Below are 57,671 nucleotides of genomic sequence, written 5' to 3' on the forward strand. Positions count from 1 at the left end.
ATCGGCACGGAGCACATCCTGCTCGGCCTGATTCACGAGGGTGAGGGCGTCGCCGCCAAGGCCCTCGAGAGCCTGGGCATCTCCCTGGAGGCGGTCCGGCAGCAGGTCGAGGAGATCATCGGCCAGGGCCAGCAGGCGCCGAGCGGGCACATCCCGTTCACGCCGCGGGCCAAGAAGGTGCTGGAGCTCTCGCTGCGCGAGGCCCTGCAGCTCGGCCACAACTACATCGGCACGGAGCACATCCTGCTGGGCCTGATCCGCGAGGGCGAGGGCGTCGCCGCCCAGGTCCTCGTGAAGCTCGGCGCCGACCTCAACCGGGTCCGCCAGCAGGTCATCCAGCTGCTCTCGGGTTACTCGGGCGGCAAGGAGGGCACCCCGGCCGCCGGGGGCGCGGCCGCCGCGGCCCCCTCGTCGTCGATGGTGCTCGACCAGTTCGGCACCGACCTGACGCAGCGGGCCCGCGAGGGCAAGCTCGACCCGGTCATCGGCCGCGAGAAGGAGATCGAGCGGACCATGCAGGTCCTCTCGCGCCGCATGAAGAACAACCCGGTGCTCGTGGGCGAGCCCGGCGTCGGCAAGACGGCCGTCGCCGAGGGCCTGGCCCAGGTCATCGTCAAGGGCGAGGTGCCCGAGAGCCTGAAGGACAAGCACCTCTACACCCTCGACATGGGCTCGCTGGTCGCCGGCTCGCGCTACCGCGGTGACTTCGAGGAGCGCCTCAAGAAGGTGCTCAAGGAGGTCGCCACCCGCGGCGACATCATCCTGTTCATCGACGAGATCCACACGCTGGTCGGCGCGGGGGCCGCGGAGGGCGCCATCGACGCGGCCAGCATCCTCAAGCCGCTGCTCGCCCGGGGTGAGCTGCAGCTGATCGGCGCGACGACCCTGGACGAATACCGGAAGTTCATCGAGAAGGACAAGGCCCTCGAGCGCCGCTTCCAGCCCATCCAGGTGGGCGAGCCCACGCTGGCACACACCATCGAGATCCTCAAGGGCCTGCGCGACGCGTACGAGTCGCACCACCGGGTCAGCATCACCGACGGTGCCCTCGTGGCCGCCGCCACGCTCGCCGACCGTTACATCTCCGACCGGTTCCTGCCGGACAAGGCGATCGACCTGATCGACGAGGCGGGCGCCCGGATGCGCGTACGCCGGATGATGTCCCCGCCCGACCTGCGTGAGCTCGACGAGAAGATCATGCAAGCCAGCCGGGACAAGGAAGCCGCGATCGACGCGCAGGACTTCGAGGCGGCCGCCACCCTGCGCGACAAGGAGAAGCAGCTCCAGACCCAGCGCGCCCAGCGCGAGAAGGACTGGAAGGCCGGCGACCTCGACTCGGTCGCCGAGGTCGACGACGAGCAGATCGCCGAGGTGCTCGGCAACTGGACCGGCATCCCGGTCTACAAGCTGACCGAGGAGGAGACCTCCCGCCTGCTGCGCATGGAGGACGAGCTGCACAAGCGCGTCATCGGCCAGGAGGACGCGGTCAAGGCCGTCTCCAAGGCCATCCGGCGTACGCGGGCCGGGCTCAAGGACCCGAAGCGGCCCAGCGGCTCGTTCATCTTCGCCGGGCCCTCGGGCATCGGTAAGACCGAGCTGTCCAAGGCGCTCGCGGAGTTCCTCTTCGGCTCGGAGGACGCGCTGATCCAGCTCGACATGTCCGAGTTCCACGACCGCTACACGGTGTCGCGCCTGGTCGGTGCCCCTCCCGGCTACGTGGGGTACGACGAGGGCGGTCAGCTGACGGAGAAGGTGCGCCGCAAGCCGTTCTCGGTCGTGCTGTTCGACGAGATCGAGAAGGCGCACGCCGACGTCTTCAACACGCTGCTGCAGATTCTCGAGGACGGCCGGCTGACCGACGGTCAGGGTCGCATCGTCGACTTCAAGAACACCGTCATCATTCTCACCACCAACCTCGGCACGCGCGATGTCGCCAAGGCGGTGTCGCTGGGCTTCCAGGCCTCCGAGGCCGAGGAGTCCAACTACGAGCGGATGAAGGTCAAGGTCAACGACGAGCTGAAGCAGCACTTCCGCCCGGAGTTCCTCAACCGCATCGACGACACGATCGTCTTCCACCAGCTCCGGCAGGAAGAAATTCTCCAGATCGTCGACATCTTCACGGCGCGCATCGAGACCCAGCTGAAGAACAAGGACATGGGTCTGGAGCTGACCGACAACGCCAAGAAGTACCTGGCGAAGAAGGGCTTCGACCCGGTGCTGGGAGCCCGGCCGCTGCGCCGCACCATCCAGCGCGACCTCGAGGACACCCTGTCCGAGCAGATCCTGTTCAACGAGCTGCGCCCCGGCCAGATCGTCGTCGTCGACTGCGAAGGCGACCCGGACAACGTCGAAAAGTCCAAGCTGACCTTCACCGGCGCCGACCGCGGCGGCGTGGTCCCGGACGTGGTCCCGGCCGGCCTGGGCGAGGCCACCGCCACCGAGTAACCCACTGATCCACCACCAGGAGGCCGCAGCGGTTCGCCGCTGCGGCCTTCTCTGTTCTCCCGCCGGATGGTTGTCCCGCCAGATGGTTGCCCGCCTAGCTGCCGTCCGTCAGATGTCGGACGGAGGCATTTGCTGAGGTGCTGCTGCCGCACCCCTCAACTGCTGCCGCCGAAGACCGACCTGAACCTTCGCCGATCGGCCGCCCCTTGAGGAGTACTGGTATGTCCCTGCCCCCGCCGCAATCCTTCGGTTTCCCGCCCGCCCCGGCTCCTCGGAAGCGGAAGACCCTACCCATTGTCCTCGCCAGCGTCGGCGCGGTGTTCCTGCTGTGCATCGGCGGCACCGTCATCGCCGCAGCGAGCAGCGAGCAAACGCAGCAGACCGTCGCCGGGGATGCCCGAAGCTCGACCGAGGCGGTGGCCGTGGCCTCCGCCGTCCCGGACCGGACCACCGCCACGCCGACGGCAGAAGCAACCACCGCAGCGCCGAGCCCGAAGAAGACGACCACGGCTCCGGCGGCCGAGAAGACCACCGAGGCACCGGCCGAGCCGAAGCTGTCCGTGGAGCAACAGAACGCCAACGAATCCGCCGAGAGCTACCTCGATGGGCAGTCCTTCTCCCGGACCGGCCTGATCAAGCAGCTCAAGTTCGAGGGCTACCCGACAAAGATCGCGACCAAGGCCGTGGACTCCGTGGGCGCCGACTGGAAGGACCAGGCCGCCAAGTCAGCCGAGAGCTACCTCGACGGCCAGGCCTTCTCCCGCACCGGCCTGATCAAGCAGCTCAAGTTCGAGGGCTTCACCTCGAGCCAGGCCGTCCACGGCGTGGACTCCGCGGGCGCCGACTGGAAGGAGCAGGCGGCCAAGTCGGCCGAGAGCTACCTCGACAGCTCCTCGTTCTCGCGTACCGGCCTGATCGGTCAGCTCGAGTTCGAGGGCTTCACCCACGCGCAGGCGGTCTACGGCGTCAACCAGGTGATGTAAGACACCGGCGGTCAGGTCAGGACGGCGACACGGGCGGCGACGGCGGGGGTGAGGTCCGGCTTTTCGTCGCCGTAGGCGAGGTCGCGGACGCGGGACGGGAAGATGCGCTCGATGTCGGCGCCGTAGGAGCCGTCCTCCGGGGTTTCGACGGTCGGGGCCGGGACCAGGTGAACGGCGGTGGGCAGAGCGAGGCCGGAGTCGATGCCGGTGCCGATCGTGGAGCACTGGGCCCACACGTAGGCGACGCGCACGTCGGCCGGGGTGCGGGCCCCGGCGGGGTCGAGGCCGAAGACGCGGGTGGCGCAGCCCATGCGATCGCCGGACCAGTCGGCGCTGAGCTGCTGCTCGACGATCGGAGTGACCTGAGTGGCGAGCGTGGCGGCGAGGGCCGGCGGCACCTCGGCCGGACCGCGGGTGGACAGGACCACCGCGGTGGCCGCGAGCCCGGCCACCGCGGCAGCGGCGAGGCCGGTCCGTCGTGAGATCACGAGCGGACGGTAACCGGCGCCCGCAAGCCGATCACTACCGGCGTGGATTTCGTTCGCGAGTCTGGTGGGTGGTTCCGCGGCGGGACGCGAATCAGCGGTGGTCGGCATCGTATGCCGCCCGGGACGCGTCCACTTCGGGCATGTGCAGCTCGGCCCATTCCTTGAGTTGACTCATCACTACGAGCAGCGATCGGCCGAGCGAGGTCAGTTCGTAGTCGACCCGGACGGGCATGGACGGCGTCAGCGTGCGCGTGACCAGGCCGTCGCGCTCCATCCGGCGGAGGGACTGGGTGAGCATCTTCTGGCTGACCCCCTCGAGCTGGGAGGACAGCTCGGAGTAGCGCAGTGGACCGCGGAGGCCGAGCGCGACTATCAGCAGGCTCACCCACTTGTCGCCGATCGTATCGAGCAGGCGCCTGCTGGGGCAGCTCGCGGCGAAGGCGTTGAACTGCGGCGCCGGCCGCTGGGCGGATGCCGTCAAGACATACCTCCGGGTGTGTACCCCACTCCAAAGTGCCTACTTCCCAAGAGAACGTAGGTCCCTGAAAGTGGTGAGGCAACCAGATCCAGGGGGAATTCCATGCGCGCACTCATCACCAGCGCCGGAGCCGACACGCCGGTGCTCACCGACGTCGAGCCCGCACCGCTCGGCCCCGCGGACCTGCGGATCCACGTCAGTGCGGCTGCTGTCAACCCGATCGACGTGTTCCTCGCGACCGAGCGGGGCCGAACCGTCTTCGGCCTGGGCGGGGGCGCCGGCTTGGGTTCGGACCTCGCCGGGACGGTCGTCGAAGCCGGCGCCGAGGTCGACGGTTTCGCCGTCGGCGACCTGGTCGCTGCCCTTGATCGTGACCTCGCCGCCCCAAGCCGGGCGCATGCGGAGAGCATCGTGATCGCGGCGACCGATGTGGCCCGCGTGCCTGCCGGACTGGATCCCATAGCTGCGGCATCGATACCGCTGAACGCTCTCGCCGCGCGCCAGGGCCTCGACCTCCTCGGCCCGCCGGAGGGGCGCAGACTGCTGGTGACCGGCGCGGCTGGTGCCGTGGGCGGATACGCCGTCGCCTTGGCGGTCAGAGCAGGCTGGCGGGTCACGGGTCTCGCCCGGACGACTGACGCGGCCTTCGTCAGAGACGCCGGCGCCGAGCGATTCGTCGAGGAGCTCCCCGGACCGGCATACGACGTGGTGCTCGACGCCGCGACGATGCACAGCGACGCGATCCGCGCGCTGCACGACGGCGGCGTGTACGTCGGCTACCCCGGACAGACAGTCGAGGCCGAACGAGGTATCCACATCAAGCCAGTGGTCACCCAGCCCGACGGCGCCGCACTGGCCGGCCTGCTCCGGCACGCCGCCGACGGACTGTTCCAGCTCCGTATCGCCGGCACGGTCGCACTCGAAGAGGCGTCGGTCGCGTACGCCAAGGTCGCCGGCGGTGGCCAACGCGGACGCTGGCTCCTCATACCGTAACCCGACGAGACTCGCGAACAAGGTCACCGGCGGGTGCCTGTGGCGAGGTCCCAGATGTGGACGGTGTTGGCGCCGTCGCCTGAGGCGACGATCACGTGGCCGTCCACCTCGGTGGTGGCGACGCTCGACACGTAGCCGTTGTGGTGTTCGTAGGCCAGGGTCTCCTCGCCGGTGCGGGCGTCCATCGCGCGGACGCCGCCGTTGTCGGTGCCGATGAGGACGATCGAGCCCGGCGCGACGGTGATGCCGCTGGGGAAGGCGCACTCGTGTTCGAGGCGGATGAGCTGAGTACGGGATCCGGTGTCGTACACGGCCAGGTAGCTCTCCTCCTCCGGGTGGTAGCCCTCGTCCTCGTCCCCCTCGGCGTCGATGCCGTGGACGACGACGAGCCGGCCGTCGACGAACCCGAACGCGAGGCTGGTGTCGGCCGCCTCCGGCACGGCGACGGGCTCGTACACGGGCTCGCCGGCGAGAACGTCCCACACCGTGACGAGGCCGTCGTCGTCGTGGGGCGTGATCGTGGCGGCCAGCAGCCGGCCGTCGCGGGTGGTGAGGGCCGCGGCTTTGAGCTCGTCGGTGCTCAGGGTGGCGTACGGCTGCTGGGTCCGGATGTCCCAGATCCGCAGGGTGCCGTCCTCGGTGGCGGCGCCGACCAGGTGCCGGCCGTCGACCTCGGCCGTGGCGAGGCTGACGACGGTGCTGTCGAGGCGGGCGAGCGGCTGGCCGTCGCGCAGGACGAGGCCGTCGGCGTCGGCGGAGACGAGGACGTCGTGGCCCGGTCCGGCGAAGGCGACCGCGGTGACCGAGGTGTCGTGCCCGATCAGCGGGGGTCCGGCCAGGGCGCCGGTGGTGGCGTACCAGAGGCGCACTGTGGTGTCGTCGGAGGCGGAGGCGAAGACCGGCACGCCGTCACGGAACCCGGCCGCGACATCCGTGACAGCGCCGTAGTGGCCCCCGTCGGCGGCGGGAGAGCCCAGCATCCACATGCGCGGCGGGCCCTGCTCGGCGGTGGAGATGACCGCGGGCTCGCCGTGCCGGTCGAGGAAGTGCACCGAGTCGACGGCCGCGTCGTGACCCTTGAACGGCATGCCGATCGGGGCGCCGGTGGCCGCGTCCCACACCCGGACGGTCTGGTCGGCGGAGCCCGACACCACGACGTCCCGGCCGTCGACGGTGCCGTGGGCCAGGGCGCGTACCTGGTCGTGGTGCCCCTCCGGCGGCAGCCCGGCCTCCTCGCCCGTCGCCGGATCCACCACCCGGATGTCGCCGGAATAGCCGCCCAGCAGCACCAGCGTGCCGCCGCGGCCGGTGCCCAGGACGGCCAGGCTGCGATCGAGGGTGTACGGCCGGCCGGCGTCCGCCCCGGTCCGGGCGTCCCAGGAGCGCAGCGTGGCCCGCTCGGACACGGCGGTCACCGCGACCCGCCCGCCGATCTCGGTGAAGACCAGCCGGCAGTCCTTGTCCAGGCCGAGCGGCCCGGCCGGGATCTCGGTGAGCAACTCCCCCGTCGCCACGTCCCGGACGGTCAGCGCCACGTCGTCCGCGGCGGCCAGCACGGTACGCCCGTCGAGTTCGCCCAGCGTCACCCGCCGGTCGAGCGACTCGAGCCCGCCGGCCTTCGCGATCGGGAGCCCGGTGCTCAGATCCCACACCCGCGGCGGCGTCCCGCCCAGCACCACGAGCTCGCGCCGCACGGCGAGGGGATCGTTGCGCACCTGGCCGCCGTAGAACATCGACGGCAGGTCCTCGCCGGTCGCGACGTCGATCAGCCGCAGCACGCCGAGCTCGTCGGCGAGCACGAACGCCGGCCGCCCGCCGACCTCGCCGAAGGCCACGATCCGCGGGCCCGGTCCGCTCAGCGGCACCCGCCGGCCGCGAGTGACCAGCTCAGCCGCCCCGCTCTTCCACACCAGCAGCGCGGCGGGCTCGTCCCCGTCCGACCCGAGCGCCAGCTGGTCGATGTCCCGCTCCTCCTCCCCCATCGGGAAGTCGACCGCGCGCCCGGCCGCCAGATCCCACAGCAGCACGGGCTTTCCCTGACGGCCGAGCAGCAGCAGAGGACACCCGCCGACCACCTTCATCGTGTACGACAACCAGTGCTTGTCATTGCCCAGCGAAGGCGGCGCCACGAGCACTTCCTCGCCCGTCCCGGCATCCCACACGACGACCGGGTCGGTGCCGTAGTTGTCCCGGCGCGAGGCGACGATGAGCCGGCCCTCGTACTCGGCGGTGGTCATGGGCCCGCCCGGCCCCGGCGCGCCGAACGCCTCCCCGGTGAGCGCGTCGTGGAACCGCGTCTCGCCGTCCCGCTGGGTCGCGACCAGCATCCGCCCTCGGAAGACGGCGAAGTGGCTACCGCTGCCGGGGCGCCGGTGCACGATGTCGCCGGTGGCCACGTCCCAGGCCGCGATGTCCCGCCCGGCCGCGAACACCAGGTCCCGGCCGTTGACCGTGGCGAAGCCGATCAGCCCCGTCACCGGCCCGTCGGGATCCCGCAACTCGTGCAGCGGCGCCCCGGTAACGGCGTCGCGGACGAGGACGTCCCCGCGTTCACTCTGGGTCACCAGCCACCGGCCTCCACCGAGCAGCACCGACCGGGGTGCCGCCCGCAGCAGCCCCGAGCGGTCCGGCAGGTAGGCCCCGGTCTCCAGGTCGACCCCGCCGATCAGCTGCTCGTCCTGCCAGCCGCGCCCGGTCAGCACCAGCACCGGCCGGCCGTCGACCTCGGCCAGCACCGAGGCTGAGGTGTCGGCCAAGTCGTGCCGGGGCCGCGGCTCGGGCCCTTCCAGCACCCGATGCGGCTCCGCTTGTCCGTCCTCGACCCACTCCCACGCCTCACGCATGATCGAACAAGGTACAGCGGCCCGGAGTTCATGGGGCCAGGCGGACGGGAAGCGCCTCCCAGCCGTGGATCATCGTGCTGTCCCGCCGGCGCGGCGGCCCGGCCGCGGCGTCCGCCTCGATCGTGCCGAACCTCGCCAGCAGACCGCGCAGGGCGATCCCGGCCTCGAGCCGGGCCAGCGGCGCGCCGAGGCAGTGGTGGATCCCGTGCCCGAAGGCCAGATGCCCGCCGCGGGGCCGGCCGGTGTCGAGGCGGTGCGGGTCCGGGAACCGGGTGGCGTCGCGGTTGGCGGCGAGCAGCGACACCATGACGGCCTCGCCGGCGGGGATCTCGACCCCGCCCACGCGTACGGGTGCTGTGGTGAACCGCAGCGTGGCGACGTGGGCCGGGCTGCTCAGCCGCAGCATCTCCTCGACGGCGGCCGGGATGAGCGCGGGGTCACGGCGCAGCGCCGCCAGCTGCTCCGGCTGCTCGATCAGGTGCCACACGCCGGTGCCGATCAGGTTGACCGTGGTCTCGTGTCCGGCCACGAGCAGCAGGCAGGCCATCGAGGTCAGCTCGGTGACGGTGAGCCGGTCGCCGCCGTCGCGGACGTGCACCAGGTTGGACAAGGGTCGTCGCCGGGTTCGGCCCGCTTGCGCTCGACGAGTTCCGAGCGGTACGCCAGCAGCGCCGACGCGTGCTCCCCGAGCTGGGCGGAGGAGGCGGAGGTGACCGTCACCGACCAGGTCCGGAAGGCCTCACGGTCGGCGGGCGGCACACCGAGCAGCTCGCAGATCACCGTGATCGGCAGGGGCGCCGCGTACGCCGTGAGCAGGTCCACCCGTCCTGATGCCGGGATCGCGTCCCGCAGCGTCATCTGATGGCCCGGGTGCGAGCCGGCGAGGGCGTGGCGTTCCTGCCGGAGCGGACCCGCGACGCGATGGCGATCCCGCCGGACGTGCGGCTCGCTCCCGTGCCGGACCTGACGCCCGAGCGGCTGTCGGTGGTCTGGCCCGCGGCCGCGACGTCACCCGCGGTGGCCCGCTTCGTCGAGCACGCCACCACGGCCTTCGAGCGCCATGGGTGAGCCCGGCCGGCGGTGGCACGCCGGCCGGGCCGAAGCAGATCAGGTCAGGCGACGTCGATGGCGTCGATCTCGGCGTAGTTGGCGCCCTTGGCGTACGCGAGGGTGTTGGTCCCGGCCTTGAGGGTGACCGTACGCTCGCTGGTCTGCCAGTTGTCCCACCCGGTGACCGGATAGTCGACCGCGCCGGCCGTCACGCCGTTGACGGTCAGGGTGTGACTCGCGGCGCCGGCGTCGGAGCCGTTGGCGAAGCGGGTGAACAGGCGGTAGGTGCCGGCGCGCGGGACGGTGACGGTGAACGTGACGCGGCTGTCGGGGAAGTCGATGCCGCCGACGACCACGCCGTTGCTGGCGCCGCCCGTGGCGTAGCGGGCGTTGGCCCGGGTGAAGGACGCGTCCTCGGCCTCGTAGCGGATCTTGGCGCCCTCGACGACGGGGCGGTTACCCAGCCAGTCGAGGCGCCGGGTGTACATGGCGCGGTAGGTGTAGGTCGGGTCCCAGCCGTGGAAGACGATGCGGTTCTTGCCGTCGGGGCCGGTCACGATGTCCTGGCCGCCGGGGCCGCGGATCGCGCCCGCGAACTTGTCGGTGGTCATCAGCGGGGCGTCGGCCTTGGTGTACGGGCCGCGCAGCCTCTCCGACGTGGCATAGCTGCTGATGTAGCTGTCGTTGCCGAAGAAGTTGGCCGAGTAGAACAGCACGTACGCGCTTCCGTGCTTCACGAGGGTCGGCGCCTCGACGAGCGTACCTTCGAAGGGTTTGTTCTGTTTGATCAGTGGCGTCTCGGCGCCGGTGCGGCGCAGCCCGTCGGCGCTGACCTGTTGCAGGCGCAGCCAGGTGTCCTGGGCGCAGCAGTTGCCGTCGTTCTTCCAGAGGATGTAGCGGCGGCCGTGCTCGGTGTAGGAGGAGGCGTCGATCGCGCCGCCGATCTCCGGGGTGCAGACCAGGGCGGTGTCGCGGGGCGTGAACGGCCCGCCGGGTGAGGTGGCGGTGGCGGCGCCGATGCACTGCTTGCCGGAGGCGCGGTCGTGGGCGGTGTACCACATGACGAAGCTGCGCGGGCCGGTCGCGAAGACCTCGGGCGCCCAGACGCCGCGGTCGCCGACGCCACCGGGCGGGAACGACCAGTCGGTGTCGGCCCAGGCGCCGAGCGTCGGCAGGGCGTCGCTCGGCTGCACGGTCCAGGTCGTCAGGTCGGTCGAGGTGGCCCACTTGATGGTGCGGCCGTCGCTGTTGGTGGCGTATGCATAGTAGGTGCGCCCGACCTGCAGCACATCCGGGTCGGCGAAGTTCTGGTCAATAACCGGAGCGGCCGTCGGAGCGGCCGTCGAAGGAGCCGGAGCGGCCGCTGAGGAGGCCGGGCCGGTGAGCAGGGTGGCGGTCAGAGCCAGGACGGCGGCTCGGATCGGTGACATGGACGCTCCCAACAGGTCGGTGCGGGATCACCATCATCACTGTTTCCTGTGGATCTCTGTCAAGCGAAGAAAGTTCACCAGTTGATCTTGCGGCGGCCGCGGGAAATTCGCGCGCCCGAGAAAAGCGCACGTGAACGTATTGTTTCCTGTCTTCTTTTCCCGCAGCGCCTGTGCTTTCATCGACCCCGGCCGCGGTCCGATGTGGAGAAACGCGGACGAAACAAATGTCGAGCAGAAAGCCCGGACAATGACGACTGTCGAAGCGAAGATCGCGCTGGGCCGGCTCCGGTACGACGCCCGCGTCACCGCCACGCCCGGGCAGCGGGTGGTGCTCGGCGTCGCCGGCATCGCGCTCGCCACCATGATCGTGCTCGCGATTCTCGGGCATCCGGCCGGGCTGCTCGTGGTGGTCGCGTTGGTGACCGCCCTCTACCTCGCCGACCTCCTTTTCTGCGCGTGGCTGGTGACCGGTTCGGCCCGCGACGAGAGGCCCGCCGTCACCGTCACGGCCCGCACCGACTGGCCCCTGTACACGGTCCTGTGCCCGATGTACCGGGAGACGGCGGTCATGGATCAGCTGGTCAAGGCCATGACGGCGCTGGACTATCCGGCCGATCGGCTCGAGGTGCTCCTGCTGCTGGAGGAGGACGACACCGAGACGGTCGCCTTCGTGCGGGCCATGACGCTGCCGGCGACCTTCCGGGTGGTGATCGTGCCCGACTCGCAGCCCAAGACCAAGCCCAAGGCGTGCAACCACGGGCTGACCGTGGCCCGCGGCGACTATGTGGTGATCTTCGACGCCGAGGACGTGCCCGAACCGGATCAATTGAAGAAAGCGGTCTCCGCATTCGATCAACTGTCGCCCCGCGTCGCCTGCCTGCAGGCCCCGCTCAATTTCTACAATCCGCGGCAGAACGTGCTGACCCGGCTGTTCACCGCCGAGTACAGCCTCTGGTTCGATCTGATGCTGCGCGGGCTGCAACGGCTCGGCGGTCCCATTCCGCTGGGCGGGACGTCGAACCACTTCCGGGCCGGGGTGCTGCGCGGGCTGGGCGGCTGGGATCCGTACAACGTGACCGAGGACGCCGACCTCGGCATCCGGCTCTACCGGCAGGGCTTCCGCACCGGCATGCTCGACAGCACCACATACGAGGAGGCGAACCCGCGGGTCCGCAACTGGATCCGTCAGCGCTCCCGGTGGATCAAGGGTTACCTGCAGACACTGCTCGTGCACACCCGCGGCGGCTGGGACCTGCGGCGCACACGCGACCCCCACTTCCTGACGTTCCTGCTGGTCATCGGGGGCAAGGTGCTCGTCAACTATCTCAATCCGCTGATGTGGGCGGCGACGATCGCGTACTTCGCCTTCCGCGCGGCGATCGGCGAGCGGATCGAGCAGTTCTATCCGGCGTGGGTGTTCTATCCGGCGGTCTTCACCCTGGCCGTGGGCAACCTGCTCTTCGTCTACACGTTCCTGCTGGGCAGCGCCCGCCGCGGCAACCACGACCTCATCAAGTACGGCCTGCTGTCCCCGTTCTACTGGCTGCTCATGTCGGTGGCCGCCCTCAAGGGTCTGGGTCAGCTGATCCTGCGGCCGCACTACTGGGAGAAGACGGTCCACGGGCTGCACCTGGAGCAGGAGACGGTCCGATGACCCTCGCCGTCGAGGACTTCCGCTACGCCCCGCCGAAGCAACTGACCTCCCTGTCGGTGGTCATGCCCGCGCACAACGAGGCGGACAACATCGCCGACGCCGTACGCGACGCGCTGTCCGCCGCGCGCAGCGTCACCGACACGTACGAGGTCGTGGTCGTCGACGACGGCAGCACCGACCGCACCGCCGCCATCGTCGAGCAGCTGGTGGCCGTACACGGGAAAGCGGTCCGGTTGATCCGCAACGAGCGCAACCTCGGATACGGGCCGACCGTGCGCCGGGCCCTCGCCGCCGCGACCATGGACTGGGTGCTGTTCACCGACAGCGACCGGCAGTTCGACCTGGCCGAGCTGCCCCGGCTCGTGCCGCTGACCGACGACGCGGACATCGTCACCGGCTGGCGGCGCCGGCGGCAGGACCCGTGGGCGCGGCGCCGCAACGCACACCTGTTCAACCTGGCCGGGCGCTTCTTCTTCGGCACCCGGGTGCGCGACGTGGACTGCGCGTTCAAGCTGATGCGTGCCTCGGCTCTGCGGCGCCTGGAACTCACGGCGGACAGCGCGATGGTCAACACCGAGCTGCTCTATCAGGCCCGGCAGCACGGCCTGCGGGTGCGCGAACTGCCGGTCACCCATCTGCCGCGGCGGCACGGGCAGGCCAGCGGCGGCGACCCGGCAGTGATCCGCAAGGCGGTCCGCGAGTTCTTCACCATGCGCGCCCGCTTCAACGAGCGGGAGAAGAGCCGGCTGCGGATGCACACCTGGCTCGTCGGGATCCTCGCGCTGGCCGCCGGGATCGCGTCCAGCGCGTGGGCGATGCACCACCACGTCGTGCTGGCCTACGGCGACGCCGAGGCGCATCTCAACATCGCCAAGCGGGTCGTCGGCGGGCTGACCGGAGGGTTCGCGCAGCTCGGCAGCGTGTGGCTGCCGCTGCCGCACCTGACCATGCTGCCGTTCGTGGTCAACGACGACCTGTGGCGCAGCGGCATCGCAGGCCCCGCCGTCAGCGTGCCGGCGCTCGTGCTGCTGTGCGTGATGGCGTACAAGCTGGCCTTCCTGCTGACCCGGAAGGCCGGCGTCAGCTGGCTCGCCCCGCTGGTCGTGCTGGCCAACCCGAACACGCTCTATCTGGCGGCCACCCCGATGACCGAGGTGCTGCTGCTCGCCATGGTCACCACCTCGCTCTACTTCCTGGCGAAGTGGATCCTGCGCGGCGGCACGAGCAGCCTGGTCCTGGCCGGGCTCTTCGGCGGCCTGGCCACGCTGGCCCGCTACGACGGCTGGGCGCTGGTCTGCATGGAAGCCGTCGTCGTGGCCCTGGTCGCCTTCCGCACGAAGAGGAACGGCTTGGTCATCCTCTTCGGGGTGCTCGCCTTCGCCGGGATCGGCGGCTGGCTCGTGTGGAACCAGCTCATCTTCTCCGACCCGCTCTACTTCGCGTCCAGCGTCTACGGCTCCGCCGAACAACAACAATTCTTCCTGCGTACGGGTCTGCTGCCGACCTATCACCACGCCGGCAAGTCCGTCGTGTACTGGTTCGAGGACGTCCGCATCGTCGCCGGCTCGACCTTGATGGTGGTCGCCGGGGCGGGCTTGATCCGGCTCGTCACCTCCTCCGTGAAGAAACGCGCACTCGGCCCCGTCCTCGTCGGCTTCGTCGCCTTGAGCAGTTTCGCCTTCTACATCCTGTCGCTGTGGCTCGGGCAGGCGTCGCTGATCCTGCCGCGATTCGTGCCCGACAATGTGCCCTACACCATGAGCAACATCCGGTACGGGTTGCAGGCGCTGCTCCCGATCGGCCTGTTCGTCGCGTTCCTCGCCGCCCGCAAGCCGCGGATCCTCGGGCCGGTGCTCGTGGTGGTGATCCTCGCCCAGGGCGCGGTTTCCGTGGCGACGAGCCGGGTCATGACGTACGAGGACGGCACGCACGGCCTGTCGTCCCAGCTGGTCTCCAAGGGCCCGGACGCGCCGCACGTCGAGGCGTGGATGCGCGCACACTACGACACCGGCCTGGTGCTCATGGACGATTACCGGCGCCCGATCGGGCCCGTCGAAAGCGGCGTCCCGATGCACTCGCTGATCGGGGTGGGCAACAAGCCGTACTGGCAGGAAAGTTTGGACAACCCCGGCAAGCACGCCACCTGGGTCATCCTGCAACAGGGCGACACGGACGCGGTGTGGAAGGGCTTCGGGGCGCAGTCCCGGGCGATTCTCGAGGACCATTTCGCCGAGGTCTACCGCAGCGGCCCGATCCACGTCTACAAGCGCCGCCCGCCCGCCTCGGAATTCGTCCGCAAACAGGGCCAGCATCTCTATCTGGCCGGCGAGAGGTGGCGCGCGGCGGGGGTCAACAGCTACGACCTTCTCACCCAGCCGTACGCCGAGATCGTCGCGCGCATCGACGCGCTGGCCAACGCCGGGCACAACACGATCCGCACGTGGTGCTTCGACAAGGACGGCGGGATCAGCGACGCGACGTTGCGCACTCTCGCGGCGACGGCCCGGTATGCGTACGGGCGATCGGTGCGTCTGGTGTGCACCCTGTCGAACTTCCACGACGACTTCGGCGGGATCGGCCCGGACTTCTTCACCAATGCCGGGCCTTTTCAGGATCAGGTGCGCCGGGTGCTCACCTTCACCGACGACCAGGGTGTCCGCCTCGCCGACTCCCCCGGCATCCTCGCCTGGGACCTGATGAACGAGCCGCGCGGCCCGGTGCGCGACTGGACCGAGACGATGGCCAGCTATGTGGCGAGCATTGACCAGCGCCATTTGGTGACGATCGGTGCGGAGGGCTTCCGTGACGGCTATCCGGCCCGGGCGGAGATGGCGGGCCCGGCGGGCAGCGGCTTCGGTGACTTGTGTTCCGTACCGTCGATCACGCTGTGCTCCACGCACCTGTTCCCGAAGTACCTGAGCGACCCGGACGCCCTCACCCCGGTGCTGCAGGGCTGGCGCGCCGACGCGGACACGGCCGGCAAGCCGGTGCTCCTGGAGGAGATCGGGTTCTCGCTGTCCGACGGCGGCGACGCGGCCGACCGGTCGGCCTTCTACGCCGCCGCCGGGCGCGCCGTGCGCAGCAGTGACCTCGACGGTGCCCTCCTCTGGAACGTCGGCCGCACCGCCGACGCGTCCTTCACCCTCTCCTTCGCCGACCCGTCGACCGCCGCCGAGCTGGCCCGCTGGCCCCGCCTGGTGAGCTGAGACGTTGCGGGAGGCCCGTCTCCGGCCGCTTGCCGACGGCGGGAGACCGGCGGTAGCGTGCGACGAACTCGTTCTACGCGCGCATCACGCGGGGGGCGGCAGACCGCACGAAAGACGCGCATCGGCCTGGTCTCCGGCGGCCTGGGCGCCTACTGGCCGCAGTTCCCCGGCCTGCTGCCGCAGCTCAAGCAGTCCGCCACGGGCCGGTGACGCTGCTCGGGCTGGGCCAGGACGAGGACGGCACCCTGGCCTTCGTCGCCTCCGAAGGCACCGTCGTCCCCGGCCCCCTGCTCCGCATCGGCAACACCACCTCCCGCGTCGACTTCGGCCGCGACCCGGGCGAATGGGTCGACGCCTGGAGCGCCACCGGCATCGGCCACCACTGGTCCCTGTCCGTGGGCCACCGCGCCGCCACCTACGCGGCCGCCGCCGGCCTCCTCGGCATCCCCTTCCGCCAGGTGTAGCCCGCCCGACTTTCGCATCGTGCCGCACCCGCGGGAGCTGGTCGGCTGACCGCTCACACCCCCACGCGGGCGGCGACCGCGGCGACTGTGGTCAGGTCGTCGCCCGAGAGCCCGGCGCGGCTCAGCACCGCCAGCGACTTGTTGGTCGCCAGGGTGCACAGGGCCAGCTCCGCCGAGCGGCGAGAACGCCTTCCGGACGATGCGGCTGGCGGCCGACGACGTCACCGGAGTCCTGCTCGACGACTGCGGGCACTATCCCGCCGAGGAACAGCCGGAGCGCTTCACCGAGGTCCTGTCGACCTTCCTGCGGGGTGACCGGTAGCGACGTATAGGGGCCTGTGTAGGCGAGCGTGGTGGAGCCGGTCCGACCGGGCCGGCCCGACGAAAGGAACGGACGATGACCGACCACAGTGCCGTCTACGAACCGCCCGCGCTGGTGGAGCTCGGGGACTTCACCGACGTCACGCTCGGCTACTTCTTCGGCCTGACGCCGGACTGGCTGGTCCGGTTCTTCAACCTCTGCCCGACCGGCTGCTGAGCCGGTGCGACCAGTGGCGGAGGGCCGCACCGGCCCTCCGCCGCGGCACCGAGACCCCGGAGGCGGGCGATGGAGTTCCTGATCTTCCCCGACAGCCCGGCCGTGGCGGCGACCGGCCACCCCGGCCGGGTGCTGCCGCACGCGTCCGGCCGGCCGTGGCTGGCCGGCCACTGGCGCGACGGCGACCTCACCGTGGTGACGGCCGGGCGGCGCCGGCTGGTGGTGGCCGGCAGCGCCCGCCCGGACCCCGGCGCCGCGGAGCGGGCCCTGGCCGCCGCGCGATCCCTGGGAGACCTGGACCGGTGGTGGCGTGAGCAGCACGGCAGCGCACACCTGCTGGTGTCCTTCGACGGGCACGTCCGGGCCCAGGGCACCCTGTCCGGCGCCCGGCAGATCTTCCACACCCGGGTGGACGGGATCGAGTACGCCGGCACCGGCCAGCGGCTGCTCGCCGGCCTGCGCGGGGCAACCGTGGACCCGGAGGCAGTGGCCCTGCGCCTGCTGAGCCCCGCCCCGCCGTGGCCCCTGAGCACCCGGCCGGTCTGGCGCGACGTCCGGGCGGTGCCGGTGGGCGCCTGGCTGGAACTGGACCCGGACGGCGGCGCCCGCACCCACCGGTGGTGGAGGCCACCACACCCCGACCTGCCGGTCGCCGAGGCCGCCGCGTACCTCCGATCAGCGCTGTGCGCGGCCGTGGCCGCCCGCGCCGGAGCGACCGTCAGCGCCGACCTCTCCGGCGGGCTCGACTCCACCACGCTGTGCTTCCTGGCCGATGCCGCCGGCGCGGACCTGATCACCCACCACTGGACCCCGCGGGACCCGGCCAACGCCGACAGCGTGTGGGCCGGCCGGGCCGCCGGGCTGCTGCCCCGGGCCCGGCACCGCCGCGACGCACCGGAGGACCGCCCCGCGTGGTTCTCCGAGCCCGCGCCCGGCTCGGTCACCCCACAGGCACCGCTGCTCTTCCACCGCAACCTCGCGCAGATGGCGGAACTGTCACACAGCATGCGCGCCCAGGGTTCCCGGGTCCACCTGTGCGGCCTCGGCGGCGACGAGCTCTTCAGCCACCCGCCCGCGTACCTGTGGTCGATGCTGCGCCGCGACCCGGTCGCGACGCTCGGCGCGGCCCGCCGCGCCCGGCTGCTGAACCGCTGGCGGACCGGCGACACCGCGCGCGCCCTGACCGACCGGCGTACGTTCGGCGCCGCGCTCGCCGCCGTGTCCAGCGGCCTGACCGGCCCGGCGCCGGACTTCGCCGCCCCGGCCACCGCATGGATCGGCCCGGTCCGGCTGCCCGCCTGGTGCCGCGACGACACGGCGCACGCCGTCCGGGCCGCGGTCACCGCCGCCGGGCCGGTCGCCCCGCTGCATCCCGACCGGGTCCAGCACCACGCCACCGAGATGGTGACCGGCAGCGGCGACGCCCTGCGCGAGCTCAACGCGGCGCTGGCTCCGGCCGGGCTGCCCTGGGAAGCGCCGTTCCTGGACGACCGGATCGTGGACGCGGCGCTGCGCGTACGAATCGAGGACCGGGTGGTCCGCGGGCACTACAAGCCCGTCCTCACCGCGGCCGTGCGGGGCCTGGTGCCGGAACCGCTGCTGGGCCGGCAGACCAAGGGCGAGTTCGCCGCCGAGATCTACGAGGGCCTGCGCGCCAACCTGAGCCGGCTGATCCGCTGGTGCGACGACCTGCGGCTGGCCGGCCTGGGCCTGGTCGACGCCGGCGCGCTGCGTGACGCGCTGCTCGCTCCCCGGCCGCACCTGGCCGGCCTGGTGCCGTTCGAGACCACGCTGGCCTGCGAGAGCTGGCTGCGCTCGCTCGACGAGACCAACCGCATGGAAGGGACCTCGCATGACGTACGACCTGTCGCCTGACGTGACCGCCACCGAGACCGCGGACGGTCTGGTCCTGCTCGACCTGCGCAGCGGCCGGTACTGGCAGCTCAACCCCACGGCATCGGGCGTCCTCGGATCGCTGCTGGCCGGCGCGTCGCCCGACGAGGCCGCGCGCGAGCTGAGCGACCGCGCCGGGATCCCGGCCGAGCGGTCGGCCGGCGACGTCCGGCAGCTGATCCGCGGGCTGCGCGACCACCGCCTGGTGGTGACCCGATGAGCGTCCCGGTCGCGGTGCCGCCCCGCATGCCGCTGCCGTGGCGGGCGCAGATCACGGCCCGCCTCGCCGTCGCCGCCGCCCGGCCGCTGAGCCGGCTGCGCCCGCACGCCCTGCGCCGGGTGCTCGTCCGGGCCAGCCGGGGCGCCCGCCCGGCCAGCGCCGCCACCGCCGCGCGCGCCCGGCAAGCCGTCATCACGGTCAGCGCGCGCTGCGCGGGCCACGGCTGCCTGCAACGCTCCATCGCCGCCGCGCTGCTCTGCCGCCTCGGCGGCACCTGGCCGGACTGGTGCACCGGGGTGCGGGCGCAGCCGTTCGGCGCGCACGCCTGGATCGAGGTGGACGGCACGGCGATCGGCGAGGCCGACGACATCGCCCACTATCGCACCGTGCTGAGCGTCCGGTGCGCCCCGGGCGGTGCCCGATGACCGGCCACCCGGCGGTACGCACCGAGGGGCTGCACAAGCGCTACGGCGCCCGCACCGCGGTGGCCGGGCTCGACCTGACCGTGCCGGCGGGCGCCCTGTTCGGCTTCCTCGGTCCGAACGGCGCCGGCAAGACGACAACCGTCGGTCTGCTGTCCACCCTGCTCAAACCCACCTCCGGGTACGCCGAGGTGGCCGGCTGCGACGTGCGGCGCCGACCGGCCGAGGTGCGGCAGCGCATCGGCCTGGTGTTCCAGGAGGCCACCCTGGACATGGACCTGACGGCCGCGCAGAACCTGCAGCTGTACGGCGACCTGTTCGGGCTGCCCCGCGCGGAGACCAGGCGCCGGGCCGGTGACCTGCTCGAGCTGATGGGTCTGAGCGAGCGCACCGGCGAGCCCGTGGCCGGCTTCTCGGCCGGGATGCGGCGCCGCCTCGAGATCGCCCGGGGCCTGCTGCACACGCCCAGCGTGCTGTTCCTGGACGAGCCGACCGCCGGCCTCGACCCGCAGACCCGGGCCGCCGTGTGGCAGCGGCTCGCCGAGCTGCGCGCCGAACGCGACATCACCGTCTTCCTCACCACGCACTACCTGGAGGAGGCGGAGAACTGCGACCAGGTGGTGATCATGAACGACGGCACGCTCGTGGCCGAGGGCACGCCCGCCCGGCTCAAGGCGGTGGTCGGCGACGACCTGGTCCGGCTGCGCACCGGCGACGACGCGGCCGCGGCCCGCACGATCCAGCAGGTGTTCGGCCACCGGACCCAGCCGGAACGGGACGGCCTGCGGCTGCGGGTACGCCACGGGGCCGCCTTCACCCCGCGGCTGTGCGCGGCGCTGACCGTCCCGGTGCACTCGATCACCGTGACCCCGCCGACGCTCGACGACGTGTTCCTGCACTACACCGGGCACACCATCCGTACGGAGGGCGCATCATGACCGGATCCGCGCACCTGCGCACCGTGCACGTCCTGTGGCGCCGCGAGTTGCTGCGGTTCGCCCGCAGCCCGCTGCGCGTGGCCATGGTCCTGCTGCTGCCGCTGCTGTTCCTGGTGGTGCTCGGCACCGGCCTCGACGCCGCCCTCGCCCCGGGTGCCGGCGGCGAGTTCCGGGCTTACCTGTTCCCCGGCGCCGTGCTGATGGCGGTGCAGGCGCCCGCCCTGAGCGTGGGCGCATCGATCGTGTGGGATCGCAGATCCGGCTTCCTGCGCCAGGTTCTCGTCGCGCCGGTCGCCCGCCGGGCCGTCCTGCTCGGAATCTGTCTGGGCGGGGCCACCACCGGCGGGCGTACGGCGCACTGATGCTCACCCTGGCGCCGTTCGCCGGCTCCGGTTACCGCCCCGGCCTGCTGCTCGCGCTGCCCGTACTGATGCTGCTGGCGTTCGGGTTCACCGCTCTGGGCGTCCTCATCGCCGTCTGCATCCGCCGCCCGGAGGCGTTCCAGATCGTGGCCGGGCTGTGCCTGATGCCCCTGCTGTTCCTGTCCGGCGCGGTGCTGCCCGCCCAGGGGCTGCCCGGCTGGCTCAGCGGCGCGGTACTGGCCAACCCGCTCACCTACGGCGTCGACGCCCTGCGCCGCACCCTGCCCGGCGACGCCGAGGTGGTGAGCCCGGCCTGGGCCGGCTGGGTGCCCCCGGTCGCCGTCGAAATCGCGGTGCTGGGGCTGCTCGCGGTGCTGGCGCTCGGGGTGGCCACCGCCCGATTCGCCCGGCCCGAGTGACCGGCCCCCTTCACCGAAACCCTGGGAGCTACTCGTAATACTCGCGTCCGGAGGTCTTGACGCCGTCCATCATGTGCCGCAGGTTGACAGGCGCGTTGTAGCCGAAGATGCGCTCGAAGGACTGGTAGCCCTCCTCGGAGGATGCGGCGCTGCGCGGCAGCATTCTCCCGGCGAAGGCGTCGAACGCGGCGTCGATGTCGCCCGGGTTCTCGGCGATGAGGGTGCCGAGTTCCGCGCCGTCGAAGAGCGCCCAGTTCGCGCCGTCGCCGTCGGGCGGGGTCAGGTGCGCGGCGTCGCCGACGAGCATCACGCCGGGCCTGCGGTCCCAGGTGTGCCCGAGCGGGAGGCCCCAGATGGGACGGACGACGGGGCCGGTGTCCCCGCCGGTGATCAGCTCGGTCAGTTCCGGCGCCCATCCGTCCCCGAGTTGGTCGGCGACAACCTGCAGTGCCTGCTCCTTGGCGGCGAGGTCGACGGTTTCCGCCCAGGCGAGCGGTTTCTTCATGACGGCGTAGACGTGGATGATGTCGTTGGCTTCGCGGTGTCCGAAGATGCCGCCCCTCGGCGTTGCCGGAGCCTGGCCAGAGCGAGGCTGAACGTGCAGGACAGACCGGTTGCCTCAGCCAGATCGACGAGCGACCGGTCACGCTGATCCTCGGACAGGATCGTCTCGAAGGCTCGGGAGTCCCACCAGCCGATGTCATGTTCGCCGGACGAGCCAGGTGGAGTTCGGAGAACGCGCGCCCTACGCCTTCCTTCAGGCGCCGAGGTGACCGGTGGCGCGCAGGAGGGCGCGGGCGAACCGGTTGAGGTCGGCGCCGGGCAGCTGCGCCGGGCGGAACCAGCCGAGCTCGCTGACCTCCTCCAGGTCGGGCGTCGGCGTCCCGCCGGCGATCCGCGCCTCGAAGACGGCGGGGACGTAGGCGACCCGGTCGCCGTTGCCGTAGGTCACCTCGTAGTCGGCGCCGCCGAGCACGGCCAGCAGGCGGGGCGGGGTGATCCGGATGCCGGTCTCCTCGAGGATCTCGCGTTCGGCGGCCCGGGCGGGCGTCTCGCCGATCTCGATCGCTCCGCCGGGCACGGTCCACCCATCGGTGGTGCCGGCGTGCCGTACCAGCAGCAGCCGTTCGTCCTGGTCGACGACGAGAACCGACACCGACGGCAGCTGGATCAGCTCGTGGCCGATCGCGGCGCGCAGGCGCGCCACGTGCGGGGACATGCCCATCAGCCGTCCACCTCCGCCAGCGAGTCGAACAGGTCCGGGCCGAGCGGCTCGTCCATCGGGCGGCGCTGGGCGAGGATCTGCACGGTGTGGTCGGCCACGGGCAGCTGTTCGAGGGTCTTGCCCGCCCACAGCATCAGCGACAGGTCGACGCCCGGGGTCGGGGCGGGGGCGCGGGAGACGATCCACACGGCGGCGGCCGGGACCTGGGCCGCGGCGACCAGGGCGGACGGGCCGGCCAGCAGGAAGTCCAGGTCGAAGTCGACGAGCAGCCGCAGCATGGTGGCGCGGTTGGCGGGGTCGACGCCCTCGAAGGCCTCGTCGAGCCACAGGGGGCGCGGGGCCTGCGGGGACTCGCTGTAGAGGGCGACCAGGGTAGCGAGCAGCGGCTGGAGCAGGGTGACGACCTTGCCGCCACCGGAGTCGACGCCGTGGGCCTGGCGGGTCAGGGGCTTGTAGTCGCTGCCGGCGACCTTGAACTCGGCGACCACGTCGAACCAGGTGCGGTAGTCGAGCAGGCGGGCGAGGTGGTCCAGCCATTCCTCGGTGCTGCCGGGCCCGGCGTCCTGGGCCTCGCGCAGCCGGTCGCCGAGGAAGGTGCGGATGTGCTCCTGGGCGGATCCCGAGTCGAGGGTGCCGGATTCGAGGGCCTTGAGGATGGCGTACCCGGCCTTCTGGCCTTCGGCGGGGTGGCGGCGCAGCCGCAGGGTGGTGCGGTTGGCGCCGGTGGGGTGCCGCTCCAGCACGCGATTGACCACCTCGAGCAGCGCGACGACCTTCTTCTGGCGGTCGGCGAGGTGGTCGATGAAGGTGGAGGCGAGCAGCTCGGTGTACATCGCGTCGAGCTTCCCGTCGTACGCGGCGGTCAGCGCCGTGACCAGCTCGTCCAGGTGGGTGACCGCGTCGGCCGGGCTGAGCTGGGCGCCGGAGGCGTCGACGACGACGGCCACGGACGGCAGGTCGTGGGTCTCGTCGGGCTCGACGGTGTGGGCGGAACGGCCGCCGGAGGCTTCGAGAACCGTACGCAGCTCGGCCAGCGGGTTGCCCAGCGCCCGGGACATGGCGGCCTGCACCCGCTTGGCCTTCTCGGGCGCGGTGTCGGGCCAGTTGGCGGGCTTGACGGTCCGGACCACCTCGTGCGGATCCACGCCGCCGGGGTGCAGCGCGACCCAGGCGGCCTCGGCGGCGTCCCGGGCGCGAACGGCACTGTCCCAGGCGGCCTGGCGCTGTTCCAGAGTGGTGGCGGCGCTGCTCGCGGCGGCGCTGAGCCGCAGACCGGTCTCGCGGCTGGCGGCGACGGACTTGTCCAGCTCACGGATGCGGGCCTGCAGCGTGGCGGCCCGGTCGATCTGGTCGCGGTCGTCGCGGGCCACCGACTCGCCGGCTTCCTCGGCGTGGATGGCGGCCTCGGCGGCTTCGGCGGCCGCCTCGCGGGCCGCCCGGTCGGACTCGGCGGCGGCGGTGGCGGCGGCCGACGCGGTGGTCGCGGTGGTGGCCAGGTCGCGCTCGGCGGCGGTGACCCCGGTGTACGCCAGCCGCAGCTCGGCCACGGTCCGCGACGCCTCGTCGAGGTCGGTCACGACGGCGTCGAGCTGGTCCTCGGCGGCGGGCAGGCCCTCCTGGTCGGCGTGGGTGGCCGCCTCGGTACCGGCTTCCTCCGCGCGGCGGCGGGCGGTGAGCGCGGCGGCGTGCGCCCGGGAGTGGGCGACCTCGGCCCGGTCGCGTTCGGCGGTGGCGGCCGCGCGGGCGCTTCCGGCGGCGACGGCGTCGGCGTCGTCGGGGGCCTGGGCGGCGGTGTCCCGCAGCTCGGCGATGCGGGTGCTCAGCACGTCCGCCTCGGCCCGCAGATTCGCGGCTTCGGAGCGCAGGGCGGCGGCCTGGGTCTGCGCCTCGGCGAGACGGCGGCGACGGGCGGCGTCCCGGGCGGCGGTGCCGAGCAGGGAGGCGCCCTCGGGGGCGGGCCCGGCCTGTCCGGCGGTCAACGGGGTACGCCACCGGCCGTCCCCGGAGATCGCCACGGTCGCCTCGCGATCCAGCGGCGCGCCGGGCTCGGCGTACGCGATGGCGGCCAGCACCGAGCGGACGGAGTCGCCCAGCTCGCCGGCGTCCTCGGCCACCCGCAGGATCGAGGCGCCGGACGAACCGCGAGCGACCGCGACCGTATCCCGGCCGTCGCGCGCCGGATCCCACGTGCCGTCGGCGGTGATCCACGCGTCGAGCAGCCCGGCCGCGGCCAGCGCCGCCTCCACGTGGTCGAGAACGTCCTGGTCGAGGTCCTCGGCCGGGTCCACGAGCCGCCACAACGGGGACCCGGTCCCGGTGGGCCGGTCCCGGCGCGTCCAGCCGACCGGCGACGGGGACACCACGTCCGACGCGGTGTCCAATGACGCGGCGTCGGCATCCAGGGCCGCTGCCCGCGTATCCAGGTCACGGGCCTGTGCGCGCAGGGTACCGATCCGCTCGGTCAGCGGGGTGATCGCCGGATCGAGCCAGGCGGTGGTCAGCAGCGTCCGCAACACCTGCCGGGGGCGCGCGCCCGTCGCCGCCTCCGTCACCTCGCGCAGCCAGTCCTCGCGCAGGGACAGGGCGGGCGCGGTGTCGCCCAGCTTCTCCGCCCACCGTTCGAGCTCGTCGGACAGTGATTGCAGGGCATCCGTCAGCGAGGAAGCGGCATCCGCGGCGGCGGACGAGCGATTGTCCAGCTCGGACGAGGCGAGCGACGCCGCGTCGTCGAGCGACCGGGCGGACGCGACCGCGGTGACCGCCGTCCGCAGCAGCTTGCGCAGCACGGCGACCCGGCCCCGGCGCGCGGTGACCGCGGCGGTGAGCCGGTCGGTGTCGCCGGCCGCGGCCCATTCGGCGGCGGTGGATCCCAGCCCGGCCCGTGCGGCGGCCGACACCACCTGCTCCGCGCGCGCCGCGACGGTCTCGCGGGCCGAGGCGAGCGAGGACGACGCGCGCTCGTGGGCGTCGGTGGCCCGGGCGGCATCGGTGGCGGCCCGGTCGGCCTGGGCCCGGGCCGCCGTGGCGCGCGTGTGGGCGGTGCCGGCTTCCCGGCCCAGCTGCTCGGCCCGGGCGGCCCGGGCGGCGGCGTCGCGATAGACGTCCGAGCGCAGCAGTTCCTCGTACGCGGCGTGGGCGTTCTTGACCGCCTGCTCGAGCGAGGCGGTGTTCTGGCCCTCGGCGAAGTACTCCGCCCGCGCGGTATCCAGCGCGGACGTGGCCGCATCCACGGCGCGGGCCGACGCATCCACCGCGCGCGAGGCCGCGACGAGCGCGTCGGCGTGCAACCGCTGCACGGCGTCGACCCACGGGCGCCACGCCTTCGCCTGGTAGACCGCCACGGCGTCGCGGGCCCCGGCGGCGTGGTCGCGGTCGCGGCGCAGTTGTTCGAGCTGCTGCCAGCCCTCGGCCAGCTCCTCGACCTCGGTGCGGGCGATCGGTGGCAGCGCGGCCCGGATCTGCGCGGTGAACCAGTCCGGGTTGAGCCGCTGGCCGAGATGCGGGGTGCGCAGGACCTTGAGCATCTCGAGCACGGTCGCGTACCGGTCGGTGTCGGCGAAGCCGAAGAGCTCGGTGGCGAGCCGCTCGGCGTAGCGCTTGCCGCTGTCGCAGACGCTCAGCCCGGGTACGCCGGACAGGTCGCGGGGCTCGACGACGGCCTTGCCCGCGGCCAAGTGCAGGCCGGCGCGGACCCGGTCGGTGCCGTGGCAGATGAGCCACACCGGGGTGAGCTGGCTGACGCCGCGCTTGGCCTGCGCGTACAGCAGGGTGGTGTAGAACTCGGGGCCGCGCGGGCCCAGCCGGCCGTACTCGACCCAGGCCCAGCCCCGGTTCGTGCCCGCGCCGGTCTCGCGGCGGTCCCGGGCGTCGTCGGTGGGCTCCACGTAGTAGCGGAACGACTTGTCGGACTGGCCGAATGTATCCACGTACTGCCGGTCCAGCCCGCCCGCCAGCATGATCAGCGTGGTCAGCGCCATCAGCGTGGACTTGCCGGACTGGTTGGCCCCGACGAACTGCGCGCGCCCGTCGGCGAACCAGTACTCCGCCGCGTCGAACTCCCACAGGTTGACCACGCCGGCGCGCAGGATCTGCCAGCGCTCGCGGGTGGGCGCGGGCAGCTCCCCGCCCGCGGCGGCGTCACGCCACCGGGCGAGAGCGTTGTCGGAGACCTCGGGTCCCACAGCGGTCGGCATCAGGCCTCCGTGGCGTCGGTGATGGTCACGCCGGGCGCCCGGTAGCGTCCGGCGACCGGCAGCAGGATCCAACTGCCGTCGGGTGGGGTCCGCAGCAGGCCGAGTTCGGTCAGCTGCTCCTCGGCCCCGGCCCGCAGCGCGCCCGGCACCTCGCGTTGCGCCTTGTTGAGATAGTCGCCACGCCACTCGACGAGGTCCGCGACGACCTCCTCGACCTGCGCGTCGGTGAGCGTGACGGTCCCGTCGGGCTGCCGCGTGCCGGCCTGCCCGGCGCCGTCGGCCATGAGCAGCGCCACCCAGTCGGCGGCGCGCGCCCGCGGCCAGTCCGCCACGGTCGCCGGGTTCTCGTCGCCGGTCAGCACCAGCACCAGGCCCTCGGCGCGCGCCTCGACCTGCCCGCCGGTCATCCGGGCCACGTCGCCCGCGCGCGGCCCGCGGGCCGCCTTCCAGGCCTCGGCATCGTCGGGGTCCAGGCCGGCGTAGAGCACGGCCGGCGTCTCGGTCAGGCTGCGCAACTGCCGCACGGTACGGGTGGCAGCCCGCTGTTCCGCGCCGTCGTCCGCCTCGGGGGCCAGCGCCGCGGCGAGCACGTCGGGACTGGTCATGAGCAGCAGGGCGTCGCGGTCGACGTCGTACCCGGCGCCCGGGCCGTGACCACGCTCGGTCCACTCGTCGAGCAGATGCTCGTCGCTGGTGCGCCGCCGCAGCACACCCCAGGTCTCCAGCACCGTCGCCGCGGCGCGCAGGAGCTTGCGCTGCGGGCGGTCCTCGGGGTCGTACGGCTGGATCCGCACCCCAGCGGTCGCGCTCAGGTCGCGGACCAGGTCGGACAGCCGCTGCAACGTGACCGGCCCGGCGATCTCCTCGCAGCAGGCGGCCAGCACGCAGGTCAGGGCGAGCACCCGCCGGTCGGGGGCGGCGGCGGGCCGCGGCGGCGCGGATACCTTCCCGGCGATCGGGATCCGAATGAGCCGCACGGTACGCCCGACTCGCTGCACCCGGTATCCCAGCCGGCCCGCGCTCTCGGTCACCGCCCGCAGATGCCGCAGCACGAGCCGGTGCAGCCCCGGATCCGTCGCCGGCGTGATCATCGGCGTGGCGAGGAGTCCGAGAAACGCCCGCTGCGCGTCCCGCGTGTCGGCGCTCGTACTCATGCCGTCCTCCCCGTGGCTTCGCTCGCTTCCGGGCGGGCGGCGCCGACGTCCCGGGCCTCGATGTGCAGGCGGATGTCGGGGTGGACCAGACGGCCGTCCGGGGTGTGGATGACGGCGGCGGGCGCTCCGGCGGGGGCGGGCTCGGCGCGTACGTGCCAGCGCGAATCGCCCGTCACAGCCTCGCGCACCCCGTCGTCGCCGGGCCGGGCCGAGGCGACCACGCCGAGCAGGAGCAGCAGCATCTGCGTCTCGCCCCCGGTCGGCGACGCCCAGTCTGACAACCGGTTGCCGGAGCGGGCCAGCACGGCGGCTTCGGTGCGGGCGGCCTCGGTCTGCGTCTCGGCGGCCCGCTGCCGGGCGGCGCGCCGGGCCTCGGTGCGGTCCGGGATGCGCGCGGCCGAGCCGGTCGTCGCCTTGGGCCCATGCTTGCGCAGACGCGCCTCGACCGGGACGGGCTCGGCGTCCCAGAACGACGTCGCCCCGGGACTACCCGCCGGGGCGGGCGCCTCTCCGGGCAGGTGCCGCGCCGAGAAGAGTCCCGTGGCGGCGCACCACAGATCCCAGCCGGCCTGCTCGGTCGGCGTCGCCTCGAGCCGGGCCGCGAGCGCGAGCAGCTCGGCGCGCCGGGAGACGTGACCTCCGACGGCGGCGAGGGTGCGCTGGCCGCGTACCAGGGGGGTGATGGTGTCGCGCATCTGCCGCCGCAGCACGCGAGCCTGGCAGCCGGGCCCGTCGAACCACCGGCGCAGCGTGTCGAGCGTCTGCGTGTAGCTGCGCCGCAACTCGTCGATCGCGGCGTCGTCGGCGGCCGGGCCGAGATGATGCACGGCGATGCGACGCCAGCCGGCTTCGTCGGTACGCCGCAGGTCGCGCACCAGGGCCGTGATCGTGTCCGAGTGCGTGTCGACGCCCGCGCCCCACATGTCGACGTACCGGCGGAGGGTCTCCTGCACGAGCGCGAGCTTGTCCGCGTCCGGCGCGCCCGCCAGCGCCCCCGCCAGCCGGGCCTGCCACCCGGCCGCGGCCGCCGCCATCGCCTGATGGGTCGTCTGGATGACCGACCACGCCCCGGCCGCCGCGGCCGGATCGTTCGCCGCCGCGTCCCGCAGCGTGGTGAGATGCGCCGTGAGGACGGACGGCGCCATGGTGGCCGCCGCGGCCGTCGCCAGGTCGTCCTCCCCCAGCCGCCGCACCGCACTGTGCAGCGCCGCCGCCGTCGGAGTCAGCTGATAGCGGTCGAGGTTGCGCAGGAAGTCCTCGTCGCGGCGCGCCCGGTCCTGCCACACCTCGACGACGTGCCAGGCGGCGAGGCGCCGCATCCGCTGCTCGAGCGCGAACCCCGGATCGTCGACCAGCCCGGCGTCGAGCCCCCGCCCGCGCAGGTGGTCGCGGAGCAGCCCGGGCAGGTCGGCCGCGGGCACCCCGGTCAGCGTGTGCTGCTGCTGGTCGAGCAGCACGTCGACGATGAGCCGGTACTGCGCGGCGAGCGGCCCGGTCAGATAGCTCGCCTCCACGAGCCCGCCGGCCAGTCCGGCCATCCGGCCGAGGTCGAGCTGCCCCTCCTGCTCGTCGCCGCTGTCCGCGGGCAGCATGCCGGTCCCCCCGTCGCTGATCACCTCGCCCCTGGTGGCGAACGCACGAGCATAGGCGCCGGGGTCCACCGCCCCGCCCCGCCCGTCGCCGGCATGCGACATTGCCCACTGCGTCACGCGATGATCAACGCCCGGCCGCCCCCGACGACACGCACGCCCCGGACGCCGGGCGCCGCCGAATCTGGCACACCGAGACGCTGACCTGGCCCGGCCCGACGACCCGCGCCTGCTCCGGACGCCCGGCCACTTATTGGACGGTGATCGACATTGCTCGGCGTACTCATCATGGCAGTCGTGCCGACGCCTGCCAGACGTAGCTTCGCCGTGCTCCTCGCCCTCTTCTTTCTGCTGTCCGCCACCGCGTGCTCCGACGACCCCTCCGTCCACCCCGAGGTAGATTTCAAGCCGGCCCTGCTCCCCGTCAAGTTCACGATCGGGCCGAACGGCGTCGATGTCTCCGGCGAGAGCACGATCGTCACGCCCGTCGGCCTCTTCTCGATCAACGCGAAGTACAGCCTGCCGGACCGGCCGCAGAACGCGATCTACGTCGTGATCCGAGACCGGACGCGGAATCGGGGTGTCGACGACATCTACCTGGTCAACTATGGCGGCGGCGCGCTGCGGGCGGTGGTGGACGGCCGCACCGAGATCCAGGTCGAGGACGGCCGGGTGACCATCGACGTGACCAGCGGCAGAATCAGGACCATCCAGCTCAGCCGGACGCCGGCCGCCGCGTCCGCCGCCGGGCCGAACGCCGTGGAGTCGTGGTGGCATAACGGCGCCCGCAAGTGGGATGCCGGCTGGGACCGGTCGCTCTACAAGCCCTTCGCGCTGACCCGCCTGGCCTACGACGACTCGACGCTGAACAAGTGGTACGGCCTGGGCTTTCTCTGGTTCCTGGCCCGGCTGGCCGTCACCCTGCTGGTGATCCCGCTCGACGTGGTGTTGAGCGTCGTGTTCTTGCTGGCGCAGGGCTCGTACTACTTCTGGGGCCCGACGGGGCAGAACATCATCTACGGGGTGGGCCTGCTGGCAGTCCTCGCCCTCGGCGCCATGGCCTGGGTGAGCATCCGCGCATGACCACGGCGAGTCAGTGATGGTTGCGGGCGACGGCCTGGGCCAGGTCGCGGACCAGGGCGCGGGCGACCGGCGGCGCGAGCACCTCGAGGTGGTCGGCGAACTGCAGGAGCTGGCGGACGCCCTCCAGTTGCTCGTACGCGACGGTGATCAGCACGCGGCCCGGGGCATCGGGGGCGGTGGTGCGCAGGCGGCTGCCCAGGATGCGGCGGGCCAGGTCGAGGCGGTCGGCGGCCAGCCGGGCGGTGATGACGACCTCGCCGGGCTGGTCGAGGCGGTGGCCCAGGTCGCGGGCGACCGCGTCGAGGGTCGCGCCCTCGCGGAGCCGGCGCGGCTCGGGCAGCGGTTGCCACGAGAGCAGGCGGCTCAGGGCGAAGAGGCGGGGCGTGCCCGCCACGTCGGCGACCAGGTACCAGCGGTCCGCGCGTAGCAGCAGTCCGTACGGATCCGTGTCCAGAAGCGCGGCGTCCGCCTCCCCGCTGCGCCGGTAGTGGATCCGCAGCCGGACGCCTTGGCGCAGGTCGGCGGCGAGGCCGGATACGTCGGAGGTTGCCTCGGATACGAGCCAGCCCCGGCTGTCGACGGTGACCACATCGGCCAGCGCCAGCGGCGGGCCGCCGCGCGAGCTACCGGGCGGGCGGCGGGGCTTGAGCTTGCCCAGGGCGCCACGGGCGGCCGCCGCCGCGCCGAGCTGGGCGGCCCGGTCGAGGTCGACGCCCACGGCGCGCAGGACGTCGGCTTCGCCGGCGGTGAGCTTGCCGAGGTCGACCTGGCCGCCGGGCAGCAGGCTGATGCCGCCGTAGCGGCCGCGCTCGGTCACGATCGGCAGGTCGGCGTCGACCAGCGTGCGGATGTCACGCAACACCGTGCGCACGCTCACGCCGAACTCCGCCGCCAGGCTCTCGGCCGACGTCCGGCGGCGGCTCTGCAGGGCGGCCAGGATGCCGATCAGGCGTTGCGGGCGGCTCATCCGATCACTCCCGAGCAACTTCCTGGAAGCGCCGGCGACTTCCTGACAGATTCTGTCAGATTATGCCGCCAAAGTGGCACCCATGACCAAGCCCAACCTTTTCCTCGTGTACGTGACCGATGTCGACCGCGCGACCGCCTTCTACCGCGACCTCTTCGCGATGGAACCGGCCATGGTCACCCCCCGCTACGTGCCGTTCGAGGTCGCGCCCGGCGTCCTCTTCGCCCTGTGGAGCGGCCGCGCCGACCAGCTCGACCCCGCCACGCCGCGCACGTCCGAGGTCGGCCTGATGCTCCCCGGCACGGCCGAAGCCGTCGACCAGCTCCACCAGGACTGGGTGGCGAGAGGCGTCGCCGTGGTCGAGGAGCCGCACGACGAGGTCTTCGGCCGCACGTTCGTCGTCGCCGATCCCGACGGCAACTTGATCCGGGTGTCACCCCTCGACTAATGCATGGGTGAGGCCGTGCACTGCGCGTCGGCGCGCTCGATCAGCAGGTCCTCGGCCGTCGGGAAGCGGCGGTGCAGCGCGGCCACGGCGTGCTGGTACGCCAGCCGGTCGTACGGCTTCTCCTCGAGCCGCGTCACCGTGGCCCCCACCGCGCGGGCGAAGCCGGCCGGCCAGCGCACCCGGTGGACCGCCCGCACCACCCGGGTGTCGAGGTCGGCGAGGGTGATCCGTACGCCCCGGCCGGCGTCGACGCCCGGCGTGCCCTCCTCGGCGGCGATCAGGTGCGGGTGGTACGCCACCTGCGCCCACGGCAGCACCGGCCCGAGCCGATAGAGCAGCACCCCGGTGTCGGCGCCGTCGATCCACGCGAACTGGGTCGGCGCCGTGGTCACCGCCTGCACCTCCAGCTCGTGCGGGCGCTTCAGCGCGATGAGCAGCTCCACCGGCGCCCCCATGACCATGGTCAGGGCCGGGCCCTCCGCGAGCCTGACGTCGGGATCCAGCCGGCTGCCCGTCTCGATGGTCGTGTGCACAGCCCCAGAATATCGGCGGACATGCCGTTCATTGGGTGTTATGGGCGAACTGCGCATACCGTAGGAAAGTGGACCCGAAAGGCATAAAGCGAGCAGTCCTCGTCATGGTCGCCCTGATGGCGGGCTGCACACCTGCCCCCGAGGCGCCTCCCGTCGTCACACCGACACCCTCGGAGAGCTTCCCGGCCGCCGCGCCGGCCCCGCGAGGGCTGCCGACGATCACCTACTTCAGGGCGCCGGCCGGCTTCCCCCGGGACACCGGAACCCTGGACACGACCGCCGTGCGGGGCGGGCTCCGGGCGTACCGGAAACTGGTGGTCTATGACGCCGTGGGCGGACGGCCGCGCGCGTACCTCCCGGCCTCGATCGGCGGGATGCCGGTGACCGTGCCGATCGTGCGGCGCCACCGGGGCTGGGTCGCGGTGCTGCTGCCGACGCTCAACCGGCGCCTCGGCTGGCTGCCGCACGGCGGCTGGCGTCCGCGGACGCTCGATGACCAGCTGATCCTGGATCCCCGCGCGCACCGGCTCACCTGGCTGCACGACGGGCGGCCGCACCGCCGGTGGACGGTGGCCGTCGGGTCGCGGCGCACGCCCACCCCGCCCGGCCGCACCTTCGTGCTGGGCCGGACCGCCACGAGCGGCGCGGTCTACGGCGGCGTCGACGCCCTGGCCCTGGGCGCGGTCCCGGACCGGCCTGATGCCGTGGCGCCCGGGCTGCGCGACGGTCACACCGGGATCCACGCGTGGACCGATCCGGGCGCGTTCGGCCGCAGCATCTCTAACGGCTGCATTCGCATGCCGGTGTCCGCCCAGCGCGAGTTGCTGCACCACATCGATCCCGGCACCATGGTCCACGTCATCGCGACGAACGGAAAAGGGCACGGAGGAGTGACGGAAATAATGCGCCGGAAACAATGACCGGAAATGGTCAGACGGCGTCGCGCTGATCGGCGGTGAGATTGCCCCACGCCCCGGCCAGTTCGACCCGGGACGACACCTCGAGCTTGCGGAAGATCTTCTTGAGGTGGAACGCCACCGTGTGGCCGGAGATGTAGAGGCTCTGGCCCACCTGGTCGTTGGTGAGCCCCTGACTGACCAGGTCGGCGACGGAGAACTCGGTGTCGGTCAGGAAGCCGACCCGGTGCCCGTTGCGCCGCACCGGGCGCAGCGCGCGGCCGGACCGCACACCGAGGTCGCGCAGCTTGCTCGTCACCCGGGCCAGGTCGCGGGGCGCGCCGGCCTCGCCGTAGCGGGTGGCCGCCTGCCGCAGCTGGGCGACGGCCGCATCGCGCCCGCCGCGCTGCCGCGAGATCAGCGCCGCCTGGTCCTCGGCGGCCGACGCCCCGGCCCAGCGGTCGAGGTGCAGCGCGGCGGCCGCGCGCAGCTTCTCCGGGCTCTTCTCGGCCAGCCCCTCGGCGTGCAGCGCGGCCGCGTGCAGGGAGCGGAACCCCCAGGACTCGCGCGCGATGGTGCCGGCGCGTTCCGCGCACCGCGCGGCGAGCTCTTCGTTGCCCGCGCCGCGGGCGACCCGGACCAGCCAGGCGGCGGCCGCGGGCTGGGCGGCCAGCAGTTCCGGGCCGAGCCGGTCGTCGACGATCAGGCGCTCGGCCAGGTGAGCGGCGCTGGCCGGGCCGGTGGCCGCCTCCACGACCAGGGCGGACGCCCAGGCGCTCTGGCCGGGCACGTAGGCGGTGCGGCCGATGAGGGCGTCGTCGCCGAGCAGCCGGGCGTACTGCAGCGCGGCGACCATGTCGGACTGCCGTACGGCGTTGACGGCCAGCACCGCGTGCAGGTTGGGCAGCAGGGCGTAGGCGCCGGACCGCTCGGCCACCTCCATGCCGACGGTCGCCCGCACGACCGCCTCGGCGGTCTCCCCGGAGGCGAGCGCGAACTCGGCCCGGGCCACCGCCCAGGCGGCATCGACGTCGTCGGACGCCTGGTCGTCGGCGGCGACCAGGAGGCGCGCCGCCCCGGCCAGCTCGCGCACCCGGATCAGCAGCAGCGCGTGCCACGCCTCGGCGAACGGCGCGCACTGGCCGTCGCAGCCGTTCCCGGCCGCCTCGGCGGCGAGGCCGAGGCCGGTCCGGACCGCGCCGGTGAGCCAGGCGGACACCGACAGCGCCAGCCGGCAGTCGCGGATCTCCCCCGCCAGCAGGGCCCGCGTGAACGGGTCGGACGGGCTGCCGAGAAGGGAGGACCGTACCTGGCACCGGCTTGACTTCATACGCCCATCGACCTCTCGCCCAGCGGACAAATTGCGAAGCAACGACTCAATGCTTCGCGCGGCCGGATCGATCGGCATGAGTAGTTTGACTCCATCTGGAGAGTCATGTGATCTTCCGCACAAATGATGGTAAGAGTGCTGACGAATTGCCGACAAAGAATGCGCGTGAACACGAAATGACGAGGAGTTATTGCCGGGCCGCTTCCTGCAGCCCGGACTCGCCCCGCAGCGGCACCGGCGGCCAGCTGAGCAGCAGGAGCAGTCCGGCCAGGGCGACGGCGGCCGCGGCGAGGAAGACGATGCCCATCGCGTCGGCGAAGGCCCGCTCGAAGGGGCGGCGCACCACGGCGGGCAGGGCCTGCAACACGTCGCTGTCGTGGACGACGACGTCGGTGGCCGCGGCGGTGTCCCGCTCGCGCAGGGCGACGGCGACCGTACGCGCATCGGGGTCGGCCGAGGTCGCCGCGACCTGCACCACCGCCGCCCGGAAGTCCGCCTCACCGCTGACCGCCGCCACCCGCCGCTCGACCGCCGCCGGGGTGCACACGAAGAACAGCGTCAGGAAGAACGCCAGCCCGAGCGTGCCGCCGAGCTGCCGGAAGAAGGTGACCGCCCCGGTCGACACGCCCATGTCCCGGGCCGGCAGCACGTTCTGCACCGCGAGCGTGAGCGGCTGGTTGAACATCCCGACGCCGAACCCGAGGACCAGGGCGACCAGCTCGAAGGGCCACGACGCGTCGCCGGTGAGGAAGTAAAGCCCGGCCAGGCTCGCCACCGTCAGCACCCCGCCGGTCACCGCCTGCCCGCGATAGCGGCCGGTGCGCACGATCAGCTGCCCGGAGCACAGGGCGCCCACGATCGCGCCCAGCATCGTCGGCAGCAGCCGGAACCCGGCCTCCATGGGGCCCATCCCGTGCGACACCTGGAAGAACTGGGGAATGATGCTGATGACGCCGACCATGACCGTGCCGACGACGAACGCGACCAGCGTGCCCTTGACGAACGATCGGTTCGCGAAGACGCGCAGCGGCAGGAAGGCGCGCTCCCCGGCGATCTTGCCCGACCACACGTACGCGGCGGTGCTGACCGCGAAGACGGCGAAGCACCCGAGCGACGCGGCCGAGCCCCAGCCCCAGGCGCGGCCGAGCTCGGCGACGATCAGCAGCGGGGCGACGCCGGCGACGAGCAGGACGCCGCCGGCCCAGTCCACGCGTACGCCCCCCGCCCGCACCCGGTCGAAGGTGAGCACCCGCACGACGACCGCCAGCGTCGCCACGCTCAGCGGCACGTTGATCAGGAACACCCAGCGCCAGCCGGTGATCCCCAGGATGCTCGGCGCGCCGGCCAGGATCCCGCCGACCAGCGGGCCGAGCAGGTTGGCGCCGGTGAACACGGCCAGGAACCAGCCCTGGTACCGGGCCCGCTGCCGGGGCGCCACGATGTCCCCGAGGATCGTGAACGCCAGCGAGAACAGGCCGCCGGCGCCGATGCCCTGCACGCCCCGGAAGACGGCCAGCTGATAGATCGACGTGGCGCAGGCGCAGGCCAGCGAGCCGACCGCGAAGATGCTGACCGCGGCGACGTAGCAGGGCTTGCGGCCGTACAGGTCGGACAGCTTGCCGAACAGCGGGGTGACGATCGTCGAGGTGGCCAGGTAGGCGGTGGTGACCCAGGCCAGCAGCTCGAAGTGGTGGAAGTGGTCGGCGATGGTCCGGATCGAGGTGGCGACGATCGTCTGGTCCAGGGCGCTCAGCGCGACGCCCATGAGCAGGCCGCACAGCACGACGAGGATCTGCCGGTGGGTCAGGCCGGCGTCGTCCGCGGGCCGCTGGGGGTCGGGCATCGCGCCTCAGCGCACCGGGGTGGGCGCGAGGGTGGCGGTCAGCCGGTTGAAGCCGCGCAGGTTGCGGGTCGGCTTGCGCTCGCCCGCGTCGACCAGCGCCAGGTCCGGGAAGCGGTCGTAGAGCGCCCGGAATCCGACCTCGCCCTCCATCTTGGCCAGCGCCGCGCCCAGGCAGTAGTGGATGCCGCTGGAGAAGGCCAGGTGCTTGCCGGCGTTGGCCCGGGTGACGTCGAAGGTGGCCGGGTCGGCGAAGACGTGCGGGTCCCGGTTGGCCGCGCCGAGCATGACCACCACGATCTCCCCGGCCACCAGGTCGGCCCCGGCGATCGTGGTGTCGCGCAGCGCCCGCCGCGAGATGCGCTGCACCGGCGACTCGATGCGCAGCATCTCGTCGACGGCGTTGGGCCACAGCTCGGGCCGCTCGGCCAGCACCGCGCGCTGGTCGGGGTGCTGCTCGAGCAGGGCGATGCCGTTGGCCATGAGGTTGACCGTGGTCTCCAGCCCGGCGGCGAGCACGAGCATCGTGGTGGCCAGCAGCTCCGCCTCGGTCAGCCGCCGCCCGTCGGCGTCGGTCGAGTTGACCAGGTCGGACATGATGTCCTGGCCGGGGTGGCGGCGCAGGTGGTCGAAGTGCCCGCGCAGCCAGTCCAGCAGCGCGTCGATGCGGCGCTGGTCGGCCAGGAACTGCCGCCGGGACATGCCCGGATCCAGCGGGCTGGCCGCGGCGTCGCTCCAGTCCAGGAACTGCTCGCTCATGTCGGTGGGCGCCCCGAGCATCTCGCAGATGACGACCGAGGGCAGTTGCGACGCGTACGCCCGGACGATGTCGACCGGCTCGCGCAGGTCACGCGCCGCGATGTCGTCGAGCAGCGCCGCGGCGACCTCCTCGGTGCGCACCCGTAGCGCGTTGACCGCCTTGGCGCTGAACGCGCGCACGACCAGTTTGCGATAGCGGGTGTGGTACGGCGGGTCCACGGCGACCATCGACGGCGGCTCGAACACGCTGCGGGCGGCGCTCGGGGCCGACGCGGTCAGGATGCGCCGGATCGGGCCCGGCGCCCCGCCGAAGGTCGCGGCGCCCATCGCGTCGGAGCGCAGCACCTCGACGGCCACGTCGTGGCGCACGGTCATCTTGCTGCCCAGCCCGCCGACGAACGGGTCGTCGGAGCGCATGGCGTCGTAGTGCGCGTACGGGTTCAGCCGCACCGCCGGGTCGGTCATGCGCCGCGTGGCGGGGTTGCCCTTGGCGGCCTGCCGGCGCATGGCCAGCCTGATCAGCCCGTGGGTGAGCATCCACCGCGCCGAGTCCGGAAGGTACACGATCGTCTCCCCTGCTTCGTTGGCTCGCCGTGGGTCAGGCCCGCGCGCGCACCAGATCGGTGATCGCCGCCGGCCGGCTGTCCGAGCTGAGTCGCAGGACGAGCCCGGCCAGGGCGGTGGCGGTGGCGTCGTCGACGGCCCGGGCCGCGTTCATGCGGAACTTGGTGGTCAGCTCGTGCGCGCTGAGCGGGTTCTCCGGGCCGCCCCGGTTGTGGCTCACTCGTTCGCGCAGCACTTCCCCGCCGCTGAGCCGCACGGTGAGCACGGCCGGGAACTGGTGCGGGAAGATCCGCGTACATTCCGCGTCCGCCTCCGGGGTGACCAGGGCGGCCAGCGCCAGCCGGGCCGGGTCGGCGACCGCGGCGTCGGTGAAGTCCTCGTGCGACAGTCCGAGCCCGCCACCACGGCCCAGCAGCGCGGCGGCCACCGTGTACGGGCCGCTGAACGCGCCGTGGTAGCCCGACAGCGGCCGCCGCTTGTCCGCCAGCGGCTCGGCGATCGTGCGCAGCACCGGCTCGGGCACGCCCAGCGTGATGCCGGTGATCGTGGCCGGGTCCAGCCCCGCCCCGCGCAGCCGCAGCGCCGCGTCCACCCCGGCGTGGGTGAAGTGGTTGCAGGGGTAGGGCTTGACGAACAGGCGGTCGCTCTCCCACCGCTCGCCGAGCCCGCCGGTGACCGCGCCGATGTCGAAGCGGTCGCCGCAGAAGGCGCGCAGCAGCCCGAAGCGGCCCTCGAGCACGGTGGGCGGGCCGGTCAGCCCGTGCCGGGCCAGGGTGGCGGCGACCACGCCGGCGTGCGCGGCCCAGCCGCAGTGCACCCGCTTGACCGTGCCGCCGGTCCGGTTGGCCTCGATGACGCCCGAGCCCATGCTCGACGCGATGCCGATCGCCGAGGTGAGCTGGTCGGCGGTCAGCCCGGCGAGCATCCCGGCGGCGACCGCGGCGCCGACCGTGCCGCAGATCGCGGTGGCGTGCTGCCCCCGGTCGAAGAAGATCGAGTTCGCGTGTTCCCGGTCGTAGGCCGCCATGCCCAGCCGGCAGGTCACCTCGACCCCCACGGCGACGGCGTCGAGGAAGGCGGGCCCGGAGACGTCGTCCTGCTCCGCGACGGCCAGCGCGGCCGGGACCACGGCGGCCGAGGGGTGCAGCACCGAGGGCAGGTGCGTGTCGTCGAAATCGAGGGAGTGCCCGAGCGTGCCGTTGACCAGCGCGGCCGAGGGCGCGGGGAGCCGGGTGGCCGAGCCGATCGCCGTGGCCACCGGATGACCGCCCCACTCGCCCACGGTCGCGGCGACCACCTCGGCCGGGCGTTCGGACAGCGCGGCGAGGCAGATGCCCAGCAGGTCCAGCACCCGCCCGGCGACCTCGTCGCGGCGGGCGGTGCTCAGGCCGTCCTTGGCGACCCGGGCCGCGAGGGCGCCGAGCTGTTCGGCGGGCGTCGCGCTCATGCGCTCACCACCGCGAGGGGGCGGATCGGCGAGCCCGTGCCGCCGACGATGCGCAGCGGCGCCACCACGATGGCGAACGCGGTCAGTCCCGCGGCGGCCGCGTCCTCCAGGTTGAGGTGCTCCATGATGTGGATGCCGTGCTCGACCAGCAGCAGCCGGTGCACCGGCAGGGTCCGGTGGCCCTCGCCCGGGGGGATCCGCTCGTACGCGGTCGTGTCGGCGCCCGTGGCCACGATCTCGTGCGCCGCCAGCCAGGCGGCCGCGTCCTCGCCGATGCCGGGTACGCCGCTCGCCCGCCCCAGATACGTCCCGGCGTCCGCGAAGTGGGTCGCCCAGCCGGTGCGCACCACGACGACACCGCCCGGTTCCGGGGCCGCCCCGGCCCGCTCGGCGGCGTCCTCGAGGTCGCGCCGGGTCACCTCGTAGCCGGGGTCGAGCACCTTCACCCCCCGGGTGCCCGCGACGTCGAGCAGCACCGCCCGGGTGATCAGGGGCGGGATCAGCTCGGCGCCCAGCTCGGAGAACGCGCCGCCGCGCTGGGCCGCCTCGGCGTCCACGCCGCCGTGCAGCCGGCCGTCCTGGCTGACGTGCGCCAGCGCGTCGATGTGGGTGCCCACGTGCCCGCCGGTGACGATCACCTCGTTGCTGGCCGAGCCGCCGTCGGGCCGGACCTGGTCGCCGTGCCGGCGGGCCAGGGTCATCCGGAAGCCGGGATGGTTGGGCGAGCAGGGCATCCCGGTGAACAGGGGCTGGCCGAGCTCGATCGTGCGTACCCCGGCGGCCAGCGCGGCCAGCAAGGCGTCGGTCATGTGTCACCCCTGGGTCGTCGGACGTGCCTCAGCCGCGGGTCCGCGCCTGCACGGTGCTCAGCCGCCGGGCCAGCAGGTCGATGACGGCCGCGGCCCGCTCGACGAGGTAGAAGTGCCCTCCGGGGAACACCTTCAGCTCGGCCGGCCCGGTGGTGTGCTGCGCCCAGGCCCGGGCCTCGTCGACGGTGACCCGCGGATCGTCGTCGCCGACCAGCACGGTCACCGGGCAGTCGAGCCGCTCGGCCGGATCGTGGCGGTACTGCTCGATCGCCCGGTAGTCGCTGCGGATCGCCGGCAGGACCAGCGCCAGCACCTCGGGGTCGGCCAGCATGCCCTGGTGCGGCCCGCCGAGGCGGCGTAGCTCCGCCACGATCTGCGCGTCCGGGGACCGGTGCACGCTCTCGTCGCGGTGCCGGGAGGGGGCGCGGCGGCCGGAGACGAACAGGCGCGCCGGGGCGGGCAGCCCGGCCCGGGCCAGCCGGAGGGCGACCTCGTAGCCGAGCACGGCGCCCATGCTGTGCCCGAACAGCGCCAGCGGCCGGTCGTCGAGGTGGCGCAGGACGGCGAAGATCTCGTCGGCGTAGGCGCCGACCGAGTCGATGGCGGGCTCGTGGCGGCGGTCCTGGCGGCCCGGGTACTGCACGGCCATGACCTCGACGTCCGCGCCGAACGCGCGGGCCAGCGGGAAGAAGAAGCTCGCGGAGCCGCCGGCGTGCGGCAGGCAGACCAGCCGCACCGTGGCGCCCGGGGCCGGATGGAAAGTCCTCACCCATTTCTGGAAATGCTCGGGTGAGCTCTTCACGGCCATTCTTCTCCTCGGGCTCATTCCTTTTCCGGCACGCCGGGACATCGTGCCTGCCCGGGCCCGCCCGCCGCTATCCTCCGACCTGGTAGTCGCCGTCCCGGCCGCCCGGCGGCGTGCTGGATCACGCAAGACGGGACACAGTGGACTTTGATGGACTTCAAAGCCAGCACCCCTTGACATCCACAAATCAGCAGCTCACAGCGTTTTGCCGACGAGCGGAAAGGACGGACGTGCGCGGCACTCTGCCCTCGCGTGCCCTGCGCGGTGTGCACTTGTGGACCTTGCGCCTTCAACCGACGGCCGGTTAGGTTTGCGGTGTCGTCACATTTGTCGCGACCATTAACGACGGGTGGCGATTCGTAGTGGCGTCTTATCTCGCCGAGGGAGACACCGTTGTCAGCGTGTACTGGCGTGGCCCGGACGACGGCCGGCGGAGCCCCGCGATGAGCATCGGTGATCCCACGCACCAAGAGGACCCGGCATTCGCGGGAACGGCGTGAAAACGTTGCTCGAACCGCCGGCGGGCCCGCTGGTGGGGCAGGACGACGCACGGCGCGCCGTGAGCCATCTGCTCGGCGCCGGCGAGGGCGGCGCCCTCATGGTCTCGGGGCCGATCGGCAGCGGCAAGACCGCCGTGCTCGACCACGCGGTCGCCCTGGCCCAGGCGCGCGGCCTGACCGTCCTGCGCGTGACCGGCGCCGGCCCGGCCGGGCAGGCGCCCTGCTCCGGGCTGACCGATCTGCTCGACCTGCTGCTCGAGCTCGCCGCCGGCAGCCCCGCCCAGGAGAAGCGCGTCGCCGACATCGCCCGCCGCTGCCGGGACGGTGAGCGGGCCCGCATCCCCAAGCTGGCCAACGCCGTCCGGGCGGTGCTGCGGCACGCCCGCGCGGCCAGCCCGTTGATCGCCGTCGACGACGTGCACCGGATGGATCCGATCAGCACCCAGGTGCTGTGCGTGCTCGGCACCCGGCTCACCGGCACCGGAGCCCGGCTCATCGCCACGGTACGCACCACCACCGGCCGCACCGAGCTGCACGGCCTGCCCCTGCACCCGCTCGAGCCGCTGGACGAGACCGCCGCGCACACTTTGCTGCAGCGCCGCTTCCCCCAGCTGTCCGCCCGGGTGCGCCGGCAGATCGTCGGCGAGGCGGGCGGCAACCCGCTGGCCCTGCGCGAGCTGCCCCTGCCCCTGACCCGCACCCAACGGGAGGTCGCCGCGGCCCTGCCGACGATCCTGCCGCTGACCGAGCGGCTGCAGGAGCTCTACCGGCCCCAGGTCGAGGCGCTGCCGCCCGGGGCCCGGCACGTGCTGCTCGCCGCCGCTCTGGAAGGCACCGGTGACCTGACCGTGCTCGAAGCCTTCGCCGGGCCGGAGCTCGAAACCGCCCTGCGGCAGGCCGAGGACGCGCACCTGGCCGGAGTGGACGACACCGGCAGCCGGCTCGTCTTCCGCCACCCGCTGGCCCGAGCGACGGTGGTCGCGCTCGCCACGCCCGGTCAGCGGCGCTCGGCGCACCGGCGCCTGGCCGAGGCCCTGATCGACCGGCCCGAGCTGCACGCCTGGCACCTGTCCCAGTCGGTCATCGCCGCCGACAGCACCACCGCGGAGCTGCTGCACGACGCGGCGCTCAAGGCGATGAGCCGCGGGGCGGTCGTCAGCGCCGTGCGGCTGATGACCCGCTCGGCCGACCTCAGCGCCGACCCGCGCCGCCGGGCCCAGCGCCTCGGCTACGCCGCGACCATGAGCGCGGACGGCACGGGTGACCTCGACGCCGCCTCCCGGCTGGTGCGCAACGCCCGCGAGAACGACCCCGACTTCGACGACACCCTGCCGGCGATCGTGGCCGCGGCCACCACGTTCCTGCTCGGCGACGGCGACACCGACACCGCGGCCGGCCTGCTGGTCTCGGCGCTCGAAGCGCGTACCGCCGAGCAGGTCGAGAGCGTCATCCTGCTCAAGTCCGCGCTGTGGACGCTGCTGCGCGTGTGCCGGCTCAGCGGCCGCCCCGAGCTGTGGGACGTCTTCCTGCGGCTGGTCGGCAAGTACCGCACGCACCTGACCACCTTCGAGATCACGACGTGGCAGGCCGCCGCCGATCCCGCGCGCGCCGACGCCGCCCGCCTGGCGGTCGTCGACCGCAAGATCGCCTCGGCGATGACCGACAAGGACCCCAACAAGATCATCCGGCTGGCGGAGGCGTGCGCCCCGATCGACCGGCTCGGCGAGCTGCGGGCCGCCCTGTGGCGGGTGGCCGAGAACGGCCGCAACGGCCACCAGCCCACGACGCACGCCATCCGCGCGCTCAACTTCCTGTGCGCGGACGCGCTCGTGCACGGCCGCTGGTCCGACGTCGACTCGCTGAGCGCGGAGATAGCCCGCCTCTGCGAGGAGAACGGGCAGCGGGCCCTGTCCTGGCTCACCGAGGGCAGCGTCGCCGTCCTCGCCGCCCTGCGCGGCGACACCGAGCGGACCCGCACCCTGACCCGCGAGCTGGTCGCCTGGGCGGTGCCGCGCGATGCCCGGGTCATCCTGCTGCTCGCCGCGCACGCGCGCATGCTCGAAGCCCTCGGCGCCGCCGACTTCGAGGCGGCCTACCACTACGCGGCCGAGGCCGGGCTGCCCGACCCGGCCCTGCCGTCGTCGATCGAGCAGATGCAGATGTCCTTCGACGTCGTCCTGGCCACCGTCCACACCGGCCGTCAGCGCGAGGCCGAGCTCTGCGTCCGGGCGATGCAGGCCTCGGAGATGCCCTCGCTGTCACCCCGGCTCGCCCTGCAGACCGCCGCCTGCGCGGCCTTGGTGGCTCCCCGCGCCCGGGCCGCCCGCAGCTACGAGAGCGCTCTCGCTCTGCCCGGCGTCAACCGCCTGCCCTACGACCGGGCCCGCATCCAGCTCGCCTACGGTGAGCACCTGCGCCGCGTCCGCGCGACCAACGAGGCCCGGCGGCACCTGCGCACCGCGCTGACCGCGTTCCAGGACCTCGGCGCCCAGCCCTGGGCGGCCCGGGCCAAGGCCGAGCTGCGCGCTGCCGGCGACCGCGACACCGCCGCCGAGCCCGACGATCCGGCCGCGCTCACGCCGCAGGAGCTCGCGATCATCCGGCTCGCCGCCGACGGGCTGACCAACAAGCAGATCGGCCAGCGGCTGTTCCTGTCGCCGCGCACCGTGGGGAACCACCTCTACCGGGCCTATCCGAAGCTGGGCATCACCTCGCGGGCCAGCCTGCGCGACGCGCTCGCCGCCCTGCGGCTGGACCCCGCGGGCGCCTCCGCGTCCTGATCTGGAAGGACAGCACGATGACGGACCTGACCGGCCGGGTCGCGGACGCGGTGGCGCACCCCGCGGCCCACGACGGCTTCGACCCGCACGCCGCGCTGACCGAGGTGCTGGCCGGGCTCGGGATGAGCCCGGCCGACACCGGCGGGCGGATCGGCTTCGCCGGGGCCGACCCCGTGGTGCCCAGCACGCTGCGCCTGGGCGGGGCCTCGGCCATCGCCCTGGCCACCAAGGCGGCGGCGGTGGCCAAGCTGTGGCGGCTGCGCGGCGGCGAGGGCCAGGACATCGACGTCGACCTGCGGGTCACCCCGCACCGGCTGTGCCCCTTCTACGACGGGCGCTGGGAGAAGCTCAACGGGCACCTGCTCGGATCCCCGGCCAACGCGGGCAGCGCGGCGTTCGCGTTCGGGTTCTACCGCACCGCCGACGACCGCTGGGTGATGCCGCTCAACCCGTACCCGAAGATCAAGGTCGCCGCCCAGCGGCTGCTCGGCGTCCCGGACGACACCGACGCCGTGCGCGCCGCCGTCGCCCGCTGGAAGGGCCGCGAGCTGGAGGACGCGGCGGCCGAGGCGGGCTGCGTCATGCCGATGCTGCGCACCACCGCCGAGTTCCTCGACGAGCCGCACTACCGCGACCACCTGGCCCACCTGCCGCTGGTCAGCGTCGAGCGCATCGGCGACTCCGCGCCCGAGCCGCTGCCGCCGGGCGTCGCCGACCCGCTGACCGGCGTCCGTGCGCTCGGAATGGGTCACGTGATCGCCGGCGCCGGGGCCGGGCGGGCGCTGGCCCTGCACGGCGCGGACGTGCTCAACGTGTGGCACCCGATGCAGCTGGAGCACCCGGTCACCTATGCCACGGCCAACGTGGGCGTACGCTCCACCACCCTCAACCCCCGCGCGGCCGACGACCTGGCCGTCCTGCACGGGCTCCTGGCCGGCACCGACGTGTTCTACGCCAACCGGCGCCCCGGCCACCTCGCCCGCTTCGGGCTGGACGCGGAGCAGGCCGCCGCCCTGCGCCCCGGCATCGTGCACGTCACCGCCTCGCTCAACGGGCCGGCGGGGCCGTGGGCCGGACGCGTCGGCTTCGACCAGAGCGCGGGCAGCCTGACCGGGATGATGCACCTGGAGGGCGGGCTGGGCCCGACCGGCAGCAAGCCGTCCCTGCCGCCGATCCTGGTGGTCAACGACTACATCGTCGCCTGGCTGATGGCGGCGGGCGCGATCGAGGCCCTGTGCCGGCGGGCCGTGCACGGCGGCAGCTACCGGGTGCACGTGTCGCTGACCCGGACCGCGCTGTGGATCCTCGGGCTCGGCGTCTTCGACCGGGACTACGCCCATGCCACCGCCGGGCAGGGCCCCGAGCACGCCTACCACGACCCCGAGCTGTTCACCGCCGAGACGCCGCTCGGGCACTACCAGGGGGTGACCGAGCAGATCCGCATGTCCGCCACGCCGGGGCACTACCGCACCGTGCTGGTGCCCCGGGGCTCCGGCCGGCCCGAGTGGCTCAGACCGGCGCACCCCAGCGCATGAGCGAGGCGCCGATCGCCATGCCCCCGCCGAAGCCGGCCAGCAGCACCAGATCACCGTCGGCCAGCCGGCCCTCGCGTACGGCGTCGTCCAGGGCGACCGGCACGGAGGCGCTGCCCACGTTGCCGTAGCGCGAGACCGTCAGGTGTGTGTGCGCCGAGCCGAGCCCGCATCGCTCGGCCAGCTCGCCGAGGAGCACGCCGTTGGCCTGGTGCGGCACGAACACGTCCACCTCGCCGGGCGCCGCCCCGGCCCGCGCCAGCAGCTTGCCCAGCACCGGCGGCACCTGGTCCAGCACGAAGTCGCGGACGCCGCGGCCGTCCATCCGGAAGAAGTGCCCGCCCGACGCGAGAGTGGCCGGCGACGCCGGGGTGCGGCTGCCCCCGGCCGCCACGTGGATCAGCTCGCGGGCCTCCCCCATGCTGACCAGGTCGGTCTCCAGGATCCCGTACGGGCCGGGCACCTCCCCGAGCACCGCCGCGCCCGCCCCGTCCCCGAACAGCACCGCCGTCCGCCGGTCGGCGAAGTCGAGGATCCGCGAATAGACGTCGGCGGCCACCACGAGCGCCCTGGTGCCGGGGCGGGAGAGCAGCAGACCGCGCGCGAGTTCGAAGGCGTAGACAAAACCGGCGCACACGACGTTGACGTCGAGGCAGGCCGCGTTGCGGGCCCCGATCAGCTCCTGCACCACGTACGAGGTCGGGGGCTGGGGAAAGTCCCCGGTCGAGGTGGACACGATCAGGAAGTCGATGTCGCCCGCCTCGACGCCCGCGCGGGTCAGCGCCGCCGTCGCCGCCGCCGCGGCCAGGTCGGAGGTGGCCTGCCCGGGCAGCGCGTAGCGCCGGGTCTCGATCAGCGTCCGGCGGCTGATCCACGCGGCGTCGCAGTCCGGGATCCGGGCCGCCAGCTCCGCGTTGGTGACGATCCGGTCCGGCACGTACGAACCGGTGCCCAGGAAGCCGATCACGCCGGGACGCGGAACCGGTTGATGGCCGCCAGGTGCCGCTCGCGCAGCTCCCCGTCGCGGATCCCCAGCCCGTCGGCCGGGGCCAGCACCCGCACGCCGACCTTGCCCTGGTGCACGTTGCGGTGCAGGTCCAGGACCGCCTGGCCGGTCTGCTCGAGCGGGTACATGGTGGACACCGTCGGGTGGATCCGCCCCTTGGCGACCAGCCGGTTGGCCTCCCAGGCCTCGCGGTAGTTGGCGAAGTGCGTCCCGATCACCCGCTTGAGGTTCATCCACAGGTAGCGGTTGTCGAACTGGTGCTCGTAGCCGGAGGTCGACGCGCAGGTGACGATCGTGCCGCCGCGGCGGGCCACGTAGACCGAGGCACCGAAGGTCTCCCGGCCCGGATGCTCGAAGACGATGTCCGGGTCGTCGCCGCCCGTCAGCTCGCGGATCCGCGCACCGAAGCGCCGCCACTCCTTGGGATCCTGGGTGTGGTCGTCCTTCCAGAAGCGGTAGCCGTCCGCGCTGCGATCGATGACGTGCTCGGCCCCCATCGCCCGGCAGACCTCCGCCTTCTCCGGGCTCGACACGACACAGACCGGGATGGCCCCGCCGTTGAGCGCGTACTGGGTGGCGTAGGAGCCGAGACCGCCGGACGCGCCCCAGATGAGCACGGTGTCGCCCTGCTTCATGTCGGCGCCGTTGCGCGAGACCAGCTGCCGGTACGCGGTGGAGTTGACCAGCCCCGGCGACGCGGCCTCCTCCCAGCTCAGGTGGGCCGGCTTGGGCATCAGCTGGGTCGACTTGACCAGGGCGATCTCGGCCAGCCCGCCGAAGTTGGTCTCGAAGCCCCAGATCCGCTGCTCGCTGTCGAGCATCGCGTCGTTGTGCCCGTCCGGGCCCTCCATCTCCACGCTGAGGCAGTGCGCGACGACCTCGTCGCCCGGCTTCCAGGCGTGCACGCCGGGCCCGGTGCGCAGCACGACGCCGGACAGGTCCGAGCCGATGACGTGGTACGGCAGGTCGTGCCGCTTGGCCAGCGCGTTCGACCGGCCGTAGCGGCGCAGGAAGGTGAAGGTCGGGATCGGCTCGAAGATCGAGGTCCACACGGTGTTGTAGTTGATGGCGCTGGCCATCACCGCCACCAGGGCCTCGCCCGGGCCGAGCTCGGGGGTGGGCACGTCGTCGACGTGCAGGGACTTGCGCGGGTCGCGGTCGGCCAGCGCCATGCCCTCGAACATGCCGGTCTCGTCGTCGTGCACGGTCACGGCCCGGTAGAACTCGGGCACGGGCAGGCTCGCCGCCGCCGCGTAGTCCCCGTGCACGATCGCCTCGCGAATCTCGTCCATGGCTGACCTCACTGATCGGGTAGGGGCACCTCAGGCGAGCAGCTCGGCGACCCGCTGCCGCACCGCTTCGGGGTAGCTGTAGCGGAAGGAGCTGCGCCGGCTGCGCTCGGCCGCCGGCGGGAGAAGTCCGTTGAGCACAACCTTGGGGCCGTAGCCGAGCCGGCGTTCCTCGGCGGAGTAGCAGCCCGCGAGGGGGTTGATCATGCCGTGGCGCACGAACCGGCCGTGCGCGGGACTGACCCGGGTGGCGATCCCCCACGCCAGCTCGGCTGGGTCGGAGGGGTCGATGTCGTCGTCGAGCACGAAGACGCGGGTCATCATGGCCTCGATCCGGGTGGCCGCCAGCACCTGCGAGATGCGCAGGCACACCGCGTCTCGGCTCAGGCCCGGCAACCGGTCACGCCAGTCCTCGGTCAGCGTGATGACCAGCCAGTGCGCGGCCGCCTCGAACGGCATCCACGCCGTGGCGACGGGCAGCTTCGCGGCGCGCAGCAACGCCAGCGCCTCGGCCGCGGTGACCAGGCCCCAGGCGGTGTGCGTCTCGTCGACCGGCTCACCGGCGACCGAGATGGGCCAGACGGGATCGTCGCGGTAGGTGATCGCCTCGACGACGTACTCCGGTTGCATGCTGGTGTGCCGCGGCTGGTAGCCGGCGTACTCGCCCATCGGGCCCTCGACCGCCGTCCGCCCGGGCATGACGTGGCCCTCGATGACGATCTCGGCGCTGGCCGGGACCAGCAGGTCCACGGTCTTGGCCCGCACCAGCTCCAGCGGCTCGCCGAAGTGCGCGCCCAGGAAGCCGGTCTCCTCGACCCCGTCGGGCAGCGGCATGCTCGCCACGAACGGGATGCCCGGCTCGGTGCCCTGCACGATCGCGAACGGCATGGGCTGGCCGAGGTTGTCCCACATCTTGCGGATCTGCCCGAGGTGCTGGGTCGGGATGAACGTCCCCGTCATCCGCTTGCCGTCGATCTTCATGACCCGGGCGATGGCCCAGTTGGTGAACGTGCCGTCCGGCGTCGCCACGATGATCGTGCCCCAGGTGTTGAGGTACGGGCCGCCGTCGCCCTCGTGCAGCAGCGTCGAGGGGAACCGGTCGAGGTTCGCGTCGTCGCCCAGCAGCACGTTGTCCTGGCAGGGGGCGGAGTCGACGACCACCGGCGGGATCGGCTCACGGGTGCGGGCGCTCGCCAGCGCGTCGACGATCTCGTGCGCCGTGGCGGTGACGTCCAGCCCGAGCGACAGGGCCACGCGGGCCAGCGGGCTGCCCGGGATGCTGCTGAGCCCGGCGGGCGCCGCGAGCACCCGGCAGAACCGCCCGGTCCCGATGAGGTCGTTGAGCATCAGGGCCGGACCGCGGTGCTCGTACGTCCAGCGGGCCGCCGCCCCGGCCTCCAGGTGCGGATCCACCGGGTCGTCGATCTCGCGGACGTCGCCGTGCGCCGCCAGCACCGCCAGATACTCGCGGAGATCCCTGAGTCGCTTCATTCGGTTCCCTTCAGCAGGTCCTCGCCGGACGGGCTCACGGGCAGGCCGCCCCAGCGGTGCACGCCGCCGGAGTCCAGCCCGAACTGGTCGAGCACCCGGCCGGCGAAGTTGTCCGCGACGTCGTCGAGGTCGTGCGGGCGGGCGTAGTAGGCGGGCACGGGCGGCATGATCGTCACGCCGATCCGGGCCAGCCCGAGCATGTTCTCCAGGTGGATCGGCGACAGCGGCGTCTCCCGGGTTACCAGCACCAGCCGCCGCCGCTCCTTGATCACCACGTCGGCGGCCCGGGTGACGAGGTCCTCCGCGTAGCCGGCCCGGATCGCCGCGAGCGTCTTCATGCTGCAGGGGATCACGACCATTCCCGCCGTACGGAAGGAGCCGCTCGAGATCGCCGCGGCCTGATCGCCCGGCCCGTAGCTGACGTCGGCCAGCGCGCGCACCTCGGCCACCGTGTACGGGGTCTCCAGCTCGAGCGTCGGCCGCGACCACCGGCTCAGCACCAGATGGGTCTCCACCGTGCCGATCTCCCGCAGCCGCTGGAGCAGCCGGACCCCGAGCGCGGCACCGGTCGCCCCGGTCATGGCGACGATCAATCGCATGCCGGTCATTCTTCCGCCCGGAGCGCGCCGCCCCATCCCTCGGTCGAGTAGTGCGCCGGGGCCTCCAGCAGCCAGTCGCCGACGATCCGCGCGGTCGTCGCCACGTGCTCGCCCTCGATGATCGTGAAGTGGTCGCCGGGCGCCTCGACGACCTGACCCATCGCCGCCAGCACGCCGGCGCGCCACTCGGGCCGCTCGTCGGTGACGAGGGGCTGGGCCGGGCGGACGTACAGGGTCGGCGTGGTGAGCCCGGCCGGTCGCCAGCCGCGCAGCAGCTCCAGGCACCAGACCTGGGCGGTGATCCGCTCCGAGAGGTTGCCGCCGCCCATCAGGCGCAGGTAGTCCACGAACCGTTCGTTCAGCGCGCTGCGGAACAGCTCCTCGGGCCCGCCGCCGTCGCCGTCGAAGCTGTACGAGTCGATCAGCACCACCCCGCGCGGGGCCCGGCCGCGGGCCTGCAGCTCCTTGGCCACCTCGTACGCCACGACGCCGCCCGACGAGTGCCCGACGAGCGCGAGGTCGCCGTCGCCCGCCCCGGCCTCGACCGCGTCGGCCAGGCTGCGCACCAAGGTGTCCAGCGTGGCCGGCAGCGCCTCCCCGGCGTGGAACCCGGGCGGCACCAGCGCCGACACCCGCCGCCCGGCCCCGAGGTGCTCCGCCAGCCGGGTGTAGACCTGCGGCCCGGTGGTCATGACGGTCGGGCACACGAGGATCAGGTGCGGGCCACCTTGCCCGGGGCTCAGCTCGACCAGGGCGGCCTCCGAGCCGGCCGAGTCGTGGAACTTCGGCCGCAGCCGCGCCCCGCCGGCCATCAGTTGCTGGGCGCTCCCCAGCTCGCCGCTGCGCATCGCCTGCAGGTAGAGCTCGCCGAAGAAGTCCGGCGGGGCCTCCGCCGCCGGGCCGCCGGTCGCCGGGTGCAGGGCGGCGTCCAGGGCCCGGGCCAGGCTGCGCGGGTCCGGGTGGTCGAACACCGCCCCGGCCGCAAGGGTGGCCCCCGTGCGGGCCTGCAGGACGTTGCGCAGCTCGACGGCGGTCAGCGAGTCGAAGCCGAGCTCCTTGAACGGCTGGTCGTCGTCGAACCGCGCGTCCGGGGTGTGACCCAGCACCGCCGCGGCCGCCTCCCGGACCAGGGTGAGCAGGGCTTCTTCCCGCTCGGCGGCGGGCAGCCCGGCGATGCGCAGGGCCGGCTCGCCGGAGCCCGAGGCGCCCGGCTGCACCAGGGCGACCGCGGCCTCGGGGAGGTCGGCGAGCAGGGGGCTCGGGCGGGCCGCCGTGAAGACCGGGGCGAAGCGGGCCCAGTCGATGTCGGTCACCACGAGGGTGGTCTCGTCGTCGTGCAGAGCCCGCTGCAGCGCGGCCAGGGCCAGGTCCGGGCGCATGGGCACCAGGCCGAGCAGGCCGAGATGGTCCCGCTGCCCGGACTCGGCGGCGGCGAGCATGCCGCCCTCGTCCCACGAGCCCCAGGCGATCGAGGTCGCGGTGCGGCCCCGCGCCCGGCGGGCGGCAGCCAGGGCGTCCAGGTACGCGTTGCCCGCCGCATAGCCGCCCTGCCCGCCGCCGCCCCACGAGCCGGCGCCGGAGGCGAAGAGGACGAACGCGTCCAGCTCGGCGTCGCGGGTGAGCTCGTCGAGGTGGTGAGCGCCGGTCAGCTTCGGCGCGAGCTGGTGCTCCAGCTCGGCGGGGGTCAGGGCGGTCAGGAGCGTGGGATCCCCCGCGACACCGGCGGCGTGCACGACCGTCCGCAGCGGATACTCCTCGGGGATCTCGGCCAGCGTCTCGGCCAGGGCGTCGCGGTCGGCGACGTCGCAGGCGGCGACGGTGACCTGGGCGCCGGCGGTCTCCAGCTCCAGGCGCAGCAGGTCGGCGCCCTCGGCGTCGGGGCCGCGGCGGCTGAGCAGGAGCACGTGCTCGGCGCCGCGCTCGACGATCCAGCGGGCGACGTGGGCTCCGAGGCCGCCGGTGCCGCCGGTGATCAGTGCCGTGCCCGTGGTGGTCCAGGGCGCGGGGCCGTTGCTCGCCGGGGCGTGCACGAGGCGACGGCCGAAGGTGCCGGCCGGGCGGATCGCGAGCTGGTCCTCGCCGGTGGTGTTGGTCAGAGCGGTGGCCAGGGCGTGGGCGGTGCGGGGGTCGAGGGTGGGCGGCAGATCGATCAGGCCGCCCCAGCGGGTGGGCTGTTCGAGGGCCGCGACCCGGCCGAGGCCCCAGAGCGCGGCTTGCTCGGGTGCGGTGAGCGGGTTCTGGGCGCCGGTCGAGACTGCGCCCTGGGTCAGCACCCACAGCCTCGGGCCGGTGTCCGGGATCGCGGCCAGCAGCTCGGTGACGGTATCCAAGGCCGGGACGAGGGACACGATGCCGGTGAGCCCGGATCCGAGCTGCGGGCGGCCGGCGTTTTCCACGATCCGGGTGCCGGATCCCAGCGCGTCGGCCACGGCGACGGTCAGGGGGTCGCCGGCCCGGCCCGGGGCGGCCACGACGGCCCACCGGCCGGCGGTGGCCTGGGCGGGCTGGAGGCGCAGCGGCTTCCAGGATTCGCGGTAGCGCCAGCCGTTCACGGTGGTGTCGTCGCGATGCCGGTCGCGCCAGGTGGCGAGGGCCGGGAGCATCGTGGCGGCCAGGGTGTCGTCCACGCCGAGCGTCTCGGCGAGGCTGCCGGCGTCGTGCGAATCCACCGTGGCCCAGAACTCGCCGTCCAGCGAAGGCGACGCGGTCGCCACGGCGGGCTCGGGCCAGAACCGCTGCCGCTGGAAGGCGTAGGTCGGCAGCGGCACTCGCCGGGCTCCCCGCTCCGCGAACACCGGCGACCAATCCACGGCGACGCCCTGCGCATACAACCGGCCCAGAGCGCTCAACAACGCCTCATTGTCGCCGCGGTTGCGTCGCAGCATCGGCACGCTGTTGTCCACCAGCCCGGACAACACCCCGTCCGGGCCCGCCTCGACCAGCGTCGTCACCCCTTGCTCGGCCAGCCATCGTACGCCGTCGGCGAACCGCACCGTGCCGCGCACTTGCTGGACCCAATAGTCGGCCGTTTGCATGGCATCGTCGGGCGCGCCGGTCAGATTCGACACGATCGGGATCAGCGGCTCCCGGAACTCCACCTCCGCGAGCACATGCGCGAATGCTGCGAGCATCGGCTCCATCAATGCCGAGTGGAAGGCGTGCGAGACCCTGAGCCGCGTCACCTTCCCGGTCGCCGACGCGATGAGCGCGTCCACCGCTTCCTGCGGGCCGGACACCACCACCGAGCCGGCCGTGTTGACCGCCGCGATCGAGACGGTGTCGGGCACCTCGCCCTCGGGCATCTCGATCGTGGCCATCGCACCGCCGACCGGCAACGCCTGCATCAGCCGGGCCCGGGCCGCCACCACCCGCGATGCATCCTGCAACGACCACATCCCCGACACGTAAGCGGCCGTCACCTCACCGATCGAATGCCCCAGCAGATAGTCGGGCGTCACACCATGGGCGCGCAGCACCTCGAACAGGGCCGCCTCGATCACGAACAGCGCCGGCTGCGCCCATCCGGTCTGGTTGATGAGGTCGGCGTCGTCGCCCCACATCACCTCCGCCAGCGGCAGCTCCAACTCGGCGAGAAGGGCATCCACCGCCGCGGCAAAGACATCCGACGACTCATACAGCTCACGGGCCATGCCGATGCGTTGCGCGCCCTGCCCGGTGAACAGCACAGCCAGCCGGGGAGCCGCCTGCGCAGTCACCGGGACAACGCTGCGCAGACCGGCGAGCAGGTCGTCACGGTCGCGGCCCACCACCACGGCCCGGTGGTCGAACAGCGCTCGTGCATCCAACAGCGACCAGGCCACATCCACCGGGCGCAACGAGGGATGCGACTCGACGTGGGCGGCGAGACGGGCGGCCTGGGCGCGTACGGCGTCGTCGGTCTTGCCCGACAGGATCCACGGCACCCACGGCTTCGACTCCGTGTCGCTCGACGGCGGGGCGGCCGGGACGGCGGGCGGTTCCTCGAGGATGGCGTGGGCGTTGGTGCCGCTGATGCCGAACGAGGACACGCCGGCGCGGCGCGGGTGACCGTTGGCGGGCCACGGCATCGCCGCCGTCAGCAGCCGGACGTCGCCCTCGGTCCAGTCGACCTGAGCGGTGGGCGCGTCCACGTGCAGCGTCCTGGGGAGCAGGCCGTGGCGCAGGGCCATGACCATCTTGATGACGCCGGCGACACCCGCGGCGGCCTGCGTGTGCCCGATGTTGGACTTCAGGGATCCCAGCCACAACGGCTGGTTCTTGGGACGGTCCTGGCCGTAGGTGGCCAGCAGCGCCTGGGCTTCGATCGGGTCGCCGAGCCGGGTGCCCGTACCGTGGGCCTCCACCGCGTCCACCTCGGAGGGTGACAGGCCCGCCGCCGCCAGCGCTTGACGGATCACCCGCTGCTGGGAGGGCCCGTTCGGGGCGGTCAAGCCGTTGGAGGCGCCGTCCTGGTTGACCGCGCTCGAGCGGAAGATCGCCAGGATCTCGTGGCCGTGGCGCTCGGCGTCGGACTGCCGTTCCAGCACCACCATGCCGGCGCCCTCGGCCCAGCCCGCGCCGTCGGCGCTGTCGGCGAAGGACTTGCACCGCCCGTCGGCGGCCATGCCGCCCTGCACGGTGAAGCCCACGAACACGTCCGGCGTCGCCATCACGGTGACGCCGCCGGCCAGGGCCAGCGAGCACTCCCCCGCCCGCAGCGCCTGCGCGGCCAGGTGCATGGACACCAGCGACGACGAGCAGGCCGTGTCCACGCTGACCGCGGGTCCCTCGAGGCCGAGGGTGTAGGCGACCCGGCCGGAGATCGCGCTGCCCGCCGCGCCGGTGATCATGTGACCCTGGACGTCCTCGCCGCTGCGGGCGACGAGGTCGGTGTAGCCGGACTGGTAGGCGCCCGCGAAGACGCCGGTCGGGCTGCCGGCGAGGGTGCCCGGGTCGATGCCCGCCTGTTCGAGAGCTTCCCACGACACTTCGAGCAGCAGCCGCTGCTGGGGGTCGGTGGCCAGCGCCTCGCGGGGCGAGATGCGGAAGAACGCCGCGTCGAACTCGTCCACCCCGTCGGCGAAGCCGCCCTCGCCGGTGGCCGAGGTGCCCGCCGTGGCGCCGGTGCCCAGCAGGCGGCCGAGGTCCCAGCCGCGGTCGGCCGGGAAGGGCGCCACCCCGTCGGCCTCGTCGGCCACCAGGCGCCACAGGTCGTCCGGGTTGCTGACCCCGCCGGGGAAGCGGCAGGCCATGCCCACGATGACGATCGGGTCGTCCGCGACCGGCACGAGCGCCGGGGCGGTCGTGGTGGCCGCCGGCAGGGCGTCGCCGAAGCCGGCGGCCAGGTGCGCGGCGAGACGCGTCACGGTCGGATAGTCGAACACCGCGCTGGACGCGAGCCGCAGCCCGGTCCGGGTCTGCAGCACGTTGCGCAGCTCGACCGCGGTCAGCGAGTCGAAGCCGAGCTCCTTGAACGGCTGGTCGCCGGCGACGCGGGTGCCCGGGGCGTAGCCGAGCACCGCCGAGGCGGCGTCCCCGACCAGGTCGAGCAGCGCCTTCTCCCGGTCGGCGGGGGCGAGCCCGGCCAGCCGGTGCGCCGGGCCGTCCGCGTCCCCGGCGACGGCCGCGCGGCGCAGCACGCCCCCGGCCAGGGCCCGCCAGATCGCCGGTACGCCGCCCGGTGCGCGCAGGGCCCGTACGTTGAGCCGGGTCAGCGCCACCACCGGGGCCTCCGCCCGCAGCGCCCGGTCGAAGAGCGCCAGGCCCTGCTCCACCGAGACCGGCGGGATGGCCGAGCGGGCGATGCGCCGCAGGTCGGCGTCGGACAACTCGCCGGTGCGCCCGACCTCGGTCGTCCACGCGCCCCAGGCCAGCGAGAGTCCGGGCCGGCCCTCGTGGCGGCGCTGTTGCACCAGGGCGTCCAGGAAGGCGTTACCCGCGGCGTAGTTGCCCTGCCCGCCGCCGCCGAGGATCCCGGCGAGCGAGGAGAAGACGACGAACATCGACAGGTCCCGGTCGCGGGTCAGCTCGTGCAGATGCCAGGCGGCGTCCACCTTCGGGGCGAGCACCCGGTCCAGCTGCTCGCGGGTCAGGCTGCCGATGACACCGTCGTCGAGGACACCGGCGGTGTGCACGACGCCGTCGACCGGATGCGCGTCCAGCACCGCGGCGAGGGCCGCGCGGTCCGTGACGTCGCACGCCACGATCTCGGCCCGGGCGCCGAGCTCCGCCAGCTCGGCGACGAGCTCGGCGGCACCCGGGGCGTCGGTGCCGCGCCGGCTGAGCAGCAGCAGGCTCCGGATCCCGTACGCACCGGCGAGATGCCGCGCCACCAAGCCGCCCAGACCGCCGGTGCCGCCCGTGACGAGGACTGTCCCGGTGGGCGTGACGACCGGCTCGTCCGTGGGGCGCGACCGGGTCAGCCGGGCCGCGTGGAGCCGGCCGTCGCGCAGCATCAGTTGCGGCTCGTCCGCCGCCAGGACGTTGCCGAGCGTGGCGGGATCCCATTCCGCGTCGGTGTCGAGCAGAACGATCCGCCCGGGATTCTCCGTCTGCGCCGACCGCACCAGACCGTGCACAGCGGCCGCCGCCAAGTCCGTCGGCGGCTCCGTCACCGCGCCGCGGGTCACCACCACCAGCGGGTCGGCGTTGTCGCCGGCCAGCCACAGCTGCAGCTGGTCCAGGACCCAGCCGGTCACCTCGTGGGTGGAGGCGGGCACCGCGTCCGGGTCGCCGGCCACCGTCAGCACCACCGGCCGGTCCACCGGATCGGCGCCGAGCGGCGTCGCGCGGTCGGCCACGATCCACTCCGGCACCGGGATCCCGGCCGGGTCGATGCCGATCCAATCCAGAGTCAGAACAGCGCTGTCGTCGGCGGTGCCGGTCAGGGAACCGTCCGGGAGCGGCCGCACCGCGAGCGAGCCGATCGACAGCACCGGCAGCCCACTGCCGTCGGCGACCGCGACCGCCACCTCGTCCGTCCCCGTACGCGTCATCGTGACCCGCACCCGGGCCGCACCAGAGGCCCGCAGCACCACGTCGCCGAAGCTGAACGGCAGGCCGCCCTCGCTGACCCCGGCGAACACGGCCGGGTGCAGGGCGGCGTCCAGAAGCGCGGGGTGGATGGCGTAGAAGCCGGCGGCCGCCCGGGCGCCCTCGGGCAGCTCCACCTCGGCCAGGACCCGGTCGCCGAGCCGCCATGCCCGGCTCAGTCCCTGGAACAGCGGGCCGTAGGAGGCCGAGGCGGCGTAGAAGTCACTCAGATCGATCTCGGTCGCCCCGGCCGGCGGCCAGGCCTGGCTCACCGGCTCGAACTCGGCGCCCGCCACGGCCGCGCCGGAGCTCAGGACGCCGCTCGCGTGCCGCGTCCACTCGTCCTGCCCGTCCGGCCGGGCATAGACGGCCACGGCCCGCTGCGTCTCGCCGGCGTCCACGACCACCTGCACCTGGACCCCACCCTGCGCGGGCAGCACCAGCGGCGCCTCGAGGACCAGCTCGTCCAGCCGGTCGCACCCGACGCTGTCCCCCGCCCGCACGGCCAGCTCCACGTACCCCGTGCCCGGGAAGACCACATTCCCCTGTACGGCGTGATCGCCCAGCCACGGGTGGGTGCGCAGCGACAGCCGGCTCGTGAACAGCACGCCGTCGCTGTGCGGCAACGCCACCATGGCCCCGAGCAGCGGGTGCTCGGCGGGATCCAGCCCGGCGGCAGTCACGTCGGCCGGGCCGCCGGTCGCCTCGGGCCAGTAGCGCCGGTGTTCGAACGGGTAGGTCGGCAGGTCGACCCGGCGCCCGGTGACCGCGTGGGTCCAGTCGACGCCGACGCCGTACGTCCAGGCCTGGGCCAGGGCCTGCACCAGCCGCCGCAGGTCGCCCTCGTTGCGGCGCAGCGTGCCCAGCACCGCCGCCGTGCTGTCCGGGCTGCTCTCCACGATGTCCTGGATCGCGGGCAGCAGCACCGGATGCGGGCTGATCTCGATGAACGTGACCGGCCCGGCCGCGATCAGCTCCCGCGCGACCGGCTCGAA

Annotated in this window: 44 protein-coding genes (2 of these 44 only partly in view); 20 read left to right on the forward strand and 24 right to left on the reverse strand. The window is 73.3% G+C overall.

Going from position 1 to position 57,671, the window contains the following annotated elements; genetic code table 11:
* Both RAN62_RS07030 and RAN62_RS07035 read left to right on the forward strand, forming a co-directional pair.
* Positions 1–2,445, forward strand: partial view of an ATP-dependent Clp protease ATP-binding subunit gene (locus RAN62_RS07030; protein ID WP_305783717.1) — the 3' portion only. 81 nt of this gene lie to the left of the window's left edge; 2,445 of the gene's 2,526 nt are visible here — the last part of the coding sequence; its start codon lies beyond the left edge, outside the window; its stop codon occupies positions 2,443–2,445.
* 221 nt (positions 2,446–2,666) lie between these two features.
* Positions 2,667–3,428, forward strand: coding sequence for an Ltp family lipoprotein (locus RAN62_RS07035; RefSeq protein ID WP_305783652.1), 762 nt, complete (start codon positions 2,667–2,669; stop codon positions 3,426–3,428).
* Positions 3,429–3,439: 11 nt separating this feature from the next.
* Here the strand turns inward: RAN62_RS07035 and RAN62_RS07040 are convergent, their stop codons facing one another.
* Positions 3,440–3,916: a hypothetical protein gene (locus RAN62_RS07040; protein ID WP_305783653.1), complete on the reverse strand. Its 477-nt coding sequence runs from the start codon at positions 3,914–3,916 to the stop codon at positions 3,440–3,442.
* Positions 3,917–4,007: 91 nt separating this feature from the next.
* Positions 4,008–4,397, reverse strand: coding sequence for a winged helix-turn-helix transcriptional regulator (locus RAN62_RS07045; protein WP_305783654.1), 390 nt, complete (start codon positions 4,395–4,397; stop codon positions 4,008–4,010).
* Positions 4,398–4,535: 138 nt separating this feature from the next.
* Here RAN62_RS07045 and RAN62_RS07050 point away from each other — a divergent pair, with 138 nt between their 5' ends.
* A complete protein-coding gene (locus RAN62_RS07050) occupies positions 4,536–5,387 on the forward strand; it encodes an alcohol dehydrogenase catalytic domain-containing protein (RefSeq protein ID WP_305783655.1) in 852 nt (283 codons plus the stop codon).
* Between the two features lie 23 nt (positions 5,388–5,410).
* Here RAN62_RS07050 and RAN62_RS07055 read toward each other — a convergent pair whose 3' ends face one another.
* The 3 genes from RAN62_RS07055 to RAN62_RS07065 are packed head-to-tail and all read right to left on the reverse strand — an operon-like array spanning position 5,411 to position 9,088.
* Positions 5,411–8,230 (reverse strand): WD40 repeat domain-containing protein, encoded by a 2,820-nt coding sequence (locus RAN62_RS07055; RefSeq protein WP_305783656.1) that lies wholly within the window; start codon positions 8,228–8,230, stop codon positions 5,411–5,413.
* A 28-nt stretch (positions 8,231–8,258) separates the two neighbouring features.
* A complete protein-coding gene (locus RAN62_RS07060) occupies positions 8,259–8,840 on the reverse strand; it encodes a cytochrome P450 (RefSeq protein WP_305783657.1) in 582 nt (193 codons plus the stop codon).
* Entirely contained in the window at positions 8,783–9,088 is a 306-nt protein-coding gene (locus RAN62_RS07065) for a cytochrome P450 family protein (protein WP_305783658.1), read from the reverse strand. The genes RAN62_RS07060 and RAN62_RS07065 overlap by 58 nt, the downstream gene beginning before the upstream one ends.
* Positions 9,089–9,091: 3 nt before the next feature.
* Between RAN62_RS07065 and RAN62_RS07070 the strand changes: the two genes are divergently transcribed.
* A complete protein-coding gene (locus RAN62_RS07070) occupies positions 9,092–9,298 on the forward strand; it encodes a LysR substrate-binding domain-containing protein (RefSeq protein ID WP_305783659.1) in 207 nt (68 codons plus the stop codon).
* A gap of 44 nt (positions 9,299–9,342) precedes the next feature.
* Here RAN62_RS07070 and RAN62_RS07075 read toward each other — a convergent pair whose 3' ends face one another.
* Positions 9,343–10,710, reverse strand: coding sequence for a family 43 glycosylhydrolase (locus RAN62_RS07075; protein ID WP_305783660.1), 1,368 nt, complete (start codon positions 10,708–10,710; stop codon positions 9,343–9,345).
* A gap of 247 nt (positions 10,711–10,957) precedes the next feature.
* Here RAN62_RS07075 and RAN62_RS07080 point away from each other — a divergent pair, with 247 nt between their 5' ends.
* The 11 genes from RAN62_RS07080 to RAN62_RS07130 all read left to right on the forward strand — a co-directional run bounded on the left by RAN62_RS07080 (position 10,958) and on the right by RAN62_RS07130 (position 20,826).
* The gene (locus RAN62_RS07080; RefSeq protein ID WP_305783661.1) at positions 10,958–12,364 is read left to right on the forward strand and encodes a glycosyltransferase; all 1,407 of its coding nucleotides are present in this window, start codon (positions 10,958–10,960) and stop codon (positions 12,362–12,364) included.
* On the forward strand, positions 12,361–15,570 hold the full coding sequence (locus RAN62_RS07085; protein ID WP_305783662.1) for a glycosyltransferase: 3,210 nt from the start codon (positions 12,361–12,363) through the stop codon (positions 15,568–15,570). The genes RAN62_RS07080 and RAN62_RS07085 overlap by 4 nt, the downstream gene beginning before the upstream one ends.
* A gap of 206 nt (positions 15,571–15,776) precedes the next feature.
* Positions 15,777–16,034: a hypothetical protein gene (locus RAN62_RS07090; protein WP_305783663.1), complete on the forward strand. Its 258-nt coding sequence runs from the start codon at positions 15,777–15,779 to the stop codon at positions 16,032–16,034.
* A gap of 199 nt (positions 16,035–16,233) precedes the next feature.
* Positions 16,234–16,356, forward strand: a complete 123-nt coding sequence (locus RAN62_RS07095) for an alpha/beta fold hydrolase (protein WP_305783664.1) — start codon at positions 16,234–16,236, stop codon at positions 16,354–16,356.
* 75 nt (positions 16,357–16,431) lie between these two features.
* Complete coding sequence (locus RAN62_RS07100) at positions 16,432–16,572, forward strand: keywimysin-related RiPP (RefSeq protein WP_305783665.1); 141 nt, start codon at positions 16,432–16,434, stop codon at positions 16,570–16,572.
* A 69-nt stretch (positions 16,573–16,641) separates the two neighbouring features.
* Positions 16,642–18,447: an asparagine synthase-related protein gene (locus tag RAN62_RS07105; protein WP_305783666.1), complete on the forward strand. Its 1,806-nt coding sequence runs from the start codon at positions 16,642–16,644 to the stop codon at positions 18,445–18,447.
* Positions 18,425–18,685 carry a lasso peptide biosynthesis PqqD family chaperone gene (locus RAN62_RS07110; protein ID WP_305783667.1) on the forward strand — a complete coding sequence of 87 codons (261 nt, stop codon included), beginning with the start codon at positions 18,425–18,427 and terminating at the stop codon, positions 18,683–18,685. The genes RAN62_RS07105 and RAN62_RS07110 overlap by 23 nt, the downstream gene beginning before the upstream one ends.
* On the forward strand, positions 18,682–19,110 hold the full coding sequence (locus RAN62_RS07115; RefSeq protein ID WP_305783668.1) for a lasso peptide biosynthesis B2 protein: 429 nt from the start codon (positions 18,682–18,684) through the stop codon (positions 19,108–19,110). Before RAN62_RS07110 ends, RAN62_RS07115 begins: the two co-directional genes overlap by 4 nt.
* Positions 19,107–20,045, forward strand: a complete 939-nt coding sequence (locus RAN62_RS07120; protein WP_305783669.1) for an ATP-binding cassette domain-containing protein — start codon at positions 19,107–19,109, stop codon at positions 20,043–20,045. The genes RAN62_RS07115 and RAN62_RS07120 overlap by 4 nt, the downstream gene beginning before the upstream one ends.
* Entirely contained in the window at positions 20,042–20,407 is a 366-nt protein-coding gene (locus RAN62_RS07125; RefSeq protein ID WP_305783670.1) for an ABC transporter permease, read from the forward strand. Before RAN62_RS07120 ends, RAN62_RS07125 begins: the two co-directional genes overlap by 4 nt.
* The gene (locus tag RAN62_RS07130; protein WP_305783671.1) at positions 20,407–20,826 is read left to right on the forward strand and encodes an ABC transporter permease; all 420 of its coding nucleotides are present in this window, start codon (positions 20,407–20,409) and stop codon (positions 20,824–20,826) included. Before RAN62_RS07125 ends, RAN62_RS07130 begins: the two co-directional genes overlap by 1 nt.
* A 28-nt stretch (positions 20,827–20,854) precedes the next feature.
* Here RAN62_RS07130 and RAN62_RS07135 read toward each other — a convergent pair whose 3' ends face one another.
* The 5 genes from RAN62_RS07135 to RAN62_RS07155 form a co-directional block, all read right to left on the reverse strand.
* Entirely contained in the window at positions 20,855–21,331 is a 477-nt protein-coding gene (locus tag RAN62_RS07135; protein WP_305783672.1) for an FAD-dependent oxidoreductase, read from the reverse strand.
* 252 nt (positions 21,332–21,583) lie between these two features.
* Positions 21,584–22,051, reverse strand: coding sequence for an NUDIX domain-containing protein (locus tag RAN62_RS07140; RefSeq protein ID WP_305783673.1), 468 nt, complete (start codon positions 22,049–22,051; stop codon positions 21,584–21,586).
* Positions 22,051–26,244, reverse strand: coding sequence for an SbcC/MukB-like Walker B domain-containing protein (locus tag RAN62_RS07145; protein WP_305783674.1), 4,194 nt, complete (start codon positions 26,242–26,244; stop codon positions 22,051–22,053). The genes RAN62_RS07140 and RAN62_RS07145 overlap by 1 nt, the downstream gene beginning before the upstream one ends.
* Positions 26,244–27,398: a TIGR02678 family protein gene (locus RAN62_RS07150; protein WP_305783675.1), complete on the reverse strand. Its 1,155-nt coding sequence runs from the start codon at positions 27,396–27,398 to the stop codon at positions 26,244–26,246. Before RAN62_RS07150 ends, RAN62_RS07145 begins: the two co-directional genes overlap by 1 nt.
* Positions 27,395–29,107, reverse strand: a complete 1,713-nt coding sequence (locus RAN62_RS07155) for a DUF2397 domain-containing protein (RefSeq protein ID WP_305783676.1) — start codon at positions 29,105–29,107, stop codon at positions 27,395–27,397. The genes RAN62_RS07150 and RAN62_RS07155 overlap by 4 nt, the downstream gene beginning before the upstream one ends.
* A gap of 177 nt (positions 29,108–29,284) precedes the next feature.
* On the opposite strand from RAN62_RS07155, the gene RAN62_RS07160 reads away from it, so the two are divergent.
* Positions 29,285–30,070 carry a hypothetical protein gene (locus tag RAN62_RS07160; RefSeq protein WP_305783677.1) on the forward strand — a complete coding sequence of 262 codons (786 nt, stop codon included), beginning with the start codon at positions 29,285–29,287 and terminating at the stop codon, positions 30,068–30,070.
* Between the two features lie 10 nt (positions 30,071–30,080).
* On the opposite strand, the gene RAN62_RS07165 is transcribed toward RAN62_RS07160, so the two are convergent.
* On the reverse strand, positions 30,081–31,037 hold the full coding sequence (locus RAN62_RS07165; RefSeq protein WP_305783678.1) for a helix-turn-helix transcriptional regulator: 957 nt from the start codon (positions 31,035–31,037) through the stop codon (positions 30,081–30,083).
* 82 nt (positions 31,038–31,119) lie between these two features.
* Here RAN62_RS07165 and RAN62_RS07170 point away from each other — a divergent pair, with 82 nt between their 5' ends.
* Positions 31,120–31,485: a VOC family protein gene (locus tag RAN62_RS07170; RefSeq protein ID WP_305783679.1), complete on the forward strand. Its 366-nt coding sequence runs from the start codon at positions 31,120–31,122 to the stop codon at positions 31,483–31,485.
* On the opposite strand, the gene RAN62_RS07175 is transcribed toward RAN62_RS07170, so the two are convergent.
* Positions 31,482–32,018, reverse strand: a complete 537-nt coding sequence (locus RAN62_RS07175; RefSeq protein ID WP_305783680.1) for a hypothetical protein — start codon at positions 32,016–32,018, stop codon at positions 31,482–31,484. The genes RAN62_RS07170 and RAN62_RS07175 overlap by 4 nt on opposite strands.
* Before the next feature lie 104 nt (positions 32,019–32,122).
* Here RAN62_RS07175 and RAN62_RS07180 point away from each other — a divergent pair, with 104 nt between their 5' ends.
* A complete protein-coding gene (locus tag RAN62_RS07180) occupies positions 32,123–32,938 on the forward strand; it encodes a L,D-transpeptidase (RefSeq protein ID WP_305783681.1) in 816 nt (271 codons plus the stop codon).
* A gap of 10 nt (positions 32,939–32,948) precedes the next feature.
* Here the strand turns inward: RAN62_RS07180 and RAN62_RS07185 are convergent, their stop codons facing one another.
* From RAN62_RS07185 to RAN62_RS07210, 6 genes are all read right to left on the reverse strand, one after another.
* Positions 32,949–34,244, reverse strand: a complete 1,296-nt coding sequence (locus tag RAN62_RS07185) for a LuxR family transcriptional regulator (RefSeq protein WP_305783682.1) — start codon at positions 34,242–34,244, stop codon at positions 32,949–32,951.
* A 187-nt stretch (positions 34,245–34,431) separates the two neighbouring features.
* Positions 34,432–36,087, reverse strand: coding sequence for an MDR family MFS transporter (locus RAN62_RS07190; protein ID WP_305783683.1), 1,656 nt, complete (start codon positions 36,085–36,087; stop codon positions 34,432–34,434).
* Between the two features lie 6 nt (positions 36,088–36,093).
* Complete coding sequence (locus RAN62_RS07195; RefSeq protein WP_305783684.1) at positions 36,094–37,407, reverse strand: cytochrome P450; 1,314 nt, start codon at positions 37,405–37,407, stop codon at positions 36,094–36,096.
* A 34-nt stretch (positions 37,408–37,441) separates the two neighbouring features.
* Positions 37,442–38,854, reverse strand: a complete 1,413-nt coding sequence (locus RAN62_RS07200) for an MmgE/PrpD family protein (protein WP_305783685.1) — start codon at positions 38,852–38,854, stop codon at positions 37,442–37,444.
* The gene (locus RAN62_RS07205) at positions 38,851–39,663 is read right to left on the reverse strand and encodes a cyclase family protein (RefSeq protein WP_305783686.1); all 813 of its coding nucleotides are present in this window, start codon (positions 39,661–39,663) and stop codon (positions 38,851–38,853) included. The genes RAN62_RS07200 and RAN62_RS07205 overlap by 4 nt, the downstream gene beginning before the upstream one ends.
* Before the next feature lie 28 nt (positions 39,664–39,691).
* The gene (locus tag RAN62_RS07210) at positions 39,692–40,465 is read right to left on the reverse strand and encodes a thioesterase II family protein (protein WP_305783687.1); all 774 of its coding nucleotides are present in this window, start codon (positions 40,463–40,465) and stop codon (positions 39,692–39,694) included.
* 499 nt (positions 40,466–40,964) lie between these two features.
* Here RAN62_RS07210 and RAN62_RS07215 point away from each other — a divergent pair, with 499 nt between their 5' ends.
* Together RAN62_RS07215 and RAN62_RS07220 are read left to right on the forward strand one after the other, a co-directional pair.
* Entirely contained in the window at positions 40,965–43,748 is a 2,784-nt protein-coding gene (locus RAN62_RS07215) for a LuxR C-terminal-related transcriptional regulator (RefSeq protein ID WP_305783688.1), read from the forward strand.
* A gap of 17 nt (positions 43,749–43,765) precedes the next feature.
* Positions 43,766–45,283, forward strand: a complete 1,518-nt coding sequence (locus RAN62_RS07220; RefSeq protein ID WP_305783689.1) for a CoA transferase — start codon at positions 43,766–43,768, stop codon at positions 45,281–45,283.
* Here RAN62_RS07220 and RAN62_RS07225 read toward each other — a convergent pair.
* The 5 genes in view from RAN62_RS07225 to RAN62_RS07245 are tightly spaced (at most 30 nt apart) and all read right to left on the reverse strand, a layout consistent with a single transcriptional unit that may run on beyond the window.
* Complete coding sequence (locus RAN62_RS07225; protein ID WP_305783690.1) at positions 45,258–46,247, reverse strand: 3-oxoacyl-ACP synthase III family protein; 990 nt, start codon at positions 46,245–46,247, stop codon at positions 45,258–45,260. The two genes, RAN62_RS07220 and RAN62_RS07225, sit on opposite strands and share 26 nt — an antisense overlap.
* On the reverse strand, positions 46,244–47,578 hold the full coding sequence (gene ccrA, locus RAN62_RS07230) for a crotonyl-CoA carboxylase/reductase (protein WP_305783691.1): 1,335 nt from the start codon (positions 47,576–47,578) through the stop codon (positions 46,244–46,246). The genes RAN62_RS07225 and ccrA overlap by 4 nt, the downstream gene beginning before the upstream one ends.
* A 30-nt stretch (positions 47,579–47,608) precedes the next feature.
* Complete coding sequence (locus tag RAN62_RS07235) at positions 47,609–49,066, reverse strand: UbiD family decarboxylase (protein WP_305783692.1); 1,458 nt, start codon at positions 49,064–49,066, stop codon at positions 47,609–47,611.
* Positions 49,063–49,665: a UbiX family flavin prenyltransferase gene (locus RAN62_RS07240; protein WP_305783693.1), complete on the reverse strand. Its 603-nt coding sequence runs from the start codon at positions 49,663–49,665 to the stop codon at positions 49,063–49,065. The genes RAN62_RS07235 and RAN62_RS07240 overlap by 4 nt, the downstream gene beginning before the upstream one ends.
* A 5-nt stretch (positions 49,666–49,670) precedes the next feature.
* On the reverse strand, positions 49,671–57,671 hold the final stretch of the coding sequence (locus RAN62_RS07245) for a type I polyketide synthase (RefSeq protein ID WP_305783694.1). It continues 11,991 nt past the right edge of the window; 8,001 of the gene's 19,992 nt are visible here — the last part of the coding sequence; its start codon lies off the right edge, out of view; its stop codon occupies positions 49,671–49,673.

The sequence above is a fragment of the Symbioplanes lichenis genome, assembly GCF_030709675.1.
Taxonomy (GTDB): Bacteria; Actinomycetota; Actinomycetes; order Mycobacteriales; family Micromonosporaceae; genus Actinoplanes; species Actinoplanes lichenis.

Coding starts and splice junctions, on each gene's coding strand:
- ccrA (WP_305783691.1), bottom strand. CDS start 47,578: ATGGACGAGATTCGCGAGGCGATCGTGCACGGGGACTACGCGGCGGCG.
- RAN62_RS07165 (WP_305783678.1), bottom strand. CDS start 31,037: ATGAGCCGCCCGCAACGCCTGATCGGCATCCTGGCCGCCCTGCAGAGC.
- RAN62_RS07140 (WP_305783673.1), bottom strand. CDS start 22,051: ATGGGCATGTCCCCGCACGTGGCGCGCCTGCGCGCCGCGATCGGCCAC.
- RAN62_RS07085 (WP_305783662.1), top strand. CDS start 12,361: ATGACCCTCGCCGTCGAGGACTTCCGCTACGCCCCGCCGAAGCAACTG.
- RAN62_RS07105 (WP_305783666.1), top strand. CDS start 16,642: ATGGAGTTCCTGATCTTCCCCGACAGCCCGGCCGTGGCGGCGACCGGC.
- RAN62_RS07110 (WP_305783667.1), top strand. CDS start 18,425: ATGACGTACGACCTGTCGCCTGACGTGACCGCCACCGAGACCGCGGAC.
- RAN62_RS07135 (WP_305783672.1), bottom strand. CDS start 21,331: ATGAAGAAACCGCTCGCCTGGGCGGAAACCGTCGACCTCGCCGCCAAG.
- RAN62_RS07185 (WP_305783682.1), bottom strand. CDS start 34,244: ATGAAGTCAAGCCGGTGCCAGGTACGGTCCTCCCTTCTCGGCAGCCCG.
- RAN62_RS07180 (WP_305783681.1), top strand. CDS start 32,123: ATGGTCGCCCTGATGGCGGGCTGCACACCTGCCCCCGAGGCGCCTCCC.
- RAN62_RS07150 (WP_305783675.1), bottom strand. CDS start 27,398: ATGAGTACGAGCGCCGACACGCGGGACGCGCAGCGGGCGTTTCTCGGA.
- RAN62_RS07075 (WP_305783660.1), bottom strand. CDS start 10,710: ATGTCACCGATCCGAGCCGCCGTCCTGGCTCTGACCGCCACCCTGCTC.
- RAN62_RS07125 (WP_305783670.1), top strand. CDS start 20,042: ATGACCGGATCCGCGCACCTGCGCACCGTGCACGTCCTGTGGCGCCGC.
- RAN62_RS07100 (WP_305783665.1), top strand. CDS start 16,432: ATGACCGACCACAGTGCCGTCTACGAACCGCCCGCGCTGGTGGAGCTC.
- RAN62_RS07055 (WP_305783656.1), bottom strand. CDS start 8,230: ATGCGTGAGGCGTGGGAGTGGGTCGAGGACGGACAAGCGGAGCCGCAT.
- RAN62_RS07070 (WP_305783659.1), top strand. CDS start 9,092: ATGGCCCGGGTGCGAGCCGGCGAGGGCGTGGCGTTCCTGCCGGAGCGG.
- RAN62_RS07220 (WP_305783689.1), top strand. CDS start 43,766: ATGACGGACCTGACCGGCCGGGTCGCGGACGCGGTGGCGCACCCCGCG.
- RAN62_RS07200 (WP_305783685.1), bottom strand. CDS start 38,854: ATGAGCGCGACGCCCGCCGAACAGCTCGGCGCCCTCGCGGCCCGGGTC.
- RAN62_RS07080 (WP_305783661.1), top strand. CDS start 10,958: ATGACGACTGTCGAAGCGAAGATCGCGCTGGGCCGGCTCCGGTACGAC.
- RAN62_RS07145 (WP_305783674.1), bottom strand. CDS start 26,244: ATGCCGACCGCTGTGGGACCCGAGGTCTCCGACAACGCTCTCGCCCGG.
- RAN62_RS07065 (WP_305783658.1), bottom strand. CDS start 9,088: ATGACGCTGCGGGACGCGATCCCGGCATCAGGACGGGTGGACCTGCTC.
- RAN62_RS07240 (WP_305783693.1), bottom strand. CDS start 49,665: ATGCGATTGATCGTCGCCATGACCGGGGCGACCGGTGCCGCGCTCGGG.
- RAN62_RS07095 (WP_305783664.1), top strand. CDS start 16,234: ATGCGGCTGGCGGCCGACGACGTCACCGGAGTCCTGCTCGACGACTGC.
- RAN62_RS07115 (WP_305783668.1), top strand. CDS start 18,682: ATGAGCGTCCCGGTCGCGGTGCCGCCCCGCATGCCGCTGCCGTGGCGG.
- RAN62_RS07120 (WP_305783669.1), top strand. CDS start 19,107: ATGACCGGCCACCCGGCGGTACGCACCGAGGGGCTGCACAAGCGCTAC.
- RAN62_RS07130 (WP_305783671.1), top strand. CDS start 20,407: ATGCTCACCCTGGCGCCGTTCGCCGGCTCCGGTTACCGCCCCGGCCTG.
- RAN62_RS07235 (WP_305783692.1), bottom strand. CDS start 49,066: ATGAAGCGACTCAGGGATCTCCGCGAGTATCTGGCGGTGCTGGCGGCG.
- RAN62_RS07035 (WP_305783652.1), top strand. CDS start 2,667: ATGTCCCTGCCCCCGCCGCAATCCTTCGGTTTCCCGCCCGCCCCGGCT.
- RAN62_RS07190 (WP_305783683.1), bottom strand. CDS start 36,087: ATGCCCGACCCCCAGCGGCCCGCGGACGACGCCGGCCTGACCCACCGG.
- RAN62_RS07205 (WP_305783686.1), bottom strand. CDS start 39,663: ATGACCGACGCCTTGCTGGCCGCGCTGGCCGCCGGGGTACGCACGATC.
- RAN62_RS07170 (WP_305783679.1), top strand. CDS start 31,120: ATGACCAAGCCCAACCTTTTCCTCGTGTACGTGACCGATGTCGACCGC.